The sequence below is a fragment of the Bradyrhizobium sp. SZCCHNS1050 genome (assembly GCF_032484785.1).
GTDB lineage: Bacteria > Pseudomonadota > Alphaproteobacteria > Rhizobiales > Xanthobacteraceae > Bradyrhizobium.
In genome coordinates, this window is the sequence record NZ_JAUETR010000001.1 from 1733972 (window position 1) to 1790015 (window position 56044).

Annotated in this window: 55 protein-coding genes and 1 tRNA gene (2 of these 56 cut by a window edge); 33 read left to right on the top strand and 23 right to left on the bottom strand. The window is 66.8% G+C overall.

Annotated features, from left to right (window positions below):
• Positions 1 to 961, bottom strand: the 5' portion of a protein-coding gene (gene argH / locus QX094_RS07965; RefSeq protein WP_316187763.1) for an argininosuccinate lyase. 431 nt of this gene lie to the left of the window's left edge; the window shows 961 of its 1392 coding nt (coding positions 1-961); its start codon is at positions 959 to 961; its stop codon lies off the left edge, out of view.
• Between the two features lie 98 nt (positions 962 to 1059).
• Here argH and tlpA point away from each other — a divergent pair, with 98 nt between their 5' ends.
• Positions 1060 to 1749, top strand: a complete 690-nt coding sequence (gene tlpA / locus QX094_RS07970) for a thiol:disulfide interchange protein TlpA (RefSeq protein WP_316171813.1) — start codon at positions 1060 to 1062, stop codon at positions 1747 to 1749.
• Between the two features lie 10 nt (positions 1750 to 1759).
• Here the strand turns inward: tlpA and QX094_RS07975 are convergent, their stop codons facing one another.
• From QX094_RS07975 to QX094_RS08000, 6 genes are all read right to left on the bottom strand, one after another.
• Complete coding sequence (locus QX094_RS07975) at positions 1760 to 1957, bottom strand: putative motility protein (RefSeq protein WP_315718145.1); 198 nt, start codon at positions 1955 to 1957, stop codon at positions 1760 to 1762.
• Between the two features lie 77 nt (positions 1958 to 2034).
• On the bottom strand, positions 2035 to 2913 hold the full coding sequence (locus QX094_RS07980) for a 3-hydroxybutyryl-CoA dehydrogenase (RefSeq protein ID WP_315718147.1): 879 nt from the start codon (positions 2911 to 2913) through the stop codon (positions 2035 to 2037).
• A gap of 99 nt (positions 2914 to 3012) precedes the next feature.
• Positions 3013 to 3957 (bottom strand): electron transfer flavoprotein subunit alpha/FixB family protein, encoded by a 945-nt coding sequence (locus tag QX094_RS07985; protein WP_315718148.1) that lies wholly within the window; start codon positions 3955 to 3957, stop codon positions 3013 to 3015.
• A complete protein-coding gene (locus QX094_RS07990; RefSeq protein WP_315718150.1) occupies positions 3957 to 4706 on the bottom strand; it encodes an electron transfer flavoprotein subunit beta/FixA family protein in 750 nt (249 codons plus the stop codon). Before QX094_RS07990 ends, QX094_RS07985 begins: the two co-directional genes overlap by 1 nt.
• A gap of 133 nt (positions 4707 to 4839) precedes the next feature.
• A complete protein-coding gene (locus tag QX094_RS07995) occupies positions 4840 to 5412 on the bottom strand; it encodes a cob(I)yrinic acid a,c-diamide adenosyltransferase (RefSeq protein WP_315736202.1) in 573 nt (190 codons plus the stop codon).
• 45 nt (positions 5413 to 5457) lie between these two features.
• Positions 5458 to 5652: a twin transmembrane helix small protein gene (locus QX094_RS08000; protein ID WP_315718162.1), complete on the bottom strand. Its 195-nt coding sequence runs from the start codon at positions 5650 to 5652 to the stop codon at positions 5458 to 5460.
• Between the two features lie 130 nt (positions 5653 to 5782).
• Between QX094_RS08000 and QX094_RS08005 the strand changes: the two genes are divergently transcribed.
• On the top strand, positions 5783 to 6676 hold the full coding sequence (locus QX094_RS08005; RefSeq protein ID WP_315718152.1) for a YihY/virulence factor BrkB family protein: 894 nt from the start codon (positions 5783 to 5785) through the stop codon (positions 6674 to 6676).
• Here the strand turns inward: QX094_RS08005 and QX094_RS08010 are convergent.
• The 3 genes from QX094_RS08010 to QX094_RS08020 form a co-directional block, all read right to left on the bottom strand.
• On the bottom strand, positions 6603 to 7991 hold the full coding sequence (locus tag QX094_RS08010) for an ATP-binding protein (RefSeq protein ID WP_316186175.1): 1389 nt from the start codon (positions 7989 to 7991) through the stop codon (positions 6603 to 6605). The two genes, QX094_RS08005 and QX094_RS08010, sit on opposite strands and share 74 nt — an antisense overlap.
• Positions 7992 to 8315: 324 nt before the next feature.
• A complete protein-coding gene (gluQRS, locus tag QX094_RS08015) occupies positions 8316 to 9185 on the bottom strand; it encodes a tRNA glutamyl-Q(34) synthetase GluQRS (RefSeq protein WP_316171837.1) in 870 nt (289 codons plus the stop codon).
• Positions 9185 to 10051 (bottom strand): nucleotidyltransferase domain-containing protein, encoded by an 867-nt coding sequence (locus tag QX094_RS08020; RefSeq protein ID WP_316186177.1) that lies wholly within the window; start codon positions 10049 to 10051, stop codon positions 9185 to 9187. Before QX094_RS08020 ends, gluQRS begins: the two co-directional genes overlap by 1 nt.
• Positions 10052 to 10144: 93 nt before the next feature.
• On the opposite strand from QX094_RS08020, the gene QX094_RS08025 reads away from it, so the two are divergent.
• The 5 genes from QX094_RS08025 to QX094_RS08045 all read left to right on the top strand — a co-directional run bounded on the left by QX094_RS08025 (position 10145) and on the right by QX094_RS08045 (position 16037).
• On the top strand, positions 10145 to 10798 hold the full coding sequence (locus QX094_RS08025) for a DNA-3-methyladenine glycosylase 2 family protein (protein WP_316186178.1): 654 nt from the start codon (positions 10145 to 10147) through the stop codon (positions 10796 to 10798).
• Between the two features lie 109 nt (positions 10799 to 10907).
• The gene (locus QX094_RS08030; RefSeq protein WP_316186179.1) at positions 10908 to 11999 is read left to right on the top strand and encodes a DUF2855 family protein; all 1092 of its coding nucleotides are present in this window, start codon (positions 10908 to 10910) and stop codon (positions 11997 to 11999) included.
• 75 nt (positions 12000 to 12074) lie between these two features.
• Positions 12075 to 13046, top strand: a complete 972-nt coding sequence (locus QX094_RS08035; RefSeq protein WP_316186180.1) for a peptidyl-alpha-hydroxyglycine alpha-amidating lyase family protein — start codon at positions 12075 to 12077, stop codon at positions 13044 to 13046.
• A gap of 222 nt (positions 13047 to 13268) precedes the next feature.
• Positions 13269 to 13826: an HNH endonuclease gene (locus QX094_RS08040; protein ID WP_006610584.1), complete on the top strand. Its 558-nt coding sequence runs from the start codon at positions 13269 to 13271 to the stop codon at positions 13824 to 13826.
• A gap of 249 nt (positions 13827 to 14075) precedes the next feature.
• On the top strand, positions 14076 to 16037 hold the full coding sequence (locus tag QX094_RS08045) for a putative bifunctional diguanylate cyclase/phosphodiesterase (protein ID WP_315753881.1): 1962 nt from the start codon (positions 14076 to 14078) through the stop codon (positions 16035 to 16037).
• Positions 16038 to 16057: 20 nt separating this feature from the next.
• Here the strand turns inward: QX094_RS08045 and QX094_RS08050 are convergent, their stop codons facing one another.
• Positions 16058 to 17353 carry an MgtC/SapB family protein gene (locus QX094_RS08050; RefSeq protein ID WP_316186182.1) on the bottom strand — a complete coding sequence of 432 codons (1296 nt, stop codon included), beginning with the start codon at positions 17351 to 17353 and terminating at the stop codon, positions 16058 to 16060.
• An 82-nt stretch (positions 17354 to 17435) separates the two neighbouring features.
• Complete coding sequence (locus QX094_RS08055) at positions 17436 to 18647, bottom strand: APC family permease (RefSeq protein WP_315753885.1); 1212 nt, start codon at positions 18645 to 18647, stop codon at positions 17436 to 17438.
• 862 nt (positions 18648 to 19509) lie between these two features.
• On the opposite strand from QX094_RS08055, the gene QX094_RS08060 reads away from it, so the two are divergent.
• The 5 genes from QX094_RS08060 to QX094_RS08080 all read left to right on the top strand — a co-directional run bounded on the left by QX094_RS08060 (position 19510) and on the right by QX094_RS08080 (position 24760).
• Positions 19510 to 20493: a phosphotransferase enzyme family protein gene (locus tag QX094_RS08060; protein WP_316187764.1), complete on the top strand. Its 984-nt coding sequence runs from the start codon at positions 19510 to 19512 to the stop codon at positions 20491 to 20493.
• Positions 20494 to 20670: 177 nt separating this feature from the next.
• Entirely contained in the window at positions 20671 to 21123 is a 453-nt protein-coding gene (locus QX094_RS08065) for a hypothetical protein (protein WP_316187765.1), read from the top strand.
• A gap of 448 nt (positions 21124 to 21571) precedes the next feature.
• Positions 21572 to 22711, top strand: coding sequence for an RNA ligase RtcB family protein (locus QX094_RS08070; protein ID WP_316187766.1), 1140 nt, complete (start codon positions 21572 to 21574; stop codon positions 22709 to 22711).
• The gene (gene prfH / locus QX094_RS08075) at positions 22708 to 23331 is read left to right on the top strand and encodes a peptide chain release factor H (RefSeq protein ID WP_315716205.1); all 624 of its coding nucleotides are present in this window, start codon (positions 22708 to 22710) and stop codon (positions 23329 to 23331) included. Before QX094_RS08070 ends, prfH begins: the two co-directional genes overlap by 4 nt.
• Positions 23332 to 23500: 169 nt before the next feature.
• A complete protein-coding gene (locus QX094_RS08080; RefSeq protein ID WP_316176291.1) occupies positions 23501 to 24760 on the top strand; it encodes an Hsp70 family protein in 1260 nt (419 codons plus the stop codon).
• Positions 24761 to 24766: 6 nt separating this feature from the next.
• Here the strand turns inward: QX094_RS08080 and QX094_RS08085 are convergent, their stop codons facing one another.
• Together QX094_RS08085 and QX094_RS08090 are read right to left on the bottom strand one after the other, a co-directional pair.
• Positions 24767 to 26263, bottom strand: a complete 1497-nt coding sequence (locus QX094_RS08085; RefSeq protein WP_315716207.1) for a hypothetical protein — start codon at positions 26261 to 26263, stop codon at positions 24767 to 24769.
• Positions 26260 to 27771 (bottom strand): hypothetical protein, encoded by a 1512-nt coding sequence (locus QX094_RS08090; RefSeq protein WP_316176292.1) that lies wholly within the window; start codon positions 27769 to 27771, stop codon positions 26260 to 26262. The genes QX094_RS08085 and QX094_RS08090 overlap by 4 nt, the downstream gene beginning before the upstream one ends.
• Before the next feature lie 324 nt (positions 27772 to 28095).
• Between QX094_RS08090 and QX094_RS08095 the strand changes: the two genes are divergently transcribed.
• The gene (locus tag QX094_RS08095) at positions 28096 to 28668 is read left to right on the top strand and encodes a GNAT family N-acetyltransferase (protein ID WP_315754349.1); all 573 of its coding nucleotides are present in this window, start codon (positions 28096 to 28098) and stop codon (positions 28666 to 28668) included.
• An 11-nt stretch (positions 28669 to 28679) separates the two neighbouring features.
• Here QX094_RS08095 and QX094_RS08100 read toward each other — a convergent pair whose 3' ends face one another.
• The gene (locus QX094_RS08100) at positions 28680 to 29729 is read right to left on the bottom strand and encodes an alpha/beta hydrolase (protein ID WP_316187767.1); all 1050 of its coding nucleotides are present in this window, start codon (positions 29727 to 29729) and stop codon (positions 28680 to 28682) included.
• A 146-nt stretch (positions 29730 to 29875) separates the two neighbouring features.
• Here QX094_RS08100 and QX094_RS08105 point away from each other — a divergent pair, with 146 nt between their 5' ends.
• A complete protein-coding gene (locus tag QX094_RS08105) occupies positions 29876 to 31420 on the top strand; it encodes a winged helix-turn-helix domain-containing protein (RefSeq protein WP_315826745.1) in 1545 nt (514 codons plus the stop codon).
• A 160-nt stretch (positions 31421 to 31580) separates the two neighbouring features.
• Positions 31581 to 31751 (top strand): Flp family type IVb pilin, encoded by a 171-nt coding sequence (locus QX094_RS08110; protein WP_284418181.1) that lies wholly within the window; start codon positions 31581 to 31583, stop codon positions 31749 to 31751.
• Positions 31752 to 31887: 136 nt separating this feature from the next.
• Here QX094_RS08110 and QX094_RS08115 read toward each other — a convergent pair whose 3' ends face one another.
• Positions 31888 to 32292, bottom strand: coding sequence for a four-helix bundle copper-binding protein (locus tag QX094_RS08115; protein ID WP_316166730.1), 405 nt, complete (start codon positions 32290 to 32292; stop codon positions 31888 to 31890).
• A gap of 350 nt (positions 32293 to 32642) precedes the next feature.
• Between QX094_RS08115 and QX094_RS08120 the strand changes: the two genes are divergently transcribed.
• From QX094_RS08120 to QX094_RS08145, 6 genes are all read left to right on the top strand, one after another.
• The gene (locus tag QX094_RS08120) at positions 32643 to 34160 is read left to right on the top strand and encodes an AMP-binding protein (RefSeq protein WP_315754342.1); all 1518 of its coding nucleotides are present in this window, start codon (positions 32643 to 32645) and stop codon (positions 34158 to 34160) included.
• Positions 34161 to 34229: 69 nt separating this feature from the next.
• Positions 34230 to 35675, top strand: a complete 1446-nt coding sequence (locus tag QX094_RS08125; RefSeq protein ID WP_315754340.1) for an FAD-binding oxidoreductase — start codon at positions 34230 to 34232, stop codon at positions 35673 to 35675.
• Positions 35672 to 36115, top strand: a complete 444-nt coding sequence (locus QX094_RS08130; RefSeq protein WP_315716214.1) for a DUF4383 domain-containing protein — start codon at positions 35672 to 35674, stop codon at positions 36113 to 36115. Before QX094_RS08125 ends, QX094_RS08130 begins: the two co-directional genes overlap by 4 nt.
• A complete protein-coding gene (locus QX094_RS08135) occupies positions 36112 to 37215 on the top strand; it encodes a hypothetical protein (protein ID WP_315826601.1) in 1104 nt (367 codons plus the stop codon). Before QX094_RS08130 ends, QX094_RS08135 begins: the two co-directional genes overlap by 4 nt.
• Positions 37199 to 37504: a hypothetical protein gene (locus QX094_RS08140; protein ID WP_316186188.1), complete on the top strand. Its 306-nt coding sequence runs from the start codon at positions 37199 to 37201 to the stop codon at positions 37502 to 37504. The genes QX094_RS08135 and QX094_RS08140 overlap by 17 nt, the downstream gene beginning before the upstream one ends.
• A gap of 157 nt (positions 37505 to 37661) precedes the next feature.
• Positions 37662 to 38633 (top strand): S1C family serine protease, encoded by a 972-nt coding sequence (locus tag QX094_RS08145; RefSeq protein WP_315716217.1) that lies wholly within the window; start codon positions 37662 to 37664, stop codon positions 38631 to 38633.
• A 19-nt stretch (positions 38634 to 38652) separates the two neighbouring features.
• Here the strand turns inward: QX094_RS08145 and QX094_RS08150 are convergent, their stop codons facing one another.
• The gene (locus QX094_RS08150; protein ID WP_316187768.1) at positions 38653 to 40584 is read right to left on the bottom strand and encodes a calcium-binding protein; all 1932 of its coding nucleotides are present in this window, start codon (positions 40582 to 40584) and stop codon (positions 38653 to 38655) included.
• A 343-nt stretch (positions 40585 to 40927) separates the two neighbouring features.
• On the opposite strand from QX094_RS08150, the gene QX094_RS08155 reads away from it, so the two are divergent.
• From QX094_RS08155 to QX094_RS08170, 4 genes are all read left to right on the top strand, one after another.
• Positions 40928 to 41995 carry a phospholipase gene (locus tag QX094_RS08155; protein WP_315716219.1) on the top strand — a complete coding sequence of 356 codons (1068 nt, stop codon included), beginning with the start codon at positions 40928 to 40930 and terminating at the stop codon, positions 41993 to 41995.
• A gap of 140 nt (positions 41996 to 42135) precedes the next feature.
• Positions 42136 to 43500: a hypothetical protein gene (locus tag QX094_RS08160; RefSeq protein WP_410052236.1), complete on the top strand. Its 1365-nt coding sequence runs from the start codon at positions 42136 to 42138 to the stop codon at positions 43498 to 43500.
• Between the two features lie 4 nt (positions 43501 to 43504).
• Positions 43505 to 44326 carry a hypothetical protein gene (locus QX094_RS08165; protein ID WP_315754330.1) on the top strand — a complete coding sequence of 274 codons (822 nt, stop codon included), beginning with the start codon at positions 43505 to 43507 and terminating at the stop codon, positions 44324 to 44326.
• A gap of 91 nt (positions 44327 to 44417) precedes the next feature.
• Complete coding sequence (locus QX094_RS08170; protein WP_172111383.1) at positions 44418 to 44624, top strand: hypothetical protein; 207 nt, start codon at positions 44418 to 44420, stop codon at positions 44622 to 44624.
• A 64-nt stretch (positions 44625 to 44688) separates the two neighbouring features.
• Here the strand turns inward: QX094_RS08170 and QX094_RS08175 are convergent, their stop codons facing one another.
• The 4 genes from QX094_RS08175 to QX094_RS08190 are packed head-to-tail and all read right to left on the bottom strand — an operon-like array spanning position 44689 to position 46838.
• Complete coding sequence (locus tag QX094_RS08175; protein WP_315716222.1) at positions 44689 to 45351, bottom strand: DsbA family protein; 663 nt, start codon at positions 45349 to 45351, stop codon at positions 44689 to 44691.
• Positions 45352 to 45356: 5 nt separating this feature from the next.
• On the bottom strand, positions 45357 to 46142 hold the full coding sequence (locus tag QX094_RS08180; protein ID WP_316186191.1) for a sulfite exporter TauE/SafE family protein: 786 nt from the start codon (positions 46140 to 46142) through the stop codon (positions 45357 to 45359).
• 13 nt (positions 46143 to 46155) lie between these two features.
• Positions 46156 to 46305 (bottom strand): hypothetical protein, encoded by a 150-nt coding sequence (locus QX094_RS08185; protein ID WP_316186193.1) that lies wholly within the window; start codon positions 46303 to 46305, stop codon positions 46156 to 46158.
• 38 nt (positions 46306 to 46343) lie between these two features.
• Positions 46344 to 46838 (bottom strand): hypothetical protein, encoded by a 495-nt coding sequence (locus QX094_RS08190; RefSeq protein ID WP_315716224.1) that lies wholly within the window; start codon positions 46836 to 46838, stop codon positions 46344 to 46346.
• 191 nt (positions 46839 to 47029) lie between these two features.
• Between QX094_RS08190 and QX094_RS08195 the strand changes: the two genes are divergently transcribed.
• Positions 47030 to 47338, top strand: coding sequence for a PsiF family protein (locus QX094_RS08195; protein WP_315716225.1), 309 nt, complete (start codon positions 47030 to 47032; stop codon positions 47336 to 47338).
• Positions 47339 to 47421: 83 nt separating this feature from the next.
• On the top strand, positions 47422 to 48507 hold the full coding sequence (locus QX094_RS08200; protein WP_315716226.1) for an AbrB family transcriptional regulator: 1086 nt from the start codon (positions 47422 to 47424) through the stop codon (positions 48505 to 48507).
• On the opposite strand, the gene QX094_RS08205 is transcribed toward QX094_RS08200, so the two are convergent.
• Positions 48504 to 49037, bottom strand: coding sequence for a disulfide bond formation protein B (locus QX094_RS08205; RefSeq protein WP_315754326.1), 534 nt, complete (start codon positions 49035 to 49037; stop codon positions 48504 to 48506). The two genes, QX094_RS08200 and QX094_RS08205, sit on opposite strands and share 4 nt — an antisense overlap.
• Before the next feature lie 173 nt (positions 49038 to 49210).
• On the opposite strand from QX094_RS08205, the gene QX094_RS08210 reads away from it, so the two are divergent.
• From QX094_RS08210 to QX094_RS08225, 4 genes are all read left to right on the top strand, one after another.
• Positions 49211 to 49295: transfer RNA gene (locus QX094_RS08210), tRNA-Leu, on the top strand.
• Between the two features lie 222 nt (positions 49296 to 49517).
• On the top strand, positions 49518 to 50888 hold the full coding sequence (locus tag QX094_RS08215; RefSeq protein WP_315754324.1) for a tyrosine-type recombinase/integrase: 1371 nt from the start codon (positions 49518 to 49520) through the stop codon (positions 50886 to 50888).
• A gap of 143 nt (positions 50889 to 51031) precedes the next feature.
• The gene (locus QX094_RS08220; protein WP_316187769.1) at positions 51032 to 51499 is read left to right on the top strand and encodes a hypothetical protein; all 468 of its coding nucleotides are present in this window, start codon (positions 51032 to 51034) and stop codon (positions 51497 to 51499) included.
• 188 nt (positions 51500 to 51687) lie between these two features.
• Positions 51688 to 52887, top strand: coding sequence for an IS256 family transposase (locus QX094_RS08225; RefSeq protein WP_315714240.1), 1200 nt, complete (start codon positions 51688 to 51690; stop codon positions 52885 to 52887).
• Between the two features lie 712 nt (positions 52888 to 53599).
• Here QX094_RS08225 and QX094_RS08230 read toward each other — a convergent pair.
• On the bottom strand, positions 53600 to 54799 hold the full coding sequence (locus QX094_RS08230; RefSeq protein ID WP_315714240.1) for an IS256 family transposase: 1200 nt from the start codon (positions 54797 to 54799) through the stop codon (positions 53600 to 53602).
• 57 nt (positions 54800 to 54856) lie between these two features.
• Here QX094_RS08230 and QX094_RS34530 point away from each other — a divergent pair, with 57 nt between their 5' ends.
• Positions 54857 to 55435, top strand: coding sequence for a hypothetical protein (locus QX094_RS34530; RefSeq protein ID WP_410052900.1), 579 nt, complete (start codon positions 54857 to 54859; stop codon positions 55433 to 55435).
• On the top strand, positions 55432 to 56044 hold the beginning of the coding sequence (locus QX094_RS08240) for a mannose-1-phosphate guanylyltransferase/mannose-6-phosphate isomerase (protein ID WP_316187770.1). Its footprint extends 800 nt past the window's final position; 613 of the gene's 1413 nt are visible here — the first part of the coding sequence; its start codon is at positions 55432 to 55434; the stop codon falls past the right edge of the window. Before QX094_RS34530 ends, QX094_RS08240 begins: the two co-directional genes overlap by 4 nt.

Genomic DNA, 56044 nt, shown 5'->3' on the forward strand with positions numbered 1-56044 from the left:
CCTTCTGATAGGCGAGCGGCAGGCCCTTCATGACGATCAAGAGCCCGTTCAGCGCGCCGATGACGCGGCCGGTCTTGGCGCGCACCAGCTCGGCGGCGTCCGGGTTGCGCTTCTGCGGCATGATCGAGGAGCCGGTGGTGAACTTGTCCGACAGCTTGATCAGGCCGACCAGCGGCGAGGTCCAGATCACGATCTCCTCGGCGAAGCGCGACAGGTGCACGGCGCAGATCGAGGCGGCGGACAACGTCTCCAGCACGAAATCGCGGTCGGACACGGCGTCCAGCGAATTGGCCATCGGGCGCTCGAAGCCGAGTGCCTCGGCGGTGGCGTGGCGGTCGATCGGGAACGAGGTGCCGGCGAGCGCGGCGGCGCCCAGCGGCGATTCATTGAGCCGCTTGCGGGCATCGATGAAGCGGCCGCGGTCGCGCCCGGCCATCTCGACATAGGCGAGCAGATGGTGGCCGAAGGTGACGGGCTGGGCGGTCTGCAGATGGGTGAAGCCGGGCATGACCGTGCCGGCGTATTCGAGCGCGCGGGTGGCGAGCGCGTGCTGGTAGGCGGCGAGCGCCGCGTCGATGTCGTCGATGGTGTCGCGGACGAACAGGCGGAAGTCGGTCGCGACCTGGTCGTTGCGCGAGCGCGCGGTGTGCAGGCGGCCGGCGGCGGGGCCGATCAGCTCGGAGAGCCGGCTCTCGACATTCATATGGATGTCTTCCAGGGCCCGCTTGAACTCGAACGAACCCTTGGTGATCTCTGACAAAATCGTGTCTAGACCCCTGGCCATATTTTTCGCATCAGCAGACGTGATGATGCCCTGGGCAGCGAGCATGGCGGCGTGCGCCTTGGAAGCGGCGATATCCTGCGCGTAAAGGTGGCGATCGACGTCGATCGAGACGTTGATGTCCTCCATGATCTCGTCGGGACGCTCCGAGAACCGTCCGCCCCACATCGTGTTGCTCATGCCTGAACCGCTTCCAAGACCTTGCTGACCGCCGCTGGATGGGACACACCGTCCGGTATCCCGAAATTCGCGCCTCTGATAGCCGCAACCGACCCGAGATGACAAACGATAAGCCTGACCCGTCCCCTGCCCGCCCCGCATCCTCGCGGCGGACGCTGCTCGCGGCCGGTGCCGTGGCGGTGGTCGCCGTGGCCGGCATCGCGGCGGTGACCCTTGGCGGATTGCTGAAGGGACGGCCGGCGGGCGACCAGGCCTGTCAGGCGGCGGTCGACACCGCCAAGCGGATCGCACCGCTGATCAAGGGCGAGGTGGCGGCGCTGACGGCGGCAACAGTGCCGCTGCGGCTGCCGGATCTCGCCTTCGAGGACGGCACGGGGGCAGCGAAAAAGCTGTCGGATTTCCGCGGCAAGACGGTGCTATTGAACCTGTGGGCGACCTGGTGCGTGCCCTGCCGCAAGGAGATGCCGGCGCTGGACGGGCTGCAGGCCAAGCTCGGCAGCGACGCCTTCGAGGTGGTCGCGGTCAACATCGACACCCGCGACCCGGAGAAGCCGAAGACGTTCCTCGCCGACGCCAAGCTGACGCAGCTCACCTATTTCAGTGACCCGAAGGCCAAGGTGTTCCAGGATCTGAAGGCGGTCGGCCGCGCGCTGGGGATGCCGACCTCGGTGCTGGTCGACGGCAATGGATGCGAGATCGCGACCATCGCGGGTCCCGCCGAGTGGGACAGCGCCGACGCGGTCAAGCTGATCCAGGCGGCGACATCGAAGGCCGCCGCGGGACTCTAATCGGGAGAACTCAGGCGGCGATGTTGAGGTTGCCGCCGACGCCGGGGCCGGCATTGGCGAGCGACAATGTCTGCTGCGCGCCGCCGAGCAGCGTCAGCACCGCATCCTTCTGGGCGTTCAGGTTCTGCTTCAGCACCGACGTGGCGACCTGCTGCTGTGTCGCACTCGCCTGCTGCGCCATGACCGCAGCCACCAAGCTCATGTCCATACGCGCTTACCTCGCTAGCGGCACGCTAACCGAGGAGCCTTAACGAAGCGTATCGGTCGAGCCCGGCGGCGGTAAAATCAGCGGGTCGGCACCGGCTTGGGGCCACGATAGTCGTAGAAGCCGCGCTGCGTCTTGCGACCGAGCCAGCCGGCCTCGACATATTTCACCAGCAGCGGGCACGGCCGGTATTTGGAATCCGCCAGCCCCTCGTGCAGCACCTGCATGATGGACAGACAGGTATCCAGACCGATGAAATCGGCCAGCTCGAGCGGCCCCATCGGGTGATGCGCGCCGAGCTTCATCGCCGCATCGATCGCCTCGACATTACCCACGCCCTCGTAGAGCGTGTAGATCGCCTCGTTGATCATCGGCAGCAGCACGCGGTTGACGATGAAGGCCGGGAAGTCCTCGGAAACGGCGACCTGCTTGCCGAGCCGGCCGACGAACTCCTTGGCCGCCTCGAAGGTGGCGTCGTCGGTGGCGATGCCGCGGATCAGCTCGACCAGCTCCATCAGCGGAACCGGGTTCATGAAATGAATGCCGATGAAGCGCTCGGGGCGATCGGTGCAGGCGGCGAGCCGGGTGATCGAGATCGACGAGGTGTTGGAGGCGATGATCGCCTCCGGCTTCAGCACCGCGCAGAGATCGTGGAAGATCTTGCGCTTGACGTCCTCCTTCTCGATCGCGGTCTCGATGACGAGATCGCAATCGGCGAGGCCATCGAGGGTTTCGCTGATCGAGATATGGCCGAGCGCCTGGTTGCGGGCGTCCTCGGAGATCACCTTCTTCGCGACCTGGCGGGTCAGATTGCCGTTGATGGTCGCCATGCCCGATTTCAACCGGTCGGCAGTGACGTCGTTGAGCACCACGTCGAGCCCGGCCAGCGCGGCAACGTGCGCGATGCCGTTGCCCATCTGTCCTGCGCCGATCACTCCGAGCTTGTTGATCTGAGCCATGTTGTCATCCACCCGAACGGCACGCCTGCTGCGCCCGCCCATGCCCTTGGAAGAGAGAACACCGGCCGCCGCGGTCCCACGCGGCCGGTGCCAGCAGCGTTATTTGCCGAGCTTGCCGAGCGCCTCGGTCAGCTCCGGAACCGCCTGGTAGAGATCGGCCACCAAACCGTAATCGGCCACCTGGAAGATCGGCGCGTCCTCGTCCTTGTTGATCGCGACGATCACCTTGGAGTCCTTCATGCCGGCCAGATGCTGAATGGCGCCTGAAATGCCGACCGCGACATACAGTTCCGGCGCGACCACCTTGCCGGTCTGGCCGACCTGCCAGTCGTTCGGCGCATAGCCGGCATCCACCGCGGCGCGCGAGGCGCCGACGCCGGCGCCGAGCTTGTCGGCGAGCGGCTCGATGTACTTGGCGAAGTTCTCGCGGCTCTGCATCGCGCGGCCGCCGGAGACGATGATCTTGGCCGAGGTCAGCTCGGGACGGTCGCTCTTGGCGACCTCCTCGCCGACGAAGGTCGACAGCGCCGGATCGCCGGCGGCCGCCACGGTCTCGACCGACGCGCTGCCGCCCTCGCCTGCGGCGGCGAAGGTCGAGGTGCGCACGGTGATGACCTTCTTGGCGTCCTTCGACTTCACGGTCTGGATCGCGTTGCCGGCATAGATCGGCCGCTCGAACGTGTCGGGCGCGACGACCTTGATGATTTCCGACACCTGCATCACGTCGAGCAGGGCGGCGATGCGCGGCATCACGTTCTTGAAGCGCGAGGTCGCGGGCGCGACGATCGCGTCGTAGTTCGCGGCGAGCTTGACGACGAGGTCGGCGAGCGGCTCGGCGAGATCATGCGCGTAGGCCGCATCATCGGCGAGCAGCACCTTCTTGACACCGGCGAGCTTGGCGGCGGCTTCGGCCGCAGCCTTGGCGCCCTGGCCCGCGACCAGCACGTCGACATCGGCGCCGAGGGCTGTCGCCGCCGTCAGCGCCTTGTTGGTCGCGTCCTTGATGGATGCATTGTCGTGTTCGGCAATCAGCAGCGTGGCCATCAGAGCACCCCCGCCTCGGTCTTGAGTTTGTTGACGAGCTCGGCGACGTCCTTGACCTTGACGCCGGCCTTGCGGCCCGCCGGCTCGGTGGTCTTGAGCACTTCGAGCCGCGGCGTGAGATCGACACCGGTGTCGGCCGCCGTCTTCTCGGCGATCGGCTTCTTCTTCGCCTTCATGATGTTCGGCAGCGACGCGTAGCGCGGCTCGTTGAGGCGAAGGTCGGTGGTGACGATCGCCGGCCCCTTGAGCTTCACGGTCTGCAGGCCGCCGTCGACCTCGCGGGTGACCTTGAAATCGGAGCCCTCGACCTCGAGCTTGGAGGCGAAGGTCGCCTGCGCCCAGCCCAGCAGCGCGGCCAGCATCTGGCCGGTCTGGTTGGAATCGTCGTCGATCGCCTGCTTGCCGAGGATGATCAGACCCGGCTGCTCGTCCTGCGCCACGGCTTTGAGGATCTTCGCGACCGCCAGCGGTTCCACGTTGCCCTCGGCCTTGACCAGGATGCCGCGGTCGGCGCCCATCGCGAGCGCGGTGCGGATCGTCTCGGACGCCTGCGCGGGCCCGATCGAGACCACCACCACCTCGGTCGCCTTGCCGGCTTCCTTCAGCCGCAGCGCTTCCTCGACGGCGATCTCGTCGAACGGATTCATCGACATCTTGACGTTGGCGAGCTCAACGCCCGATCCGTCGCTCTTGACGCGGACCTTGACGTTGTAATCGACCACCCGCTTGACCGGCACCAGAACCTTCATCGATCCTCTTTCGCTCTAAATTGTCCGGGGTTGACCTTTCGGGCGCGGAACCTAAAGCCCCTGTACCCCCCGGTCAACGCGCGAGGGGGAAAAAACGCAGGCCCGCACGCCCCCGCGTTAACGGTTTTGCGGGTTAACGGTTTTGGCCCGGCACCCACAACACGTCGCCGGCGCCGTTCCGGTTTGCCGCCCGGCTGGCCACGAACAGGAAATCCGACAACCGGTTCATATAACGAATGGCGGCCTCGCTGACCGGCTCGTCAGGCTTGCCGGCGAGTTCCGTCATGATCCGTTCCGCCCTGCGGCAAATGGTACGCGCCACATGCAGATGCGCCGCCGCCGCAGTCCCTCCGGGCAGCACGAACGACGTCAGCGGCGAGAGCCGCTCGTTCAGCGTATCGATGTCGCGCTCCAGGCGGTCGACCTGGCTCGCGACGACGCGCAGCCGCTCCGCCTTGCCCTCGCGCTGCGGCACGGCGAGATCGGCGCCGAGGTCGAACAGATCGTTCTGGATCAGGCCGAGCATCGCATCGATCTCGGGCGCATCGGCCAGATGCAGCCGGACCACACCGATCGCAGCGTTGGTCTCGTCAACGGTTCCATAGGCGGAGACGCGCAGATCGTACTTGGGGCGCCGCTCGCCATTGCCGAGCGCGGTCGTACCGTCGTCACCTGTCCGTGTGTAGATGCGATTCAGGACCACCATGCTGCGTTCTCAACGTCCGTTTCTCGACGCCTCGGCGTCTCGGTCTCAGCGCCCCATCGCCCAGATCGCCGCCATGGCAACGACGATCGCGACGAACTGCAGGATCACCCGCCAGCGCATCAGCTTCTGCGACAGGTTCGGCGAGCCGCCGCGCGTCATGTTGACGAGGCCCAGAAACAGCACCAGGGCGACCGCGCCAACGGCGATGGGAAGGATGAATTTACCAAGAAGTGAAGCCATCGGTGCTAGATAACACCGCAAACGCAAGAGCGCCATGGCGGATCCGCGCAGCCGGCGCTGCAACTTCTGGCTTTTGGAGCCGTAATATCGGATTGTACAAATCACGTTCTTTCGCGGAGTGCAGGGACAGGTGAAGGCGCTTCGCTACATCTTCCACGTCGTCATGGACGCGTTCTACACCTTCCTCGCCGACGACGGCTGGGCGATCGCCAGCCATATCGCGCTGTCGACCCTGATGGCGCTGTTTCCCTTCCTGATCGTCCTGACCTCGCTCGCCGGCTTTCTCGGCTCCAAGGACCTGGCCGACCAGGCCGCCACCTTGATGCTCGAGACTTGGCCGGCGCAGGTGGCGGATGCGCTGACCGGCGAGATCCACGACGTGCTGACCACGACCCGGACCGATGCGCTGACCATCGGCGCCGTGCTCGCGGTCTACTTCGCCTCGAACGGCGTCGAGGCGCTGCGGGTCGCGCTCAACCGCGCCTACGGCGTGATCGAGCAGCGCCGCTGGTACTGGCTGCGGCTGGAATCGATCGGCTATACCCTGGTCGCCGCGTTCACGGCGCTGGCGATGTCGTTCCTGATCGTGCTCGGCCCGCTGATGCTCGCCACCGCCCGGCGCTACCTGCCGCTGGCGGTCGAAGCCAACGAGCGCTTCGTCAACCTGACGCGCTACGGCATCACCATCAGCGCGCTGGTCGTCGCGCTGTTCATCCTGCACGCCTGGCTGCCGGCGGGGCGGCGCAGCTTCATGCAGATCCTGCCCGGCATCGTCTTCACCTTCATCGCCTCGCTGGTGTCAGGGATCGTGTTCGGCCAGTACCTGGCGCGCTTCGCCAACAACTACGTCACGATGTATGCGGGGCTCGCATCGGTGATCATCGCACTGGTGTTCCTGTATTTCATCGCCGCGATCTTCGTGTATGGCGGCGAATTGAACGCTTCGATCATCAAGTCGCGGCTGCCGCGCGGCGTGTCGCTCCAAGAAGCGCAGTCGCTAGAGCCCGCGGCGAAACGGGCTTGAGCAGGAACGCGTCCGCGCCGGCAGCCCGCGAGGCCGCCTCGTCCTCGCCGCGTCCGGACACGCCGATGATCGGGATAGTCCCGTGGGGCGCGTCCAGCTTGCGAATGCGAGTAATCGCCTCGACGCCGTTGATGCCGGGCAGCACCATGTCCATCAGCACCGCATCGTAATTGCCGGCCGCGATCCGCTCCGGCGCCGCCTCGCCGCGGCCGATGAACTCGGCCTGGTGGCCGAGTTCATTGAGGATAGTGTTGAGCACCACGCGGCCGAACGGATTGTCCTCCACCCCGAGGATCCGCAGGGGCCGCGTCGGCGCGAGGGCGACACCATCTTCCGATCCGCCGGCGGTGGCGTGCGGTGTGGCCGCAACGGTCAGCGTCACCGTCAGGGTGAAGGTCGTGCCGCCGCCTTCATGCGGCGCCACTGCGACATCGCCGCCCATGGCGCGCGCCAGTTGCCGGACCGAGGACAGTCCGAGTCCGGCCCCGCCGAAGCGCGAGGCAATCGAAACATTGGCTTGGCTGAACGGCCGGAACAGCCGCTTGATCTCCTTCAGGGTCAGGCCGATGCCCGAATCCGAGACGTGGAAGGCGATCGCGGCGCTGCCCCTGCCCGCGCCTCGGCCTGCGCCCCTGCTCGGCTTGCCGCGACCGCCGCGGCGTGCTGGAACGACCTCCAGCGCCACGCCCCCCTGCTCGGTGAACTTCACCGCATTGTCGATCAGGTTCTCGAGCGCAGCGCGCAGCCGCACGGGGTCGCCGATCACGAGTCCCGGCAAGTCGTCGGAAACGTGGACCTTGACATCCAGCCCCTTGGCGGCGGCGCGGCCCGACAGCGAGTCTCCGGCGGCCCGCGCCAGCACGCGCAGATCGAACAGATCCTCACGCGGCAGCGCGCCGGTGGTCTCGTCCTTGGCAGCATCGACGAACAGGGTGGCGAGGCTCGACAGATGCTCCGCGCCGGCCTTGATCGTATCGACCCAGCGCCGCTCGCGCTCGCCAAGCTCGGAGGTGGCGAGCAGGTCGCTGATGGCGAGAATGCCAGTCAGCGGCGTGCGCACTTCATGGGCGAACACCGCCAGCGCGGCTTCGACGACTCCTGGTGATCCAGCGGCAGCCTTGGGCACGGACTTCGCGGTCTCGGGCTTCCTCACTCCGGACTTGGCCGCGCTTCGCCGGCTCCCCGCCATCGCCGTGACCTGAGGAACGTGCTTCTTGAGCGGTCGCGCCTTGGTGCGCTCCTTGGCCGGCGCCGCCTTCGCGGCCCTGGTCTTCTGCGTTTGTGTCTTCGGCGCTTGTGCTGCGGACGACGGCATCCTCGGGGATGTCGTCCTGGAGGGCGCCTTTTCCGCGGGCGCTCTGGACGCGCCGGCGGACCTGGGCGCAGCCGGCTTGGCCGGTCGGGCCCGACGCCCCGTACTCATCTTCCGAACGCGCTTCATCATGGCCCCTGTGACATGAACTCCGAAAAACGAAGGGGCACTTGTACTGTCATGTCTCGTCGTGCCGCTTTCGATTGAAGCTCCCGATAACCCGCGCCATTGAGCAGCATGGCACGGTCGTTTCCGGGTGTCACGATGCCCCGGAGGTTGTCCCCGCCGGAAACGTTGGGAGACATCGGGGCTTGCGGCAGGACGCGGCTAGACCATGCCGATCCTGTGTCGGATTTCCGCCGGCGAGACGCCTTCCGCACGCAAGGCGCGCAATCCCGTTGCCCGGGAGGACTTGGACAGCTTGTGGCCCTGCGCGTCGCGAATCAGTTGGTGATGCCGATAGGCCGGAGCCGGCAGGCCGAGCAGGACCTGCAGCAGCCGGTGCACGCTCGTGGCATGAAACAGGTCCTGCCCACGCACCACCTCGGTCACCCCCTGCAGGGCATCGTCGAGCACGACGGAGAGGTGATAACTGGTCGGCGTCTCCTTGCGCGCCAGAACCACATCCCCCCAGGCCTCCGGCCTTGCTTCGACCCTGCCACTCTCGCCCGAAGGCCCGGCGCCATGCTCGTCCCAGGCCGGCCGGCCGGCGCGCGCGACCGCGGCGGCCATGTCGAGCCGCAAGGCATAGGGCGCGCCGCTGGCCATCAGTGCCGCACGGCGCGCCTCGGAGAGCGAGGTCGCCGTCCCCGGATAGAGCGGCGCGCCATCCGGATCGCGCGGCCAAGCCCCCTCTGCATCCCGTTGCGCGACCATCCGCGCGGCCTCGGCCCGGCTCTCGAAGCTCGGATAGACCAGCCCCATGCCCCGCAGCCGGTCCAGCGCAGCGCGGTACTCGGCAAGGTGCTCCGATTGCCGCCGCACCGGCTGCTCCCAGGCGATGCCGAGCCAGGCGAGGTCCTCATAGATCGCCTGCTCGAACTCGGGGCGGCAGCGGGTCGGATCGATGTCCTCGATGCGCAGCAGCAAGCGGCCGCCGCTCCGCTGCGCGCATTGGAAGTTCAACAGCGCCGAAAAAGCGTGGCCGAGATGCAGATAGCCGTTGGGGCTGGGGGCAAATCGGAAAACGGGTGGCATCATGATGAGTTCGACGCCACAGAGCCCTGCGCCTCTCCTGCCTGCGTTTCGCGTTCCAGACGCTCGACCACGGTCCGATAGAAGTGCTCTGCCTGCTGCATCATCTCGGCCGTACTGCTGCGGCATTCGCTGAAGGCCGACCGGGCCAGCTCGAACTCGGCATCGACGAACGCGGCCACCACGGGCGGCAGCGGTGCGATGCCGAGCTCGCGGGTCGAGGCTTTCCGCTGCATCAGCTCGGCCACCTCCGCCTGCAAGGCCGCGGGCGGATCGCACTCCGCCATCAAGGTCGGAAAATGCATCGGCGCCACCGCTTCCCTTGGGTGCAGGCGCAGCCAGCGCAGCGTCGCGGCTGGCCGCAGCGCATAGAAGATCTTCTTCTGCGCAACCTCCGTGCCGTCGCCGAAATACGCGCGGCGTTGCCGTTCACCGAGATGCAGATAGTGCCGCGCCACGGCATCGCGGCTCGCCACGCTCCTGGCGAAGGCGAGAAAGTCATCACGAAACCAAGCGGAGCCACGATACACCACCGGCGACCGCAGCCATTCGATGATGACCGCATTGCCCTTCAGCAGCAGCTGTACCGCCTTGGCCAGGTCCCAGCCGTTGGCGTCGTAATCATCTTCGAGCGGAAACTCGATGACGTCGCGCACCGGCCATGGCTTGATATGATCGGCGGCGCGCCGCACATAGACGAAACGGCAATCATAGTCGCTGTCGGGCGAGGCAAAGCCCCAGGCGCGGCTGCCGCTCTCGATGGCGAGCGGCAGAAACACGCCGTACTCGGCAACGACGCGATCCAGCAGGGAGTCGATCCCGGCGACCTTGTGGCGGGCCATGTCGGAGGGGATGCTACGCAAGCTCATGAGAGTTCCAGCCGTGACTGATGCTGCCTTAGCCCTGGGCCTTCCTGCCGTCCACCCGGCGCGACATGGCCCAGCCTTGCGTTCGGCGACGCCATGACCCTTCACCTCGACAGCCAAGCCGTTCTCGAGGACGCGATCCGCGACCTGGTGAAGCAGGACGCGCGGCTGGCGCCCGTCCTCGAAGCGACCGGCATGCCGGCGCTCCGGAGGCGTGAGCCGGGCTTCGCCGGGATCGCCCACATCGTCTGCGGCCAGCAGCTCTCGACCGCGAGCGCGGCCGCGATCTGGGGCCGGCTGCAGGCGGCATTCGATCCGTTCGATGCCGACGCCGTCCGCCGCGCCCGAGCCGACCGGCTGGGACGGCTCGGCCTCTCTGCCGCCAAGATCAAGACGCTGAAGCACATCGCGCATGAGCTCGGCGCCGGGCGGCTGAACCTCGACGTGCTCGCCAATGAGGACGCCGACGCCGCGCACGCCACCCTGACCGCCCTGCCCGGCATCGGGCCGTGGACCGCCGACGTCTACCTGCTGTTCTGCCTCGGCCATGGCGACGCCTGGCCGTCCGGCGACCTCGCCGTGCAGGAGGCGGTCAAGGTCGGGCTCGGGCTTGCGACGCGGCCTACGGCCAAGCAGATGATGCCGCTTGCGGAAGGCTGGCGCCCGCTGCGCGGCGCGGCGGCGCACCTGTGGTGGAGCTATTACCGCGTGGTCAAGAAGCGCGAGGGCGTGATCACGCCGGCGAACTAACAACTCCGGTGAACGGCGTTTCAAACAAAGTTGGGGTTGCAAAACGGTCATCGATGTCGGCCAGGATCGCGCCACGACGCACAGCAAACGAACGGCCGAGGTCTTCATCATGCAATCGTCCGATTTCATCGTCGCACGCGGCGATCTGCAGCAGTGCAAGACGATCGTCACCGAGCTTCCCGATGGCGACGCGCTTCCTGCCGAGGCGCTGCTGGTGAAGGTCGACCGCTTCGCCTTCACCGCCAACAACATCACCTACGCGCTGCTCGGCGAGCAGTTGAAATATTGGCAACTGTTTCCCGCGCCCGACGGCTTCGGCATCATTCCCGTGTGGGGCTTCGGCGACGTGATCGCGTCCCGCCATCCTGCCGTCGCGCAAGGCGAGCGCCTGTTCGGCTACTTCCCGATGGCGACGCATCTCGTCATCGAGGCCGCCGACGTCGGCAAGCGCGGCCTGCGCGACGCGGCCGCGCACCGCCAGGGCGTCGCGCCGGTCTACAACGCCTATGCGCGGGTGGGCGACGATCCCGCCTTTGCCGGACGGCAAGGCGATGATCAGGCGCTGCTGCGCCCGCTGTTCATGCTGTCGTTCCTGGTCGACGACTTTCTCGCCGAACAGGCTCATTTCGGCGCCACAACCGTCATCCTGTCCTCGGCCTCGAGCAAGACCGCGTTCGGTCTCGCCCACCTCCTGCATACGCGGCGCAAGGGCATCCGCGTGATCGGGCTGACCTCGCCATCGAATGCGGCCTTCGTCCGCTCGCTCGGCTGCTACGACGCGGTCGTGACCTACGACGCGGTCAACGGGCTCGACGCTGGGGTGCGCGCGGCGTTCGTCGACATGGCCGGCAACGCCAGCCTCCGCGCCGCGCTGCATCGGCACTACGGCGACAACCTCGTCTATTCCGGCCGCGTCGGGCTGACGCATCAGGACGGCAGCGATGATGCAGAGATGCTTCCCGGTGCCCCGCCCACCTGGTTCTTCGCGCCCGACCAGATCAGGAAGCGTGCCAGGGAATGGGGACCCGGCGGCATCGAAAGCCGGCTCGGCGCGGCGTGGCGGGACTTCGCCCCGCGGCTCGACGGCTGGCTCACGATCACGGAAGGACGCGGACCGGAGGCCGTACAGCGCGTCTATCTCGACACCTTGCAAGGTCATATTCCGCCGCATGAGGGCCACATGCTGACGATGGCGACGTAAGCAGGTTTTCACCCGCGACCAAACCCGTGTAGCGTTGCCCGGACTGAGGTTGCGCAGAGGCAGGGAGGCGAGGCGATGTCCATTCTCGGAACGGGCAATTACAGCTATCGCGTCGTCAAGGACTGGGCCAAGCTGCCCGAGGGCTGGGCGCTCACCGACGTCGCCTCGGTTGCCGTTGACAGCAAGGATCGCGTCTACGCCTTCAATCGCGGCGCCCATCCGATGATCGTGTTCGACCGCGACGGCAATTTCATCAAGAGCTGGGGCGAGGGCCTGTTCAGCCGCGCCCACGGCTTGTCGATCGACAGCGAGGACAATCTCTACTGCACCGACGATGGCGACCACACCGTGCGCAAATGCACGGATGACGGCAAGGTGCTGCTGACCATCGGCCTGCCGGAGCGTCCGACGCCGTTCATGAGCGGCGAGCCGTTCAACCGCTGCACCCACACCGCGCTGTCGCCCTCGGGCGAGATCTACGTTTCCGACGGCTACGGCAATGCGCGGGTCCACAAATACACACCCGACGGCCGGCTGATCCGCAGCTGGGGCGAGCCCGGCTCCGATCCCGGCCAGTTCAACATCGTTCACAACATCGCGACCGATGCCGACGGTTTTGTCTACGTCGCCGATCGCGAGAACCACCGCATCCAGATCTTCGACGGCGACGGCCGCTACGAGACACAGTGGAACAATCTGCATCGGCCCTGCGCGCTGTGCGCCTGCGGCGCGGGGCGCAAGACCTTCATCATCGGCGAGCTCGGCCCCGGCATGCCGGTCAACCTCAACGTTCCCAATCTCGGACCGCGGCTGACCATCACCGACGCCACCGGCCAGCGCATCGCCCGGCTCGGCGGCGAGCACGGTCCGGGCCTGGAAACCGGCCGCTTCCTGGCCCCGCACGGCCTCGCCATTGACAGCCGCGGCGACATCTATGTCGGCGAGGTCGGCGTCACCAACTGGAGCACGAGCTTCCCGGACCGGCCGATGCCGGACGAGGTCAGGATCCACCGCTGCCTGCAGAAGCTGGAGCGGGTCCCGGGCTGACCTTGGTCGTCCTGCTGGTCGTCGTCGCGCCGGAAGAGATGCAACTGATTTGCAGTGCGGCGATCGGGCGCTCTGCCACGGTTCTGACGCGCTTTGGACGGCAGCTCCAAAGGCGGGAGAAGCCATGTCAAGCCATTCTTGGGGCTTCACAATCCCGTCACGCTGCATGTAGTATGTCAGGGCATGCTGCTTCGCAGCCGTTATGGAGGCCAGGAGCGTTACTTGAACGCACATGTCTCGCAAGGCGGTTGGCCGGTGTTGGTGCTGAACGCGGACTTCCGGCCGCTGAGTTACTACCCGCTGTCTCTCTGGTCGTGGCAAGACGCGATCAAGGCAGTGTTTCTCGATCGCGTCAACATTGTCGAATACTACGACCGCGCGATCCGAAGTCCGTCCTTCGAAATCCAGCTGCCCAGCGTGGTTTCGCTGAAATCCTTCGTAAAGCCGTCGACGCATCCGGCCTTCACCCGCTTCAACGTCTTCCTCCGCGACCGTTTCGCCTGCCAGTACTGCCACTCCGGCGACGACCTGACCTTCGATCACGTCATCCCCCGCAGCAAGGGTGGCCAGACCACCTGGGAGAACGTCGTGGCCGCCTGCTCGCCCTGCAATCTGAAGAAGGGCAATCTGACGCCACAGCAGGCCAAGATGTTCCCCAAGCAGGCGCCCTATGCGCCAACCGTCCACCAGCTCCATCGCAACGGCCGGCTGTTCCCGCCGAACTACCTGCACGACAGCTGGCTCGACTATCTCTATTGGGACACCGAGCTCGATCCGTAGCGGATCGGCCCGTTGTCGGTGTTGATGCTGGACATCGCCCCGGCGGCGGCGACATGCTGCTCTCGCTGGAGTCTGCGAACGCCCGGCCGCCAGATCCGCAGGCCCGAATGGCCCGGCCGTCCGGCCATATATCGGACTGGATTAACTCCACTTTAGGTCCCTGTTCAGCATGCTCGCGCGTTGCCGCATGGGCCGCCGCCATGGCTGCCCGCTTCCGTCACCGATCCAGCAGGGCCGTCCGTTCCGCGCATGCAGACCGCAACCACCGAGTGCAAAGCGGCGGCGCTCGCGAAAGCCCAGGCAGCCAGCTCGCTGCAGAACATTTCCCTCACGATGTTCGCCAATGTGGCGATCGCAACGTCGCTGGCGCTGCTGCTGTATCTCAGGGAGGGCGGCACCCTCATCTTCTGGTGGCTGGGCGCCGCCATCGTCTTCGCCGCGTTCCGCGCCGGATGGGTGTCGTACCTGAAATCGTCCGGACGGATCGAGCGCGATCCACAGCGCGTGCTGCGCAATCTCACCATCATGGCTTTCGCCAGCGGCGTGCTGTGGGCGATCGTCCCGATCGCGCTGCCGGCCTTCTCCCACGCGCACAACGTCAACGACGTCGTCTTCATCATGGCCGGCACCACCACCGGAGCCATCATCCAGAGTCTCGCCTATTCGAGGATGGCGATCGCGTTCGGCGCGCCGCTGATGGGCGCGACCGTGCTGCGGATGCTGATCTCGGGCAGCGACGTCGACTACATCGTCGCGGTCGACGTCGCCTTCCTGACCTTCATGCTGTTCCGCGCAGCGCGGCTCGGCGAGCGCAACTTCATCGCGAGCCAGAAGACCGCCATCGAGGCGACCGTGCTGGCGGAATCCGTCGCCGAGGCCAACCACGCTTTGGAGCGTCTGGTTCGCACGGACTCGCTCACCGGGCTCGCCAATCGCAGCCATTTCCGCACCGTGGCCGCCGCGGCGTGCCGTTCCGGACGCGGGGTCGCATTCCTCCTGATCGACGTCGACAACTTCAAGACCATCAACGACGCGCGCGGCCACGATGCCGGCGACCGGGTCATTCAGGCCATCGCCGCGCTGCTGCAATCCGCCTGCCGCGGCGACGATCTGCCGGTCCGCCTGGGCGGCGACGAGTTCGTCGTCGTCATGCAGGGCGACGACGTGGCGAGCCGGTCCGTCGCACTCGCCGAATGGCTGATGGCCGCCCTTGCGCAGCCGCTCGCGATCGCGGGCCAGGTGCTGCCCGTGAGCTGCTCGATCGGCATCGCGGCGCATGCGGAAGGCCCGATCGATCTGGAAGAGCTCTCCGCCCGCGCCGACGTCGCGCTCTATCGCGCCAAGGACGACGGCCGCGCCTGCATGCGCGTGTTCGACGCCAAGATGCAGTCCGAGCTGACGCAGCAGCGCCGGCTCGATGCCGAGCTCCCCGCCGCGCTGGCCCGCCGCGAGCTCCACGTCGAATTCCAGCCCCAGGTCGCGATGGCCACGCAGGAGGTCATCGGCTTCGAGGCGCTGCTGCGCTGGAAGCACCCGAGCGCCGGACTGATCCCGCCGCCGGACATCGTGTCCGCGGCGATCCGATTGCGCCTGTCCGGCCAGCTCACGGAGTTCGTGGGCGAGCGCGTCTGCGCGTTCCTGCGCGCGCTCGACCGCAAGAAGGCGCACGGCATCCGGGTATCGATCAACGTCTCGCCGCGGGAATTCCCGCTTCACTCGCCGGCGCAGACCCTCAAGACCGTCTCCGAGCGCTACGGCGTCGATCCCCACCGGATCGAGATCGAGGTGACCGAAGAGGCGATGTTCGATCCCAAGCGCTGCGCCGACGAATTGAAGCTGATCGACCAATACGGCTTTGGTCTTGCGATCGACGATTTCGGCGTCGGCCATTCCTCGATCGCCAACCTGATGGCGGTCGAGATCGACACCATCAAGATCGACCGCTCCTTCATCCACGGCATCGCCGGCAACCGACGGGATCAGCAGCTCGTCGCCGCCATCACCGCGGTGGCGCTGCCGCTCGGCCACCGCATGATCGCCGAGGGCGTCGAGAGCGAGGCGGACGCCGAGTGCCTTCGCATGCTCGGCTGCTCCTACGGACAGGGCTGGCTGTATGGCAAGCCGATGAAGGAGGACGACGCCATCGCGTGGCTCGTCCAGCATCGCAGCGGTGCTGCTGCCGCGGTCGAGCGCTTGCCGCGCAGCGCGTAGGTGCTGCGCGGACGTCGCGCTCACGGATGGACCAGCACATCGGCAAGACCATGGGCAAGGCTCGGTCCGAAGGCGCCGGCCCAGGCGGCTGCGATGACGAGGACGAGGCCGGGGACGAGGCGCAGGGCGAAGGACGACCCGCCGCTGGTCCACGCCACCACGATCTTGCTGATCGTGTTCGCCGACAGCGCCGCGAGCACCGGAGCCACGGCATCGGCGGCGCCGATCTTGCCCGACGCGGCAAGCGCAGCCGCGGCCACCGCCGGCGCATGGGTATCGACGAGACCGGCGACGGCAGCGCTCGCCACCAGGCCGGCTTCGCCGAACGCCTCGCGCAACGCGGCCGACAGCACCAGCACCGCAGAGATCGTCAGCGCCAGCAACAGCGCGCCCAGCAGGCTGAAGGCGTGTCCGGGCGGCAGGTCGGCGGAACCGCTCTGCCGCAACCCGACGATCGTGAAGATCGCGCCGTAGATCGCCGCCGCCGCGCCGGCGCAGAGCAGCGGGACCAGCAGCGCCTGCAGCGCCGGGAGGCTGGTGACGGCCAGCACCGCGGCGAGCTGGGCGATGGTCGCGACCGTCGACAATGCCGCGCCGGCGGCTGCGGCGCCGCCAAGCTCCGGCGCCTTGCGCGCCCGTGCGCCCATCGCGCCGATCGTGGCCGTGCTGGAGACGAAGCCCGAGGCGAAGCCGGACACGGCGAGCCCGCCGCGTGCGCCGAGCAGCCGCATCGAGACATGTCCGGCGGCACCGATCGCCATCATCAGGACGACGAGCGTCCAGATGCTGCGCAGATTGAGCGCGCCGTACGGACCGATCGGCTGATCCGGGAGCAGAGGCAGCACGACCAGCGTGGCCGCGGCAAAGATCAGGCCGTCCTTGAGCTCGCTCTCGCTGAGCACCGAACGGACGAAGTCGTGCAGCACCGGCCGGGCCGCCAACAGCACCGCCAGCACGACGGCGACGCCCGCCGCCAGAGCAGGTTGCTCGGTGGCGAGGCCGCCGAGCAGGACGGTCAGGATCAGCGCCGCCTCCGAGGTCAGTCCCGGATCGTCGCTGCGCGAACGCCAATAGGCGATCGCCGTGAGGACCATGATTCCAGCGGTGACGACGGCCAGCAGCAGCTTGCCGCCGATCAGCATGCTCACCGCGCCGGCCAGCGACGCGACGGCAAAGGTTCGCAAGCCCGCGGGCGAGCGCCCGGGCCCTTCGCCCTTGCGGCGCTCGCGCTCCAAGCCGATCAGCAACCCGATGCCGAGCGCGACGACGATCGCGATGATCGCGGGACTGAGGCTCATGAGATCCGGCATCGACATGGTCCTACGTCAAACCGCCAGGTCTGCGCCGGGGGACATCGGGCAACCCGGTACATCGCCGCAAGGTTTCCCATCGGTCCGCTCAGGCCGCGACGAACGCGCTGACGATCATCAGCATACACGTGATGAGACCAAGTGCGGGGACCCATAGCGGCACCCGCACATGGGCGGCATCCGATCCGATGCGCCAGATGCGGATACGGAGCAGGCACAGATTGACGATGGCGAAGATCGTCAGCGTCGCGAGCGAGGTGCCTTCCGCCAGCCGCTCCAGCGGGAAGGCCAGCGCGAGGATCGCGACCGCCAGCATGACGAGGCCGGTTGCGATCAGCGGCGTTCCGGTGCGCGGATCGACGCGGCCGGCGATGCGCGGCAGGTCGCCCTGCCCCGCCATGCCATAGACGACGCGCGCCGTCATCGTCATCTGAGCGAGAATGGTGTTGAGCGTGGACACGATCGCAATCGCGGTGAAGGTGGCGGGGCTGATGCCTGCGACGGCATTGAACACCAGGCTGAGCGGCGCCGGAGAGGCCGACAGCATGCCCGGCGCCACGGCGGTCACCGCGATCGCAGCAATCAGCACATACAGCACGGAGGTGATCAGCAGCGTGAGCGCCATCGCCCACGGAATGCTTCGCTGCGGGCTCTTGGCCTCCTCCACGACGTTGGCGAGGTCCTCGAAGCCGACGAAGGCGAAGAACGCGAGCAGGCCGGCGAAGGTGATGCCGGAAAGAACGCCGAGATCGAGCGGCGGCGGCGTCAGCAAGGCAGGGCCGAACGCGACGCCGGAGTGAACGGCCGAGACGACGATCCACACCAGTCCGCCGGTCTCGATCAAGGTCAGCAGTCCGGCGAGCATCACCGATTCGAGAATGCCCCAGGACGCCACGATGCCGAGCGCGACCACGATGGCCATCGCGATCAGCGGCGTCGGCAGATCGATCAGTTGCCGGATGTAGCCGGCGCCGCCGAGCGTCACCGCGGCCGCCGCGATGATGCCGGTGGCGAGTCGCAGCGAGCCGACCGCCGTCGAGAGCAGCCGCGACTTGAAGGCCGCGCGGACATAGGCGGCCTCGCCGGCGCTCACGGGATAGCGGGTCGCAAGCTCGGCATAGGAGGCGGCGGTGAACGCCATCACGAAGGCCGCCAGCGCAAACGCCCAGGAGGAATGGACACCTGCATGACCGGCGACCGCGCCGATCAGGACGTAGATGCCGGCCCCGACGGTCACGCCCGTGCCGTAGAGGACCAGCAGCGGCAGTCCGAGCCGCCGCCGCAAGCCAGATGGAGGCACGATTGGATCTTGCGGCACCACGACGTCCATTCTTGATCACGACGAACAACAGAGTTGTAGGGGCTTAAGGGAGCAAGCGCGAGCGCTCTTGATCCCGGTCAATCCGGAGCGCGCGCCCGCGGCCGGCTGCTGCGGCATTCGGCCGCCGGGCCTTCTTCGCGAGGCGCGTTCGCCTTCACGGCCATCGGCCAACTTGAGATGCGCCGCGTCAAGACATGACTGCGCGTTCTCGCGGCGCGATGGGCCCGAGCTGCGCTGATCGATCTCCTCTCGAAACGAGAGGGCGCAGGGAAGACCGAGCCTCGGCCGAGGCCCGTGGCCCCGTGCGGAGAAAATGCACGGGGCAGGAACCACAGGTTCAGCCGGAGCGACCCGGCCTTCCCTGCGCGATGGTTTTCACGGCTGCTCCGCGCTCTCCCCGGGGACCGGCTTGTTTGCCCCCGTCGCTCGCAACCACGCACGAACGTGATCGCAAGCTTGGCGCCAGCTTCGGGGCGCCAGGACCACACGGCTTGACCGTCCGCCACGACATCAGCCGTCTTGCGCGCGAACGCGCCCGACCTCGCGACGGCCACCACTCCCCGCCCCCGCGTATCGTGACGACGCGTACGCCCCTCTCTGCATGAGGCGGGATGCGCGGGAGATAAGCATGATTTCCGGAAAAACGAAACAAGAATATTTTTCGCAGGCGGACTGGACATCAGCGGCAGATTGCGCTCGCCACCTCGATCGATTTGCCCGACGGGCAGCCCGGTCCAACCTGCCTACGCCAATGCGATGGATTGCTCGTGCCCGTCCCGGCTTTCACTGCGGACGGCAGCCGCCTAGGATGCCAGCGTCTCCACAATCCGGAACACGCGACGTGCCCGACTTCGAGCCGATCTACACCACGACCGGCGCCGAGAGCGTGGGCCGCTTCGTGGCAACACACTACGCGCTATCAGAGCCGCTCGCGTGCCGCCTGATGAACCGCGGCTTCAACGACGTCTATCTGATTATATCCGCAACGGGCGCACGCTACGTCTTCCGTCTGTCGCATCACCGCGCCCGCGGCCCGGCCGATGTCCGCACCGAGACCGACTTCCTCGCACATCTCGCGCGCTGCGGCGTGCCGGTGGCCGCGGCGGTTCCGGCACGCGACGGCGCGCTGTTCGTACGCGGCGAGGCGGCGGAAGGCGGCCGCGAAGGCGTGCTGTTTCACGCCATCGAGGGACGGACCCCGGAGGTCGCATCGCAGAGCGACGCGCGCGCCAACGGCGTGACGCTTGCCCGAGTGCACGCGGCGGCGATGTCCTATCGGCCCGAAGCGCCGCTCTATCTTCTGGACCTCGACCATCTGCTGCACCGGCCGCTCGCGCGCGTTCAACAGCTCTGCAGTCTGATCGATGCCGATGATGGCGGCTTTCTCCAGGACATCGCGGAGCGAACCGCCGCACGGATCGAGGCGATGGAGGGCCTGACATGGACGCATTGTCACGGCGACTGCCACGGCTTCAATGCGCGCATCGGCGCCGGCGGCGAGGCCGTGTTCTTCGACTTCGACGACGGCGGTCCCGGCTATCTGGCCTATGACCTGGCCGTGTTCCTGTGGGCCAAGCTGTCGTTCGGCCGGCGCTTTCATGCGGCGTGGCACGCCTTCGTCGACGGCTACCGCTCGGTCCGCCCGATCTCGGCCGCTGATTTCGAGGCCGCGCATGCCTTCGTGACCGTCAGGCACTTCTGGCTGATGGGCGAGCAGGCCAGCCGTTCGCGCGAATGGGGTAGCGAGAATGTCCGCTGGGTCACGCAGCAGCGGGAATTTCTCGAAGGCTGGGAGGCGCAGCACCTTGCGACGCGCTTGCTATGAGCTTGGGCGGATCGGAGGGATTGAACCGGAGAGCTCCGGCGGCCGACGCATGATCCAGGCGTTCAGGCTTGCGGGGGTTGGGTCCTTTCCGCGGTGACGATGACGAGATTAACGTTTCGCAATCCTTCCGCCGCGACCGAAGCAGACGCAGCACGCCCGCATCGGAGATTTTGAGCCATGACAGACACGATCGTTCAGTCACGCCGGCTGGGCATCATCGGTTGCGTGATCGGGCTTGTTGCTCTGGTCGCGGCGGTTCTGCCGCATTGGGTGCTGCCGGTGATCGATCCGCCGCCGCCGATCGACCAGGTCATCGTCGATGTCGGACATCGCGTGAAGGAGCGCCTGATGGCGCGCATCAAGGGCGTCGACTACCAGGCGCCGGCGCGCGAGACGTCCTGGACCGACCGCCTGCACCAGCAATTGCCGGTGGCCGCGGTCTCGCTCGGTTTGCTTGCGATCATTCTCGGCGTCGTGGGTCAGTTGCGTCGCGAGGAGCGGCACGTCGCGGCGATGGCGACGACCCTGGGCGGCTGCGCGATCGCCGTGCAGCTTTCCTTCTTGCTGATGGGCGCGCTGATCGTGGTGGCCATCATCTATTTCCTCGGCGATTTCCTCGCGCTGTTCTGATCGCGAGGATGCACGTGCCTGGATCTGCCGGCTGCGGGCAGATGCGCCGTCGTCCATCTTCGATGCCACCCATTCTGTGCGAGCGCGGCGAAGAATCCAGTGTGGTGCGCGGGGCCCTGGATTGCTTCGTCGCTGCGCTCCTCGCAATGACGGAGAGAAAGCGAGCTGCTCGAAAACGACGGGGCATCCGTGTCCTGTACGTCACAGCGGGACATCGGTTGAATGACGCACATTGCCAATATGATCGGGATGTGATTACTACGCGCTCCGGCGTCGAGCATTCGGCTCCGCCGCACAGGAGAGAGACGATGACTGCGATCATCCGTTGCTCCGCCAGGAGCCGCCGGGACTGATCCTCGCGTGAGGCGAGGTTTGGTCTGGCATGCGTGCGTCCGCGCGCGCTGATCGTCCCTGACCAGTTCTCCCTATCTTTCTCCAAGGTATTTACATGGGCAATTCCCATCGCGTGGACGGCCGTGCGCCGGTCCACGGCTTCTACTCGTCCAGCTCCTGGATCGAGGGCGCCGCTGCGCGCCAGCTCGAAACCGTGGCTGACATCTGTGGCGTGCGTGCTGTCGCCGGCATGCCGGATCTGCATCCCGGCAAGTTCGGTCCCGTCGGCTGCGCCATCCTCGCCGACCATATCCACCCGGCCTTCGTCGGCTCCGATGCGGGCTGCGGCATGGCGCTGTATCAGCTCGACCTCGCTTCGCGCCGGATTCGCGTCGACAAGGCGGCCGACCGGCTGCGCGACGTCGCCACACCCTATGACGGCGACATCGTGAGCGAGCTCGCAGCTCATCAGCTTGCGCCGTCCGACTTCGATGCGTCGCTCGGCACGATCGGCGGAGGCAATCACTTCTGTGAGCTGCAGGCGGTCGAGGAGGTGTTCGATCCGTCCTGCGGCATCGATCGCGACCGCGCCCATCTGCTGGTGCATTCGGGCTCGCGCGGCCTCGGCCATGCGCTGCTCGAACGGCAGATCGCCGACGGCCTCAAGCCGCTCGCGCCGGACAGTGGGGCTGGCCACGCCTATCTCGCAGCACATGATCACGCGCTGCGCTGGGCGTCGCTGAACCGGCAGGTCATCGCGCAGCGGGCCGCGACGGCCCTGCGCTGTGAGGCCGATCCGGTCTGCGCGTGCTCGCACAATTGCATCGAGCATCGTGCAGACGGCGTGTTGCACCGAAAGGGGGCTGCGCCGTCCGACCAGGGTCTCGTCGTCGTGCCGGGCTCGCGCGGCGCGCTGTCCTATCTGGTCGCGCCGCTCGCGTCAGCGCCAAAGGAGGCGTTGTGGTCGATCGCGCATGGCGCCGGTCGCAAGTTCGACCGGAGCTCGATGATCGGCCGTGTCGGCGCCACGCGATCGGATCGCGAGCGTCTCGCGCGCAATCCGTTCGGCGGCCGCGTGATCTGCGAGGACCGCGCGCTGCTCGCCGACGAGGCGCCGGAGGCCTACAAGCCGATCGTCGGCGTGATCGCCGATCTCGAAGCATTCGGGCTGGCGCGCGTCGTCGCCAGCTTCCGCCCGCTGGTGACGGTGAAGAAGATCGCCGTCCAGCGGCCGCGCAGGGAGGACCGGCGATGAGACGGCTGCTCCTCACGGCGGGGCGCGGTCCGGCCGAATGCCGGCTCGCGGTCGCGCATGCGCTGCAGCGGCTCGCCGACGAGGCCGAGGCGGCGGACTGCGAATGCGCGATCGCGCGAGAGCAGACCGACCGGCATGGGCCGGCCAGCGCGATCGTCGTGCTGGACGGGCCGACGGCGGCCGACCTCGCGCGGCGCTGGACGCAGGGCTCGCTGCTCTGGGTGTGCCGCAGTCCGCTGCGGCCGCATCACGGCCGCAAGAACTGGTTCGTCGGCATCGTCGATCTGCCCCCGTCGGAGCGGATGGCGGCGTTGGCGGCCACCGACGTCCGGTTCGAGAGCTTTCGTGCCGGCGGTCCCGGCGGCCAGCACCAGAACAAGACCGAGAGCGCGGTGCGCGCGGTTCACATGCCGACGGGGCTGGTCGCGGTCGCGCGCGACGGCCGCTCCCAGCATCGCAACAAGGCGCTGGCGCTCGCGCGTCTCGCCGCATTGCTGGACGGCCGCGCGCGCCTAGCCGACGCCGGCGAGGCGCGCCTCATCCACGCGGCGCATGACCGCGTCGAACGTGGCGCAGCCGGGCTGCGCTTCGAGGGACCTGCGTTCAGGCCGGCGGGATGATCACCGGACAGCGGGGGCGTCATCGCCCCCGGCTGCACCTTCGACAGGCAGGATGCACAGTCATCTCTCCGCCAGACGACTGCCATGCGCGCCGCTCCGCACATTGGCGGATGACATCGCGCCGCCGAACGGCTAAGCGGACCGCCCCCCGGACGGAAACGAGACGAGCATGGCGGCAGCGGCCCATTGTGGCATCGACTTCGGCACTTCGAACACCACGGTCGGCCTCAGCAATTCCGCCTCCGCAGAGCTCATCCCCCTGGAGGGCGAGCAGCGGACCTTGCCGAGTGCGATGTTCTTCGATTTCGAGGATCACGGCACCCAGTTCGGGCGCAGCGCGATCGAGCGCTATCTGACCGGCCACGACGGCCGCTTCATGCGCGCGCTGAAGAGCATCCTCGGCACCGCGCTGATCCACGAGAAGACCTATATTCGGCAGAAGGCGGTGCCGTTTGCAGGTATCCTCGGCTTCTTCTTCGCGCATCTGAAGACGCGGATCGAGACGCGGCTCGGCAGGGAGATCAATCAAGTCGTGCTCGGCCGTCCCGTCCGCTTCGTCGACAAGGATGATGCGGCCGACGCGGAGGCGCAGAGCGCGCTGGAGGGCATCGCGCGGGACCAGGGTTTCAAGCACATCGCGTTCCAATACGAGCCGATCGCCGCCGCGCTCGACTACGAGCAGCAGGTCGCCCGCGAGGAGCTGGTGCTGATCGTCGACATCGGCGGCGGCACCTCGGACTTCTCGATCGTGCGCGTCTCGCCCGAGCGGCGCGGCAAGGCGCAGCGCGAGGACGACATCCTCGCCAATGGCGGCATCCACATCGGCGGCACCGATTTCGACCGGCTGCTCAGCCTGAAAAGCGTCATGCCGCATCTCGGCTACGGCAGCCTGACCGCCGACGGCAAGCGCAACCTGCCGACGCTGTACTATCACGAGCTCGCCACCTGGCACCGCATCAACCAGCTCTACAAGAAGGGCGTGATCGGCGAGCTGCGCCAGATCCGCTACGAGGCCGAGCGGCGCGATCTGGTCGACCGCTTCATCAAGGTGGTGGAGGAGCATCGCGGCCATACGCTCGCGATCGGCGTCGAGCAGGCCAAGATCGCGCTGACCGCGGCGAAGTCGCTGACCTCGGTGCTGTCGGAGAAGGACGACTGGGCGCGCATCAAGTTCACGCGCAAGGATTTCGACCGCGCCATCGGCGATTCCGTCGAACGCGTCGTCGGCACGGTGACGAAGCTGCTCGACGATGCCGGCGTCGGGGCCGCTTCCATCAACACCATCTTCCTCACCGGCGGCTCGAGCATGGTGCCGGCGCTGCGTCAGGCAATCCTGGCGCTGTTTCCGGCGGCGCGTATCGCCGAGACCGACCTGCTCGGCAGCGTCGGCATCGGGCTCGCGCTCGACGCGCGGCGCAAGTTCGGCTGAGCCTGCTCAGCGCGGTTCCGACACCGAGGGCTGCGGATCCTCCACCCGGGGCGTCCGCGGCCGTGGCGCGGCGCGCGGCGGGGCCGGTACTGATCCGGGAACGCGGGCTTGGCTGCGCTTCGCCCGAGCCGGCGGCGAGCCGGTCGCCGCCGTTCCTGCACCCGCCTGCTGTCCGTCGCGGATGATGCGCCAGGGTTCGGGATCGATCGGACGCGATTGCGGAGCAACGACCGCGGGCCGGCTGGCGCGGCGCCGCCGCGGCGGCTCGCTTGGCGCCGGCCGCGCGACCGGACGGACTACGTCGGATGTCGTCTCGGCGGCCGGCGACGCATCGGCGGGCAATTCGATCGGGACTGCCGCCACGGCCGGCTCGGCCGCAACAGGCTCGGCTGGAACGGCGGGCTCAGGTTGAGGCGGCCTCTCCGCCTGCACGATCGATCCCGTGGTCTCCTCGACCGGCCCCGACTGGAACAAGTCATTCGGCAGCAGCACGCCCGCAATCGCGAGTGCGGCGGCGAGGCTTCTGCCGAGCGAGATCCGCGCAGGACGCTCGGGCGGCAGCGCGGCGCGGCTGATGATCCGGCGGCCAGCATCGACGCCGACCACCGCGACGAAGGCTGCGAAGCCGAGGCTGCCGCCGACGCTTGGCAGAACCGCCGCCGCCTGGACCAGCAACGCGGTCAGCGCCACCGCGGCGACCAGCGGCTGGACCACACCCCGCAAACGCTGCGGCGACGACATGCCGACGAAACAACCGGCAAAATACGCGTCGGACAGGCGGGCATCGTCCGGCGCGAGCTGCTGCAGGATGACGAGACCGGCACAGGCCAGTGCTGCCGAGACGAAGATGCGCGCCGGCCGCCCTGCGGCCGCAACCCGCGGCAGCCTCAGCGCCGCCATCGTTGCGACCATTCCGACGCCGCACAGCGCCAGCATGAGCACCGAATGATTGAGACCCCTGTCGAAGCCCTGAAGGCTGGCGACGCGCACCGGTGCGCCGTCGGCGCCGAGCAGCGGCGCGAGGCTGAGGAACAGAAACGAGCCGATCGCCGCGAGCGCGCCGAAGCGGCCGCCATAGCCGCGCAACAGCACGACGCGCAGCCGCATTTCGATCGCGCAGACGCTGCAGAACACGAGGCCGCAAAACAGCGACAGCAGCAGGAAGGATCTGTCGACCGGAAGCCCCGACCGCGCCACGCTCTCGCTCAACGCAACGATCGGCGTCATCCCGCTGAAGCTGCCGCCATAGACCGAGGAGGAGAAGGTCGTCGGCAGCAGATCTCTGGTTCTTGCCGTGATCAGGCCAGCGCAGAGCAGCAGGGTGGCGGTGACCGACGCGAGCGCCGGGGACAGGCCCGACGTGCACAGGTGCAGCGTCGCCAGACAACCGAGAAAAGCGCCGGCGAACGAGGCCAGCGGCACGACATTCAGCGACCGGCGCGGCCAGCGGTGAGAGCCGGGCTCGGACGGCCGGTCGAGCGCGTCATCGCGGTCCGCTGTCACGGCCCCGCCAATGTCGATGGGTCCGGCCGCCACTCCGGCGCGGGCTGCACCTCATGGCGGGCCACGATGCGCGGTCGCGCCGTCGCGTGCGGCACCACCCGTGCCTGTTGGCGCCTCAGCCGCGCAGCCAGCACGCCCGCTGGCCGACCATCGCGACCGATCCGCCGGGACGGCTCTGCGGACGCGGGCGACGCGGACTGCTGGACCGGCTCACTCGAGGGCCGCGGGGCGAGCGGATTGGCGCCCTCCGGATTCAGGATCTGAAGCGGCAGATCGGGCGCTGTGTCAGCGGCGAAGGCCGGCTCGCCGGGCGCCGTGCCGTCGCGCCGATCCTCGTCGTGTGAGGTCATCGTGGTCCGCGCCGGCGCAGCGGCTTTGTCCGCGTTCACCAACGGACCGTTGGGCTCCGCCACCGGCGGCTGAAACATCAGCTCGCTGGTGAGCAGCACCGCGAAGATAGCGAGTGTGGCGACGAGTCCCCGCGTCCAGGCGAGGACGGTCTGCCACGGCGATTCCCCTGCCTCGACGAACAGACGAACCGCAGCATCCACGAAAATGACCGAGACGAAGGCGATGTATCCGAGGCTGCCGCCGACGCTCGGCAGGATGGGACCGGTGAGGATCAGCAGGCACGTCAGCAGCACCACCGCGGCCATCGCCTGCGGCAGGCTGCGGAGCCGCCGCAACGACGACATGCCGACGAAGCAACCGGCGGAATAGGCGTCGAGATCAGGGGCCTTGCTGGGCAGAAGCTGCAGCACCACGAGGCCGGCAAAGGCCACCGTCGCCGCAACGAAGATGCGTACCGCGCGGCGCGACCCAGCCACGGGCGCCCAGCGCAAGGCGGCCATCGTCGCCAGCATGCCGACCGTGCACAACGCGAAGGTGAGCGCGGTGCCGCCGAGCCCCTGCTCCAGCGCGCCGCGGCGCGCGATCGGAAACAGCTCGCCCTCGGCGCCGAGCAGCGGCGCGAGACCGACGAACAGGAACGAAGCGACCGCCGCCAGCGCGCCCAGTCGTCCGCCATAGCCGCGCGCGAGCCCCCCGCGCAGCCACATGTCGAGCGCACAGCCCAGACAGAACACCAGTCCACAGAACAGCGAGAGCAGAACGAAGGCGGCGTCGAGCGGCAGACCGGCGCGAATGACGCTTGCGTTCAACAGCGCCACGGGAGTCATGCCGACGAAGCTGCCGCCATAGGCCGATGAGAAGAACGTGCTCGGCACCAGATCCGCGGTCCGTGTCAGGATCAGCGAGGCGCACAGCAGCAAAGCCGCCGCGGCCGAGGCAATCAGCGGCGACAGCCCGGTTGCACTCAGATGCAGGGTCATCAGACAGCCGAGGAACGCGGCGATGAACGACGCCAGCGGCGGGCAGCCGAGCTGGAACAGCTCCGAGCCGTAGAACGGCGCGGCCCGGCCGAGCTGCCGATCGCGCCATGTGCGCGGATCGAAGCTCTGCTCTGCCTGCAGACGACGTAACTGACGATCCGCCGCTTTGCGGTTCATATCCACGACACCCCGAATCGCGCCAGCCCAAGATCTGCGTGATGATCTCGCGGCAAGCGAATGGTTGACGTTCGGGCGCAACCCTGAGCCCGAGCCGGCGCAGTTTCCTGCGACGGTTGTACGCGCGCTGCATTCGTGCAGGCCGCGTGTGCTCGATTCATGCACTGCAATGCAACGTTGTGGAAGTATCGGGCTCCAGTCCGGGCGTGAAAGTTCCTGGCAACCTTAATGGCGGAGCGCGATGCGAAGTATCAATGACATGCGAGTTAGACGGCGTAGCAACCCCGGCTTGCAAACGAGCTTGGTAAACGACAGCATGGCGTCATGCTCACGCCCACGTTGCATACCGCCCGTCTGATCCTGCGGCCGCTGGCCCTCGCCGATGCGCCGGCGATCCAGCGTCAGTTCGACAACTGGAACGTGATCCGCAACCTCGCGGCCGTCGTGCCGTGGCCCTATCCTCCTGACGGCGCCGAGACCTTCGTCAGGCTGCAGCTCGACAGGATCGCGGCCGGCGAGGAGCTGTATCAATGGGTGCTGGCGCTGCGCGACGGTGACGGCGAGGCCATCGGCAATATTCACTTCCGGCCGCGCATGGAGTCGATGAAGGGCCATCGCGGCTTCTGGCTCGCTGAGCCCTATTGGAATCGAGGGCTGATGAGCGAGGCGATCGCCGCCGTGAACGACTTCGCCTTCGGTCCGCTCGGGCTCGATCAGTTCACCGTCTGCAACGTCGCGAGCAACATCGCATCACGGCGGGTCAAGCAGAAGACGGGCGCCGAGTTCGTCGGCTTCATCGAGGTCGCGCACCACAATGGCGAGACCCGCTCCGAGCAATGGATCGTGCGGCGGGAGACGTGGCTGCAACGCCGAGAAAAGCAACGCGCTCCCGCCTGAGATCGTCGGCGCTACGCGCTCGTCGTCACGTCGAGCACCGCCTGCGCAAACGCCTGCGGCGCTTCCTGCGGCAGGTTGTGGCCGATGCCGCCAGTGATCAGCCGGTGCTCGTAGCGGCCGGTGAACTTTCTGGCGTAGGCCTCGGGCGCTGGATGCGGCGCGCCGTTGGCATCGCCCTCCATCGTGATGGTGGGCACGGTGATGTCGGGAAAGGTCGCGAGCCTCGCCTCCAGCGCATCGTATTTCGCCTCGCCCTGCGCGAGGCCGAGCCGCCAGCGATAGTTGTGCACGACGATGTCGACGTGATCGGGATTGTCGAAGGCGGCGGCGCTGCGCGCGAACGTGGCGTCGTCGAACGCCCATTTCGGCGAGGCCGTCTGCCAGATCAGCCTGGCGAAGTCGCGCCGGTTCTTGTCGTAGCCCTCGCGACCGCGCTCGGTCGCGAAGTAGAACTGGTACCACCATTGCAGCTCGGCGGCCGGCGGCAGCGGCATGCGGCCGGCCTGCTGGCTGCCGATCAGATAGCCGCTGACCGAGACCATCGCCTTGCACCGCTCCGGCCACAGCGCCGCGATGATGTTGGCGGTGCGCGCGCCCCAGTCATAGCCGGCGAGGGTCGCGGTCCTGATCGAAAGCGCGTCCATCAGCGCGACGATGTCGGCGGCGACGGCGACCGGCTGGCCGCTGCGCAACGCGGTCGGCGACAGCAGCCGCGTCGTGCCGTAGCCGCGCAGATGCGGAATGATGACGCGATGGCCGGACGCGGCCAGCGCCGGCGCGACGTCGGCGAAGCTGTGGATGTCGTACGGCCAGCCGTGCAGCAGGATGACGACGGGGCCGTCGGCCGGACCTGTCTCGGCATAGCCGATGCTGATCTCGCCGGCCTTGACCTGCTTGATCGGTCCGAGCGACGTCCCCGCCCCCGGCCGGATCGCCGGCAGCTTCGACGCCGACTTGAAGCTCTGCGCCTGCCCGGCGCTGGAGCCGAGTTGAAGGGCCGCAACGGCGGTTCCGGCAAGGGTGAGGAAACGGCGGCGGCTGGCGTGAAGGATGGTCGGCATGGCGGAGGCTCCTGGTTCCGAGGTGCGGTCGTTGTGCGCCTTGCGCCCGCGCGGCGCTTGGAGGAGGCATTGATTTTTCCTTGAGGCCGGCTTGATTTTGCGGATCGCGTGACGCGAAGGTGAAACCGGCGGCCAGGACGGTGCCTGTGGTATATTGCTTCGACGATTTCGTGCTCGATCCCGGCCGCCGCGAGCTGCGCCGCGGCGACGACCTGGTCGCGATGGAGCCGCAGGTGTTCGACCTGCTCGCGTTCCTGATCAGGACGCGCGACCGCGTCGTCAGCCGCGACGACATCCTCGCCGAGGTGTGGGGCGGCCGCATCGTCTCCGAGGCGACGCTGGCGAGCCGCATCAGCGCGGCGCGGAGCGCGATCGGCGACAGCGGCGAGGCGCAGCGCCTGATCCGCACCATTCCGCGCAAGGGCGTCCGCTTCGTCGGGGCGGTCCGTGAGCAGGCCGACGCGGTGCAGACGCCGGCCGTATCAGCCGCACCCGCCTTCGACGGCCCCGCCATCGCCGTGCTGCCCTTCACCAACATGAGCGGCGATCCCGAGCAGGACTATTTCGCCGATGGGATGGCCGAGGACATCATCACCGCGCTATCCCGTTGCAGCGGCCTCGCTGTGATCGCCCGCAACTCCTCCTTCATCTACAAGGGCAAGGCCGTCGATATCCGTACGGTCGGACGCGAGCTCGGCGTCGGCTACGTTCTCGAAGGCAGCGTGCGCCGCGCTGGGTCCCGCCTGCGCATCAACGGGCAGCTGATCGATGCGGCGTCCGGCGCGCATCTGTGGGCGGAGCGCTTCGACGGCCAGCTGGACGATGTGTTCGCGCTGCAGGACCGCATCACCGAGAGCATCGTGGCGGCGATCGAGCCGACGCTCGAGCTGGCGGAAGGCGAGCGGCGCCGCGCCACGCCGCCGCTTCCGGACGCCTACGATCTGCTGCTGCGCGCCGCCAGCCTGCGCGACGCCTTCACGTCCGACAGCCTCGCGGCGGCGACCGCGTGTCTGGACCAGGCGCTGGCGATCGATCCCGCCTGCGCGCCCGCGATGGCGGCTTGGGCCTATTGCCAGGCGCTGCGCCACTTCCAGGGCTGGAGCGCGCCGGACGAGACCTATCGCACGGCCGCCGTGGCGCGGGCGTGGCAGGCGTGCGAGCATGCGCCCGGTGACGCGCAGGTGCTGTGGATGGCGGCCTTCGCGATCTGGAACATGGCCGAGGACATCGCCCCAGCACGGGAGCTATTCCGCCGCTCGCTTGCCATCAACCCGAACTCGGCGATGGCGCTGACCTTGAGCGGCTGGATCGAGATCATGGCCGGACACACGGCTGCGGGACGCGCGATGATCGAACGGGCGCGGCGGCTGAACCCGCGCGATCCGCGGGGCTGGTTCGCAGCCGGAGCGCTGGCGATCTGTGCGGTGGCCGAGGACGATCTCGCTGGCGCCGTTCAATGGGCGGAGATCGCGCTGGCGCAGAACCGGCGTTTCGCCGTCGCGCTCCGCGTCCTGATCGTGGCCCTGGTCAGGACCGGAGAGATGTCGCGCGCCGGCGAGGTCGCGCGTCAGCTTCTGAGCCTCGAACCGCATCTCACCGTGTCCGAGTTCCTCGAACGGATCCCGTTTCCGGCCGGGACGCTCGCCACAACCTACGCGGAGGCACTGCGCGCAGCCGGTGTGCCGCCATGAAGCCGTTCGCGTGCAGTGGACCGTGTTGCAACTGAGATTTTCGACATAAACGGCAAAGTTGCGAAACTTGGCTAGACCTCGTTCATACTACCTTAGGTTCCATTCCGTAGTTTCGCGGGCATCGTTCGGCGGCCATATCGCCGGGCGGCGGAGGGAATTGATGAAGAAATTGCTTCTCAAATTTTACGAGGATGAATCGGGCGCAACCGCGATCGAGTACGGCCTGATTGCGGCCGGCATCGCGCTTGCGATCATCACCATACTCAACAAGCTCGGACTCACCCTGGAAGGCATCTTCACGACCCTGACCACGAAGCTGAACGGCGGCTGATCGATCGATTGTCTGCGATGGCGTTCTCAGGACCGGAGCAATCCGGTCGCCATGGTCGGACTGGCCGGGCCTCGCGCCCGGCCTTTGTCTCTTGATGAGCTCCATTCTTCGATGGAGCGGCGCCGCAACCGACCTATCAATGGGTCGTGCTGCGTCCAGCCTCCTCGCACGCGTTCATGCAGCGCCGGCAGGACTCGGCGCAGATCCGGCAATGGGCATGCATCTTGGCGTGCTTATCGCACTCCTCGGCACATAGCCGGCACGCCGCCGCGCAGGCCTCGAGCATGCGGCTGATCATCTCCTGGTCGGAGCCCGTGCGCCGCGTGGCAAGACGGCCGGTGACGTTGCAGACGTCGGCGCAATCGAGATTGAGCCGGATGCACTGCGTCAGCCTGGCGACGCTATTCTCTCCGAGACACGCATCGGCGCAGGAGGTGCAGATCTGAGCGCAGGAGTAGCACTCCTCGATGCAGCGGACGAGTGCGTCGTCAACTCGACCGCGGACGTGCGGGTGGGTTTCGATCATCTGTTGAGCGTGCATGGGAGCTCCTGTCCGTTGGCCCCCGCGAGCGACAATGAAGATCGGCTGCAAAGGTTCTTATCGCCGCGCCGTTCGGTGCCTGACCTGTTCCCGTGGCGCGACCCCGATCGTCTTACGATCCGCGTGACGGAATTATCAGTCCGCCTGGCGTCACGGCTTCCAGCCTTTCAGTCCTGCCTCAGGCTCATCAGCGCCATTTCGCAGAACTGCCATCCGAAACCTGGCGGCGCGCGCGTATGGACGACCCGGTTCGGTTGAGGCACAACACCTCTCATCACTGACGTCGGCGGCCAAAGCCGCGGACCAAGAATGGGCGCCCGTGCGAGGCAGCCGACGATACGGAGGAATGGATGCTGATTCCGATGGCCGACGTGCCGCGCTGGTATGCGGAGCGCAAACCCGGGGACAGCGTCGCGCTCCGGCACGGCACCGATGTCCTGACCTGGGAGCAGCTCGAGCGCCGCGCCAATGCGCGTGCGCGCGCCTTCGCGGCCAAGGGCGTCAAGCCCGGCGACTTCGTCGCGATCGGCCTGCCCAACGGCAATGCGCTGTTCGAGACCAGCTTCGCGGTGTGGAAATGCGGCGCGACGCCGACGTCGCTGTCGTGGCGGCTGCCGCGCGGCGAGGCCGCCGCGGTGCTCGAGATCCTCAAGCCGTCACTGGTGGTCGGCGGCGAGGCCGACTGGAATGCGCCGAACGCGCTGCCGGCCGATTTCACGCCCGAGGGCTTTTCCGACGCGCCGCTCGCCGCGCCGGTGTCGCGCTATTGGAAAGCAATGACCTCGGGCGGCTCGACCGGACGGCCGAAGGTGATCCTCGATCACCAGCCTGCGGTAACCGACACCGCCGCCGAGCCGCCGCTCGGCATTCCGAAGGGCGCATCGCTGCTCAATCCCGGCCCACTCTATCACAACGCGCCCTTCATCGTGTCGCATTACGCGCTGTTCGCCGGCGGCAGCCTGACCGGGATGGTGAAGTTCGACGCCGAAGAGACGCTGCGGCTGATCCAGACGCAGCACATTCAGTGGGTCAACTTCGTGCCGACGATGATGCACCGGATCTGGGCGCTGCCGGAGGCGGTCCGCAACAGCTACGATCTGTCGAGCCTGAAGATGGTGTTCCACATGGCCGCGCCGATGCCGCCATGGCTCAAGGAAAGATGGATCGAGTGGCTCGGGCCCGAGCGCGTCTACGAGCTCTATGGCGGCACCGAGCGCCAGGGCCGCACCATCATCTCCGGCACCGAATGGCTGCAGCACAAGGGCTCGGTCGGCAAGATCGACGAGTCCTGCAAACTGCGCATCCTCGATCCCCAAGGCAATGACGTCGCGCCGGGCGAAAGTGGCGAGATCTACTTCCTGCCTGCGGATGGTCCCGGCAGCACCTATCACTATCTCGGCGCCGAGCCGAAGCGCCGCGCCGACGGCTGGGAGTCGCTCGGTGACATCGGCCGGCTCGATGCCGACGGCTATCTCTATCTCGGCGATCGCCTCGCCGACATGATCCTGCGCGGCGGCGCCAACATCTATCCGGCCGAGGTCGAGGCGGCGCTGATGGCGCATCCCGACATCCGCTCCTGCGTCGTGGTCGGCCTGCCCGATCCAGAGCTTGGCCAGCGCGTGCATGCGATCGTGGAGATCGACCGCTCCAGGAATGCGCAGGGAATCGTCGACGGCATGAGCGCGTTCCTTGCCGACCGGCTCAGCCGCTACAAGCACCCCGAAAGCTACGAGCTGGTCGACGTCATGCTGCGCGACGATTCCGGCAAGGTCCGCCGCACCTTGCTGCGCGACGAGCGCGCGGAGTGGGTGAAGGATGGCCGCGACTTCCGTCTCGTGCCCACGCGGGCGCGCCCGGCGGCAGACTGACGGCACGGAAATTTTTCGAACGTTTACGATGCTGGCGTAGACTCCGTGAAGGGAAGGAGAGTCCGCGCCATGATGTCGAGACGACGGTTTCTGCGCGCCGCGGGTACGGCCGCGGCGCTGCCCTTGGCGCGGATGCCGCGGGCGCGGGCCGAGCTGCGCACCATCCTCAACGACGCCAGCCGGCTCAACCCGACGCCGGTCGCCAGGCATGTGGTGATCAGCAAGCCCACGACCGACGACCTGATCGCGCGGCTGCGCGCCGAGCTCAAGGAGGCGGCCGCGGCGAAACGCCCGGTGACCGCGGCCGTGGCCCGGCATTCGATGGGCGGCCAGAGCCTGCCGCGCGACGGCACGGCGATCACGCTCGACGGCGGCGCGATCGAGCTCGACACGGCGGCGAAGACCTATCGCACCGCGGCGGGCAACCGCTGGTGGGACGTGATCGCCGCGCTCGATCCCAAAGGCTTCTCGCCGGCCGTGATGCAGTCCAACAGCGATTTCGGCGTCGGCAGCACGTTCTGCGTCAATGCCCATGGCTGGCCGGTGCCGTATGGCCCGTTCGGCTCCACGGTGAAATCGATCCGCATGCTGCTCGCCGACGGCACCTTGGTGCAGTGCTCGCGCAACGAGAATGCCGAGCTGTTCGGGCTCGCGATGGGTGGCTACGGCCTGTTCGGCATCGTCGTCGATCTCGAGGTCGAGATGGTGCCGAACCTGCTGCTCGAGCCGCGCTTCGAGCGCATGGCGCCGGAGAAATTCGCCGAGCAGTTCACACGCAACATCGACGGCGACGCCAATGTGAAGATGGCCTATGGCCGGATGTCGGTGTCCCGCAAGGCGTTCTTCGACGACGCCCTGCTCGTCACCTTCCGCCCCGCCCCCGATGCTCCGGCGACCCTACCCGCGGCAGTCAGCTCCGGCAAGCTCACCGGCGTCGCCAACACGATCTATCGCGCCCAGACCGGATGGGAGGTCGCCAAGGGCCTGCGCTGGTTCATGGAGACCCGGCTCGGCCCCGCCATCTCCGACAGCCGCTACACCCGCAACTCGCTGATGGCCGAGCCGGTCGCCAATCTGGCGCAGAAGGACATGCACCGCACCGACATCCTGCACGAATATTTCGTCGCGCCGGAGCGGTTCGGCGAGTTCCTCACCGCCTGCCGCGAGATCATTCCCAAGGCGCGCGCCGAATTCCTCAACGTCACCCTGCGCTACGTCGCCGAGGACAAGACACCCGCGCTCACGATCGCACCGGTGCGCCGGATCGCGGCCGTCATGTCGTTCTCGCAGGCGACCTCGCCCGAAGGCGAGATCGACATGCTGCGGACGACGGAAGCGCTGATCGACCGCATCACGGCGATTGGCGGCGCGTTCTATCTGCCCTATCGTCTGCACGCGCGCCGCGACCAGGTCGAGAAGGCCTATCCGGCGGCCGCGCGTTTCGTCGCCGCCAAGCGGCAGTATGATCCGAACCTCCTGTTCCGCAACGCGATGTGGGACGCCTATTTCGCATGAATACATCAGCAGCAGATGGCTTCGCATTGGACCGCTATCGCATCGCCGCGCTGGCGCTCGCCATGGCGCTCCTGTTCGCCGCCGCGACCGACTACATCCCGACCTTTATCGATGCGCAAGGCCGCGTGTTCGGCCTGTTCCAGCTCGACATCTACAAGGATGCGCTGCATGTCGCCTCCGGCCTGTGGGCGCTGGCGGCGATGCTGACCCGCCGCAGCGCGGTGTTCTTCCTGCGCGTGTTCGGCTCGCTGTATTTCCTCGACGGCGTGATGGGCGTGTTCACCGGCTCGGGCTATCTCGACCTCTCGATCGTCATCGACGGCATCCGCGACACCTCGTGGCTGGTGAAGGTCCTCTCCAGCCTGCCGCATCTCGCACTCGGCGCGATCGGCATCGCGGTCGGCTGGTCGCCGTGGCGTAGACAGGCTGCCCTCGCATGAGCCTGCGTCGTAAAGCGCTGTATCTTCTCGGCGTCGTTTTGGCAGCCGCGGCGATCGGCGTTGCCACCACCGTGATCAGCGTCGAGACGGTCTGCGTGGCCGACGTCCCGACCCCGATGGTAACCTCCTACTTCGGCATCACCGATCCCGCATATGCGCGATCACAGGGTGACAGCTTCCTGACCTTTCCTGAATGGTACATCGTCCACGCCTATGCGGACCTCGCTGCGGTGACCGGGCAGGCCTCGGAGTCCGACTTCCACTATCTATCGAGCGTCTCCGGCTTCTGGCGCAGCCTGTGCCGGGCCACGCGCCAGGCCGCAGGCTCCGGTCCCGCTACCTCGGAGCAGAAGCTGACGAACTACATCATCGGCTTCAGCTTCACCGCCGAGATGGCGCTCCAGGGCGCTTACGAGAAGAGCATCGGGGCGATCAGCTGGGAGACCACGGACGGCGTCAAGACCGCGGAGGACGCCTTCAACCTTGCCCTGCTGAAGGACTACGCTGCGTTCCTGTATCAGACACCCTGGTATCGGTATCCCTTCGTCGCCAAGCTCGATCAGTTCTGGCGCGAGACGCCCTTCGTGCCATCGTTCCGCGCCGTGGAGCGGCGCGTCTCGCTCAGCCTGCAATATGCCGGGCGCGCCGCCTATGCGGCCGTCATCGGCTATGTGGCGGGCTACGATCCGGCCGTGCTGACCATCCAGAGCGTCGTCACCGGCCTGCCTGCCGCCGAGCTTGCAGTCATTCCGGGCGTGAAGGTGATCCGCGAGGTCACGGACTCCAAAGGCATGAAGGGCGTGCTGGTGGAGACCGAGCGCTACGCCAAGTTCGATTCCTTCGCCAAGGAGCTCGGCCGTCATGACGGCGCCGCGTTCGGCGAAATCGCAGGCAATCATCGTATCCTGGTCACGATCGTGGTCCCTCCGGGCGACGGACGGCTGGCAGCTTTCGATGGGCTGCCTATATTCAGTGTCCCGATCCAGTCGCGCCCCGGTGCCCGTCGCATCGGCGTCGACGTACCGGTCCGGTCTTTGGTTCAGGACATCGGCCGTTTCGAAGCCGCGGGATATACGTTCGAGCATGCCTACGACTATTGACCGGCATCCCCCGTCCCGCGCCCTTCCCTTGAAGGGCGTGCTGGCCGTTGCCCTCGTCTGGTTTGCGGGCATGGCTGCCATGGCCCTGGTGATCAAGCCGGATGCGGTGGTCGTGTTCGGCCCGTCCGACCGTATGATCTCGGCGATCGTCGCCTCCGATGGAGCCTTGCTCGATGCCGGACGTTTCCACATCGCGGCCAAAACCGGAGCCACGACTGTCGGCAGCCTGTATGCTGCCGGAGCGTGGCTGGTCTGGCCCCTGATCGGCAGGGGCTGCGGCCGCGGGTAGTTGGGAAGCCAGTTCCTCCCGACGCCGATGCGGAGCCGGCGGAACTGGCGCAGCCGCTCAAAGATGTTAAGCTCGCGTTCACGCTGTGGCCGTCACGCGACACGAAGCAGAAGCTTGGTCGATGCACCCGGGGGTATCGACAGAGCAGGAGAACGAAATGCCTTCTTTGACCGAATGGAAAGTGCCGTCCGCCTTCCAGCCTCGCGCCGAAGACTATCAATATGATCTCGATCAAGCCCTGTCCTCGATCGTGGGCCTGCATGCCATCATTCCGTCCGACGCCTTCAGCGCGGAAACGCTGGGGACCGAGCGTGCCGGCAATGCCGTCGTCATCGACGACGGGCTGGTGCTGACCATCGGCTACCTGATCACCGAGGCCGAATCCGTCTGGCTGCACCCCAATGACGGACGCGTGGTCGAGGGCCATGTGCTCGGGTTCGACTTCACGACCGGCTTCGGCCTGGTGCAGGCGCTCGGATCGCTCGACCTGCCGGCGCTGCCGCTCGGCTCGTCGGCGGCAACCAAGGTCGGCGATCATGTCGTGCTCGGCGGCGCCGGCGGACGCACGCGATCGGTCGCGAGCCAGATCATCGCCAAGCAGGAATTCGCCGGCTATTGGGAATATCTGCTGGACGAGGCGATCTTCACCCACCCCGCCCATCCGAATTGGGGCGGCACCGGCTTGCTCTCGGCCAAGGGCGAACTGATCGGCATCGGGTCGCTGCAGTTGGAGCGCGAGCGCGACAGCAAGGACGAGCACGTCAACATGATCGTGCCGATCGACCTGTTGAAGCCGATCATCGATGATCTCAGGCGCTTCGGCCGTGTCAACAAGCCGGCACGCCCCTGGCTCGGCATGTACGCGACGGAGGTCGACGATCGCGTCGTCGTGATCGGCGTCTCCGACAACGGCCCGGCGGCCCGCGCCGAGCTCAAGGCGGGCGACGTGATCCTCGGCATCAACGGCGACAAGGTGACGAGCCAGAGCGAGTTCTATCGCAAGCTCTGGGCGCTCGGCGCAGCCGGCGTCGACGTGCCGCTGACGGTGCACCATGAGGGCGTCACCTTCGACGTCACCATCGCCTCGACCGACCGCGCCAAGCTGCTCAAGGCGCCGCGGCTGCACTGAGGCGGCCGCGGGCCTGCGTTCACGCGTTGACGTGCCAGGCCGCAGCGATCTGGTCGTGCAGTTGCGCATCCGTCGGCAACTGTGATGCCACCGTGGGATCGAAACCCGGATGCGCCTGGGCGTAGGTCGCCATGGCCTGGACGAGTTGCGAAACCTGGGTATCGATCTCGAGACCGCCGGCCTTGATCTCCTGCAGCTGATAGGAGCCGCCAAGGAACCAGTCGGCGACGGTGACCTGCTGATGGGTGCCGAGAATGTCGATCTCCAGATCGTTGCCCGATTTGACGAACCAGAAATTGTCGGCCGTGTAGGTCGTTCCGAAATCGAGCGTGCCGGTCGGCTTCGACAGCGACGCTACGCCGTTGATGATGACGTCGTTGCCGTCGCCTTGCGCATAGACGTAGGTGGCGCCGACGCCGCCGACCAGGATGTTGTCGCCGGCCCCGCCCTTGAGTACGTCGCTGCCGCCGCCGCCGATCAGCAGGTCGTCATTGGCGGTGCCGAACAGCGTGTCGTTGCCGCCGCCCGCGATCAGCAGCGCACCGTCGGACGCAGCAATGATCGCGCCCGGCACCGGATCGACCGCGACCGTGGTCGCCGCGTCGCTCAAGGCTGCGCTGAGCCAGTCGAGATTGTCGGTCTTGCCGCCCCAGAGCACGCCGATCGCCAGGTCGACCAGGCCAGCGTCCTCACTGTCGAAACTCGCGACAGCATCGATCAGCGCGAGCTTGCCCAGGACGTCGACAGCCGATCCGGTGTCGGCGCGCGACCACAGGTCGGACGACAGATCCGCGACCAGCAGGTTGTTGGCCGTGTCCTGATAAAGGATGCCGTGCTCATGGCCGATCACGCCCGGCGTCGCCGCGACCTCGTCGTGGTTCTGCGCCAGCAGTGCCGAATATTCCACCACGATCTCGGCCAGCGCCTTCTCGACCCCGCCGTTCTTCAGGTAGGTCGCCGCAGTGTCGGCGCTGACGCTGTTGCCGAGCACGCCACCGCCGTTGAACAGGGCCTGCACGGCGCTGTTGCCGTAGCCGCTGGCGTCGGTCACCGTCGAATAGGCGATCATGTCCTTCATCTTGTCGGACGGCGCGCCTTCGCCGCTCACACCGGCCGCGAGAATGCCGACGGCCGAAGCAATCGCGTCATCCTCCAGCGGCGCCAGCAGCACAGCCGCCGCCTTCTTCCAATCCTGGGCACCGTTGTCGCTCGCCCACTGCATCATCGTCAGCAGCGCGATCGAGTGCAGGCTGACCGGATCCAGACCGAGATCCGTGCCCGCGCCGAGCACGGTCTTCTGCTCGGACGAGATGCCGATCGCAGCATGGGCGATGGCGAGCGCGCCGGCGACCGGTCCGAGCTGCAGCAGCGCCAGCGGCGCTTCCAGCACCGGCGCCGCAGCCCGCACATATTGCAGGATCTCGCCGGACAGGGAGACCATGTGAATGTCGGAATAGCGGTCGACCGGGTGCGACATCAGCGCGCCCCAGAAGCCGTGCAACTGGTCGTAGCGGACCTCAGCCGCGAATTCGAACGGCATCGCGTCATACGCATAGGCCACCTTGTCGTTGAGCGCCGCGATGTAGCCGGCAAGTCCGCCGCCGAGCGAATGTCCGGTCAGCGAGACGTTCGATGTCGCCCATGTCTTGTAGTAGGACTCCGCATCCGGGAACTGCGTCGGCCAGCCGGCCAGACCGGCACCGCCAAGCCACGATGGCACGTCGGCGAGACTGTCGGTGCCGCGAAACGAAATGATCCGTGTCGATGGATCGCCCGCGAGCTGGTAGGTCGCGGCCTCGAAATTGTCGGCGGTCGAGGTCACGCTCGCCGCCACCAGCTCATAGCTCCCGATACGGTTGAAATTGACCACGAGCGTCGGGTTGACGCCCCTGTTGTAGACGTCCATGGCGAGCACCGCGTTGATCAACGCGGCCGACGGCGATTTGGTCATGATGCGAATCCCCCCTCGGCAACCGATCGGCAGTTTTGACCCAGGGCGGTGATCCACGAGGAACCCTCCGCCGCGCCGCCGGCTCTCACCAAGTGCGACATCGCGCCCGAATTTTGTCAATCAACTATCGTCTGCGCGTGTATTCGCGCGCGACTCACCTGCCGCGCGCGACGGCAGCGTCCGGACCGTGTTGACTTGCAGGAGCCGCATCGCGAGATTGCGGCTTCGCGGAGCGAACACGCGTTCGGAAAATGGTCATTGCCCGGACGCCCGATTTTGCGTTGCATGACCGGCAAGCAGACGAGACGGCCAGCCCCGCGTATCGCGTATCAAGGAGACCTGCATGACGGATGCCGTGGTGGATGACATTCTCATCGTGTTGCCGCCACTGCTGCAGACGCTCGAAGCCCTGTCCCACGTTGCACGCTACCTGAACCCGCCGGATTTCGATCGCGTGATGGCTGACGTCGGCGATCCCGAGCAGGTGCTGCACACGGCGCGGATTCATCTCACGTCGTGGCCGGCGGACTTCGCCCATATCCGTATCGCCTTCGACACCGCAGCGGACGCAGCGCTGATGTCGTTTGCCGGCCTGCGCGCCGTTCAGCGCGGCGAGGGCGACCTGGTCGACGTGTTCAGGGCCCTCCGTCAATTGCCCCGCGCACTCGAGGCGCTGTTTCCATTGGCCGCGACGCTGCCGCCGCTGAGCGAATTCTTCCTCGATCCCGCCGTCGACGGTGACGACGGGCTGCGCCAGCTGCTGGCCGCGTCCTCTGCAGGCAAGGACACCGTGTTTCACGACCATAACGAGATCGGCAATCGCGGCGGCTTTTCGCTGTATGTGCCGGAATACTACACGGCGGACCGAGACTGGCCGCTGGTCATGGCGCTGCATGGCGGCAGCGGCAACGGCCGCGACTTTCTCTGGAGCTGGCTGCGCGCCGCGCGCAGCCTCGGCGCGATCCTGGTTGCCCCCACCGCGGCAGGACCGACCTGGGCGCTGATGGGCGACGACGCCGATACGCCGAACCTCCTGCGCATTCTCGACCTCGTCCGCAGTCGCGTCGCGATCGATCCCGCCCGCATGCTCCTGACCGGGATGAGCGACGGCGGCACGTTCTGCTACGTCAGCGGACTGGCCGCAGGCTCGCCGTTCACGCATCTTGCGCCGGTGGCCGCGACGTTCCATCCGCTGATGGCCGAGATCGCCGACCGGGACCGTCTGCGCGGCCTGCCGATCCAGATCGTGCACGGCCGGCTCGACTGGATGTTTCCGGTCGAGATCGCGCGGCATACGGCGGACGCCCTGGCCAAGGCCGGCGCCAACGTCGCCTATCGCGAGATCGACGATCTCAGCCACTGCTATCCGCGCGAGGCGAATGTCGAGCTGCTGCGCTGGCTGATGCGCTGAGCTTGATTCCCTTGCTAAGAGATGGCTGATCGGCAATGCCGCCGACACAATGTCGGCGGATTTTGTCCGCATTGGTTCTGCTCGGTCATACAGCGGGGGCGCTGCACACGGGCGGCCATGACGCCGCCGAAGGTCTGCTCATGCCCTCGCCGCTGATGCCCTCGCCTGCCGCGTCCGTCGCGCAAGTCTCGTCCGCCCGCTCCTCCACCTCCGTCGTGCTCGCCAATGGCGTCAACCGTCTCGAGGTCACGCTGAAGCTCACGACCGCGATCCTGGCGCTGGCCGCCGGCGTCTACACCTATCTTGGCGTCCGCGAGCTGCTCAACGGCAGTCCGACCACGGTGTTCTTTGCGGCGGTCATCTACTCGGTCGCGGTCTCGGTCGGCATCTACGCCTTCTGGGTGTTCATGATGCAGTTCATGCCGCACGTCACCAGCGCGATCGGGCGCTTGATGATGGCCGGCTGCATGCTGCTGGGCTCGCTGATGATCGTCGCGATGTCGTCCTGGCTGAATGCGTCGGCCCTGGCCGGCGCCGCAGCGATCCAGCAGCATCTCGCCATCACCGTGCAGAACTACACGCGCGACCTCGACAGGGCCAACAGCCAGGCCATCGCTGCGCAAAGCCTGCTGCCGGACATCCAGCTCGCCTCCTCCCGCTTCGCCAAGCTGGCGGACGCCGAACGCGCGGGCTCGCTCACCGGCACCTCCGGATCGGGCACCGTGGTCCAGCTCCTCGCGCAGATGTCGACGCAGCTCGACGGACTGGGACAACAGGTCCAGGAGTCCGGCAAGCGCGTCTCTGCTCTCTACGAGCAGGGCGGCAAGAGCCTCGCCAAGATGCGCGAGCTGATCTCCGACCGCGGGCCGATCGCAACGCGTAGCGATGCCTTCGCCACGGAGTCGTTGAACCTGATGGGCGTGATCGCCAATCTGCAGCAGACCTCGGTGGCACCTGCGGTGAGGCGCGCCGCGACGTCGCTTTCGGCCGGATTCATCGCGCCTGCCGCAGGCGGACGCAGCGGCGACCTGGCCGAGCGCCAGACCGCCGTCGTCGGCAAGGTGGAGAGCGCGATCGCCACGCAGGCCGCCTCGCTCGCCGACGCCGCCGACAAGATCCTGGCGCTGCCGCGCATCGAGCCGACCCGGTTCCAGACGCTGTCGCCCGCTGAAGCCGTGCTGCGCTACGCTGGCGACTTCATCCCGAGCTGGGCCGGCGCAATCTCGATCGACCTGATGCCGGCGGTGCTGGTGCTGATCCTCTGCGTCGTCCATGCCGCCATCCGCCGCGAGGGCCTGCCCGCCGTGAGCGCCTCCAGCCTGACCGCCGCCGATCTCGTCACCGCATTGCAGATTGCGCGCGAGGTGGAGGACGCCAGGCGGGCGGCCGAGCGACGGCCAGCCGAAACGCCCACGGAGGAGCCTTCTGCACCGGCCATTGAGCCGGCGCCGGCCGCGGTGGATGAGAACGTGACGTCGCTGTCATCGGCTCGAATCGGAAAGTAGTCCCGTGGCTTCGGCGCTGAACCGACGCGTCCATGCCTGGCTCGCGGACAATCCCGATGAGAGCATTCTGCGTTGGGTCTTCCGCAGCATCCTCGTCGTCACCGTCGCAGTTCTCGCGGCGGACCTGCTCGAGTTGAATGCTCCGCAGGTGCCATCGGATGCGGCCCCGCCTCAGCTCGACATTCGGCGCGACGCGCCGGACTTGCCGGAGGAATCACCATCCGTGCTGGCGCCCCTGATGAAGCGGCTGATGCCGCTGCCGCAGGGCGATCGTGCCTTGCAGCGGCCGATTCAGTTCGAGCTGCGCGGCGGCGGCCGGCTGTTCGCGACCGGCACGATCACGCCCGGCAGCGCGCGCAGCTTTGCGGACGCAGTCGAACGTCATGGCGAATATATTAGGACGATCGTGCTGAACTCGCCCGGCGGCTCCGTCGCCGACGCGCTGGCGATGGGGCGACTGATCCGCGCGCGGAAATTCGCAACCGAAGTGGAGGCGGGAAAATATTGCGCCTCGTCGTGCCCGCTGGTGTTCGCCGGCGGTCTCGAGCGCCGGGCCGGCGAGCGGGCGATCATCGGCGTGCATCAGATCGCCGCAGTCCCCACGTCCGGGACCGCCGTGAGGTCCGGCGACGACATGAGCCTTGCGCAGAACATCTCGGCGCGATGCCAGCGCCATCTCGCCGAGATGGGCATCGATCTGAAGGTCTGGGTGCATGCGATGGAGACGCCGCATGACCAGCTGTTCACGTTCAAGCCCGACGAGATGAAAACACTCAATCTCGTCACCTCGCTGCCGGAATCGCGGCCTGAAAAATCGCGCAGTTAGGATGTTCTGATCGCGGTGGACCGGGACCGCGGCGGGCGTGGAACCAAGTTTCGACCGCGGCGTTATTGGCCGTCACACTGGAGAACATGACATGCGGACATTCGTGGGAATGATCCTGGGGGCTCTCATTCTGGGGTTCGGCGTCTACATCCATGATTCGATGCAGACCTCCGAGGTCGCCAACGGGCCGACCGCGCAGACGCGCCGGACGATCGTGAACTGGGACGTCGCGGCGGACAGCTGGAATTCACTCAAGACCCGCGCACATGACGACTGGGTTCGCATCTCGTCGAAGTAACGCGCACGACGCTGCTGTTTTCAGGGCGCCTCGGCCGTTGGTCGGGGCGCCTTTGCTTTGCCAATCAGTTGGCCGCCCTGGCCTTGCGCGCGTCGGCGATGACCTGCTCGAACTGCGCCATGGTCAGCACGCCGGGTACCCTGAACTTGCCGACGATGAAGGACGGCGTACCGCGGAAACGCAATCCCCGCGCCTGCTTGTCGTTGCGCGCCAGCATGTCATCGATGGCCTTGGCGTTTGCGGCGAGGTCGCGCTTGGCGCGGTCGACGTCGACTCCTGCTCCCGCGAGCAGCTCGTCGATGCGCGGTTCGGTGAGCTTCGAGCTGACGCCGATCAACGCCTCATGCGCCTTGGCATATTTGTCCTGATATTTGCAGGCCAGCGCCATCCGCGCGGCAACCACGGAAGTCGGCCCGAGAATCGGCCACTCCTTGAGAACCCAGCGCACCTTGCCATCATCATGGATGACCTGCTGCAGCTCGGGATCGAGCTTGCGGCAATACGGACAATTGTAGTCGAACCATTCGACGATCGCGATGTCGCCCGAAGGATTGCCGAGCACCGGCGCATCGGGGTCGCGCAGCACCGCGCCCTCGTCGGGCTCGTCGGCGTCCTCGGCGCGACTGTCGCGGGGCCACAAGGAAAGCGCCGCGCCTGCGCCAAAAAGCGTCAACACGTCACGCCGGCTGCTGGCGGAGGTGATCGCAGTCGAGGGGACGCGCTTCATTGAGGTCAGCTCCAGATATGCAGCAGGCTGCGTGTCAGCATATACAGCGCCACCACCGCGATCACGACGGAAAATACCACGTTCAATGCGCCGCGCCGTCCGGAGAGATGGCGCGCCAGGCGCGTGCCGGCAAGGCCACCCGCGATCCCGCCGGCGATGAAAAGGCCGGCGAGATCCCAGGCGACGAGCCCGGACCAGGCATAGCTCGCCGCGGTGGTGAGCCCGAAGGTCGTCACCGCGACCAGCGACGAGCTGACCGCATTCATGATCGGCATGCCCGTCGCAGCCATCAGCGCCGGCACGATCAGGAAGCCGCCACCGATGCCGAAGAAACCGGACAGCGTGCCGGTGGCGAGGCCGAAGCCGACGATCGCCGGGACGTTGGCCATGCTCATCTTCACATCGGGGGTGCCGATGCGGGCGCGCGTCTTCAGCATCAGCATGGCGATGACCATCATCACCAGCGCGAACAGCGCCAGCAGCTTCTGGCCGTCGACCATCTTGCCGAGCAGCGAGCCGGTGAAGGCGCCGACGATGCCCGCCGTTGCGAACAGCGCCGCGATCGGCCAGATCACGGTGCCGCCGCGCGCATGATTGGCGAGATTGATGGCCGCGTTGGTGGCGACCGCGATGGCGCTCGAGCCTATCGCGATGTGCGGCTCGGGCACGCCGACGAAATAGACCATCAGCGGCACCGCCAGCACCGAGCCGCCGCCGCCGACGAGGCCGAGCGAGAACCCGACCATCGCGCCGCAAAACAGGCTGAGCACACCTTGGACAGCAGAGATCATGGCGAGAGCAGGGTCATTTCCCGCACAGGAAGGCAAGCCCCAAAATCACCGGAGCAGCAATTCCGCCGCCACCGGCGCGAACCGCCGCGCGACCGACGCCGAGCCGAGTGGGGCCGGCGGTCTCGCGGCGATGCGCGGCGTCGAGAGCGGCGGCCGAACGCATGATGCCTCCGGCCGCCGGCATCGTCTCGTCAACGCGGATCAGGCAGCGCCCTTCAGCTTCTTGGTGCATTCGCTGTAGTAGCCGCCGCCCTTCTGGATCCACTTCAGGCCGCCATTGGCGTTGGTCGCCTTGTTGGCATTGTACTGATCGACACAGGTCTGCAGCCGCGCCTTGCCGGGCTTCTCCTTGGCGTATTTCGGGTCCACCGCGTTGGGGAACACGGCGGGACCGGTCGGCGCGGGAGCGGCCTCCTTGGCGTCGGATTTCGCCGCCTTGGCAGGCTTGGCCTCGGCCGCAGGCGCGGCCGGAGCCGCCGGTGCCGCGGCAGCGGTGGCATCGCTGCCGCACTGGGCCTTGCGGAAGTCGTTCCACTTCTGGCCGCCCAGCGTGCCGGCCTCCTTCGCCTGCTTGTACTTGGCGCTGCATTCCTGCGCGGTCAGCGCTTTCGCCGGCGCGGCGGCGAACGTCGCGAGCCCGATCACGGCCAGCGTAGCGAGTGACGAAGCAACCAATGATTTTGCGTGAAAACTCATCCTCGATCTCCCTGTGGAGCATGGTGGAATGGGACGGTAATTCTAGCGAGACGCCCGCGACCGACAAAGCAGGCGGGAGCATGGCCGCGCGAAAATATAATTTGCGTCGCGCGGCGATCCGGCTCATTCCATTCACTGCGGGTTCAGCATCGCCGGACATCGCAGCGTGCCTTTCGTTCGAGGACTTCAGCATGAGATTCACTGCCCGGGCGGCGATTGCGGCCATCGCAATGGCCACCCTGTCGGCCGCGGGCCCCGCCCGCTCGCAACCCGGATTGACGCTGCCGTCGCGGCCCGATGCCGCCACCGACAAGTTCGCCACCCTCGACAAGGCGGCGCGGCGGACGATTTCCATCGCCTGCTCCAAGGAGGCCGACGAGCAGGGGCTGAAGGGCAAGGCACGCGGCAAATTCCGCTCGGCCTGCAAGCGCAACAAGGCGGCGGCCGCCGCGACCATACCCGTGCCCGCTCCCTTGCCGACGCCCGACAAGCCGAAATGACCTGCCCCTGCGGGCGCATGCGCGCATGGCGCCTGCGCAGCGGCGGGAATTGTTCGCGCAGGCAGGTTTTGGCATAAGGCGCCGTGCGCCAGATCATCTCCTCCCTCCCCTTTGACCTGCCGAGCCGCGCCAAGACCCTGAGCGCGATCGAGACCCTCGTGCTCGGCACGGCCGGCGGCCTGATCTTCCTCGTCGCCCATCTGCCGGGCGGGCTGATCTCCGGCGCGATGATCGCGACCGCGATCGCCGCGATCGCCGGCCGCCCGCTGGCGATGCCGCCGATCCTAACCCAGACCGTGCTGCTGCTGCTCGGCATTTCGATCGGCGCCGTCGTCTCGCGCGAGCTGATCAACCATGTCAGCGCCTATCCGGTGACCATCGGCCTCCTGGCGCTCGCGACGTTCTGCTCGACCTTCGGCTCCAGCCTCTATCTGCAGCGCGTCCATGGCTGGGACCGCACCTCGGCGCTGCTCGCCGGCAGTCCCGGCGCGCTGTCGCAGATCACGATGCTCGCGGTCGAGCGCGGCGCCGACCTGCCGGCGATCGCCGTGGTGCAGACGCTGCGGGTGATCATCCTGACGGCGGCGCTGCCGCTGGTGCTGGCAGTGGCCGGCGTCGCACCGGCGGCGCCGATCTCGCTCGGCCAGAGCGTCGCCTCGCCGCTCGGCCTGCTCGCACTGCTGGTGGCCTCGCTGGTCGCGGCGATGCTGATGCAGCTGATCAGGTTTCCGGCGAGCTGGCTGTTCGGCGCGATGGTCGCCAGCGGTGTCCTGCACGGCACCGGCCTCGTCGAGGGCGGCCTGCCGGAATGGATGCGTGGCGTGGCGCTGGTCGGCATCGGCGCCCTGATCGGCAGCCGCTTCGCCCGGATGCGGGTGAAGACCCTGGTCGGCCATATCAGGGCCGCGCTCGGCTCGTTCGCGATCGCGGTGGCGATCTCGGCGCTGTTCGTCACCGTGATCGTGCTGGTGACGCATGTGCGCTTTTCCGACACCATTGTCGCGTTCGCGCCCGGCGCCATGGACGCGATGATGGCCCTGGCACTGACGCTGCACATCGACCCGATCTTCGTCGGCGCGCATCACCTGTCGCGCTTCGTGTTCGTCACGATCGCCACCCCCGGCATCGTCCATCTGTTCGGACGGCCGCAGGAGGATGTCGACGACTAGGCGCGCTTCCGGGTGATGCCCCAGCCGGCGATGGCGGCGATGGCGAGCGAGATCAGCACGCTGTAGCCGGCGAGCGACAGGCCGAGGAAGCGGAATTGCACCTCGTCGCAGCGTACGACCTTGACGCTGTCGAGCCGCTCCAAGAGGCTGCCGGCGCTGCCGAGATTGCCGATCGGCCCAGTGCATTCGGTCGGCCCCGGCCAGAAGCCCCATTCGACGCCGGAGTGATAGACGCCGAGCCCGGCATTGCCGAGCGCGGCCAGCGCGACCACGCCGAGCCCCGCGAGCACCAGCGCGCGCGGCGCGCCGCCTTTGGCGGCGAGCGCGATCAGCAGCCCGAGCGGCACGATCGCATAGTAGGCCCAGCGCTGCTTCAGGCAGAGCTCGCAGGGCTGCAGGCCCCAGACCAGCTGCATGTACCAGGCGCCGGCCAAAGCCGCCGCCGCGATGCCGGCCGCGAGCAGCGCCGCCGCCACCGCCGGGCTCATGGCTCCCGCCGCAGGGCGCGCCATCACAGAAGTATTGGTCATCGGTCCTCCCGAACGGGGCTGCATCCGGTCCCATGCCGGGCCGTTCCGGCTCCTACTCCGGCCCGCGAAAGCTGTCGAGATGCGCGCCCATCACGTCCGTGCGGGTTGACCCGGCCCGGCCGCCCGCTATAGTCCGCCCGCTTCGCTATGGTTCCTGCACAGGCCCGGCGAATGCCCCTGTGGCGGAACTGGTAGACGCGCTCGACTCAAAATCGAGTTCCGCAAGGAGTGCTGGTTCGATTCCGGCCAGGGGCACCAACTAGGCTGTTCACGCCCGTTCTAAATCGTCCGCAACAGTTCGCGCTCCGCTCGGAACCCCTTGAAAAGTGGGCCTTTCCGCGCACATTGGCGTTCATCACCGTTTGTTCTCGCCCGATCCCAGCCGCCCGATTTGTTGGTATTTTTGTTGGTATCGTGTTGGTATCGGGAGAACAAACGTTCACGGCGACTTTCGCTATTCCGAACGAAGGAATGGAGCAGATGACCCGCAAGAACGATGTCGCGTGCGTCAATCCCAAGCAGATCAGAACCGACGTCGACTGCCGCGCTGCCCAACCGAGATTCGACAATGGCGCGTGGGGTGCCGCCAAGATTTCCGATGTAACCGGCGGCGGTCTCTACCTCTTCGTCACACCCGACGACAATAAACCCGGCCATGCTGCCTCCAAGCTCTGGCGGATGGCCTACCGCTTCTCCGGTCGCCAGAAAACCTACTCCATCGGGCCTTACGGCAACGGAAAGAACGGCACGTTCTCGCTCGCCGACGCACGTCACGAGCGCGACAAGGCCAAGCACCTGCTCAAGGACGGCAAAGACCCGAGCACCGAGAAACAGCTCGATAAGCACAGGCAAGCGGCCGCTCGACCTTTCGGGCAATGGGCTGACGAGTGGCTCGCGAAGAAGAAGATGGAGAAAGTCAAGCGCGGCAGAATCGTTGCGGTGCGCGACCCAAAGACAATCGAGGTCCTTGAGCTGCGCGTCCGCTACGTCAAGGCCCGCTTTGGCAAGCTGTGCAGGCAGGACATCAAGCGTCCGGACGTGCTCGCTTTCCTGCGTTCCTACGAAGCCAAGGGAAAGCTGGAAACCCGCGACCGCGTGCGCAGCATCGGTGCGCAAATCTGTGACTATGCCGACGTCGAAGGCGACGGCTACAATCCATTCCGTAATCTGAATGGGAAGCTGATTGCCAACATTTCGACGCCGCGTCCCGGCGTAACTGAGCCACGCGATGTGACGCGCGTCTTCAAGCTCATCAGCGCACCGTGGGCGAGAGGGAGGTTTGGCGACATTGTTGGCCTTGCCTTGCGCTTCGATGCGCTGACCATACCTCGCCCCGGCATGGTCAATGAAATGGAGTGGAGCGAGGTCGATTGGGACACTGAGCGCTGGACTATTCCAGCCACCAAGATGAAGACCGGGTGGGACCATGTCGTGCCTTTGTCACGCCAGGCACTCGCAATCCTGCGGAGCGTCCAAAAGCTGACCGGCCATCGCCAGTATGTTTTTTCCTGCTCAAAGGATGCCCCGCTATCGAACAACACGCTCAACAAGCGCTTGCGGCTGCTTGGCATTGACACCAAGACTGATCATTGCGCCCACGGGTTCCGGACCACCTTCTCGACCCTGTCCCACCACGAAGAGATCAAGGAGGCCAAGGCATGGGATGGCGATGTCGTCGAACTGCAGCTCGCGCATCTCGATAGTTCGACCGTGGAAGGGCTCTACAAGAAACACGGACCACTCGCGCTGATCGGCTCGCGCACGAAGCTGATGCAGCATTGGGCTGATCGTATCGACCACTGGCTCGATCCCAAGAAGGTGATGCCGATCAAGCGCGGGTCGCAGGGCTGAGTCACGTAGCTTCGTGCGCGGTTGATGCTGCCTGTTCGATCCCTGGCAAAGATCATGTGACAGTTTTCAGCAGACTGCTGGGTCAAAACTGGCCTGCTTTCCCCATAGCCGAGCTCTCCACCTGGCCAAAGGAAAGACCTCGAATGCCGGCTAGAGAACGACTGCCAAACCGCAAGCAACCGGAAGAGGAATATTCTTTGGTTGCTCACGTGAGATCAGTCACTGCGAGCTACTACATCTCAACGCATGGTAGCGAGCGTGACGCCAGCACAGATGAAGCTATTGCTCATTTGCTTGCTGAAATCGTCATAACCAGACCCAAGTTGCCCAAGCACCTCGGCAGGGAAATCTGCTGCTCTCTGATGTGCTCGCGCGTCTATCATCTCAGCGATGCGAATGTTGCTCAGGCACAACCCTCGTTGCTGTACATGAGACTCAAGCCAGACCTCCGGCTTTTCTCTGCCTATCTTCCAGCAGACGTATTTTGGGCGCTGCAGACCGATCTGAGAAGTGGGCGGCTGCAGTATGTTGAGGCTCGGTTCAACAAGCCGCGATATGGCTCGGGCAAGCTCGTGAGTTTGTATTTCTCGGATACGCAGCCAGATGAATAGCCTCATCGGTCCGCAACCGCTGACGGCCTAAGGTCGTGTCCCCGGAGGTGGTGTAGCTCGGTGGAGCAAAGCCGCCCGGACGCGCGCTCCCAAATAGCGCCGTAGCGGGCGGGCGGCTTTGCGGTGGTCACCGGCAGTTCTCCGGTAGGATCGGGTTGCGACACGCCAACGCAACCGAGGAACCACCGATGACCGAAGACATGATGAACCTGCGCACGCTGGTAGAGAAGACCCCAGACGCCGATCTGCTGCGCGAGATGATCGGCTTTGCGGCCCAGCGCCTGATGGAGCTGGAGGTCGAGAGCCAGACCGGGGCTGCCTATGGCGAGAAGAGCCCCGAACGTCTGGCCCAGCGCAATGGCTACCGCGACCGGATCTGGGAGACCCGCGCCGGTGCGGTGGAGCTGCGCATCCCAAAGCTGCGCAAGGGCTCCTATTTCCCCGGCTTCCTGGAGCCGCGGCGCATGGCCGAGAAGGCGCTCACCGCCGTGGTTCAGGAGGCTTACGTTCAGGGCGTCTCGACCCGTTCGGTCGACGATCTGGTGCAGGCGATGGGCATGACCGGCATCTCCAAGAGCCAGGTCAGTCGGTTGTGCGGCGAGATCGACGACAAAGTGAAGGCCTTCCTCGGCCGTCCAATCGAGGGTGACTGGCCCTATCTTTGGATCGACGCCACCTATGTGAAGGTGCGCCAGCAGGGGCGCATCGTCTCCGTCGCGGTGATCGTTGCAGTCGGCGTCAACAGCGACGGCCGGCGCGAGGTTCTCGGCATGGACATCGGGCCGTCCGAGGCCGAGACGTTCTGGACCGCCTTCCTGCGCAAGCTGGCCCGCCGCGGCTTGCGCGGCGTCAAGCTGGTGGTGTCCGACGCCCACGAGGGCATCAAGGCCACCGTGACCAAGGTGCTCAACGCCAGCTGGCAACGCTGCCGCGTCCACTTCATGCGGAACGTGCTGGCTCATGCCGGCAAGAGCGGACGGCGCGTGGTCTCCGCCTTCATCGCCACGGCCTTTGCCCAGGACGATGCCGAGGCCGCTCGCACCCAATGGCGCAAGGTCGCCGATCAGCTCCGTCCCAAGCTGCCCAAGCTTGCCGGCTTCCTCGACGAGGCCGAGACCGACGTGCTTGCCTACATGACGTTCCCGCCGCAGCATCGGACCAAGTTGCACTCCACCAATCCGATCGAACGCCTCAACGGCGAGATCAAACGGCGCACCGAGGTGGTCGGCATCTTCCCCAATGAGGACGCTATCGTCCGCCTCATCGGAGCTGTCCTGCTCGAACAGAACGATGAATGGGCGGTCCAACGCGCCCGCTACATGACGCTGGAAACCATCGCGCCATTGAGCGATGATCCGAACGTCAGCCTCACGGCTATCGCCAGCTGACAGGCCCGGCTCCAGCCGGCGAACGCGGTGGGCCGCCAGCTACACCACGCTTGGGGACACGATTCGGCCTAATGCGCCCGATCCCAATAGACCGTCGGTGCGAGTGGTGTAGGTATGGCCCCCGGGGGCGGAATCGAAAATTTCTCTATCAGCATGAATAATATGATGTTTTTCGCGCACCAAAGGCATCGTGTACCTGCCAGTGTACCCGACGATCATCTCTCCTCCGCCACAGTTTACCCCCCCGCTCTGGCCTGAGCGACGTGGAGAATCTCCGCTGGCTGATCGATGTAGGCCCCCGCCAGTACGCGCCGAGAGAATGTTCTCGCGCTGGCCATGATGCGTCCTGCGAATTCGAGCTCATTGGCCCAAAAAGACGCGAGCGAGCCGCGATCCAAAGAGGGGATTCAGAATGCACCCACACGAGGGCGACTTTGGCTCTTAAGGTTCCGAAGTCGAGCGCGCGACGCGCAACTCCCCTCCTAGCGGGCCGGACCTTAGGCGATGCCGCGGCGGAGACCGCCCCCTTGCGGTACTGACGCCCCAGTGGCTAAACAGCCGCGGGGTGGCGTCAACGGCCTCGCAAACAACCGGAACACCAGTTTATGTCCCATGGACTGATGATCGCAGCGATAGGCGGTGCTTATGGATCGTGTCCCCAAGCGTGGTGTAGCTGGCGGCCCACCGCGTTCGCCGGCTGGAGCCGGGCCTGTCAGCTGGCGATAGCCGTGAGGCTGACGTTCGGATCATCGCTCAATGGCGCGATGGTTTCCAGCGTCATGTAGCGGGCGCGTTGGACCGCCCATTCATCGTTCTGTTCGAGCAGGACAGCTCCGATGAGGCGGACGATAGCGTCCTCATTGGGGAAGATGCCGACCACCTCGGTGCGCCGTTTGATCTCGCCGTTGAGGCGTTCGATCGGATTGGTGGAGTGCAACTTGGTCCGATGCTGCGGCGGGAACGTCATGTAGGCAAGCACGTCGGTCTCGGCCTCGTCGAGGAAGCCGGCAAGCTTGGGCAGCTTGGGACGGAGCTGATCGGCGACCTTGCGCCATTGGGTGCGAGCGGCCTCGGCATCGTCCTGGGCAAAGGCCGTGGCGATGAAGGCGGAGACCACGCGCCGTCCGCTCTTGCCGGCATGAGCCAGCACGTTCCGCATGAAGTGGACGCGGCAGCGTTGCCAGCTGGCGTTGAGCACCTTGGTCACGGTGGCCTTGATGCCCTCGTGGGCGTCGGACACCACCAGCTTGACGCCGCGCAAGCCGCGGCGGGCCAGCTTGCGCAGGAAGGCGGTCCAGAACGTCTCGGCCTCGGACGGCCCGATGTCCATGCCGAGAACCTCGCGCCGGCCGTCGCTGTTGACGCCGACTGCAACGATCACCGCGACGGAGACGATGCGCCCCTGCTGGCGCACCTTCACATAGGTGGCGTCGATCCAAAGATAGGGCCAGTCACCCTCGATTGGACGGCCGAGGAAGGCCTTCACTTTGTCGTCGATCTCGCCGCACAACCGACTGACCTGGCTCTTGGAGATGCCGGTCATGCCCATCGCCTGCACCAGATCGTCGACCGAACGGGTCGAGACGCCCTGAACGTAAGCCTCCTGAACCACGGCGGTGAGCGCCTTCTCGGCCATGCGCCGCGGCTCCAGGAAGCCGGGGAAATAGGAGCCCTTGCGCAGCTTTGGGATGCGCAGCTCCACCGCACCGGCGCGGGTCTCCCAGATCCGGTCGCGGTAGCCATTGCGCTGGGCCAGACGTTCGGGGCTCTTCTCGCCATAGGCAGCCCCGGTCTGGCTCTCGACCTCCAGCTCCATCAGGCGCTGGGCCGCAAAGCCGATCATCTCGCGCAGCAGATCGGCGTCTGGGGTCTTCTCTACCAGCGTGCGCAGGTTCATCATGTCTTCGGTCATCGGTGGTTCCTCGGTTGCGTTGGCGTGTCGCAACCCGATCCTACCGGAGAACTGCCGGTGACCACCGCAAAGCCGCCCGCCCGCTACGGCGCTATTTGGGAGCGCGCGTCCGGGCGGCTTTGCTCCACCGAGCTACACCACCTCCGGGGACACGACCGTGCTTATGCCGGCTCGCCGGTCGCGGCAGCGTTCGTGCAAGCCGGCCACCCGGCGATCGGATTTGACATCGGTGTCGTCCAAATGGCCAAGCTAGAAGACGGCAGGGACAGCAGCTATGAGATCCCGTCGGCCACTCTGAATCGGCCGGACTTGCACTTCACCACCGATCCGAGCGAGACGGCCGCGGCTGCTTGCGTCTTCGTCACCGTTCCGATTGACAGTGCCCACCAAGCCGATCTGGGCTCGATGCTCCGGGCCACGCGTGCCCTCGGGAAGGTGCTTGAGAAGGAGTTCGGCCGTCCGCCCATCATGAAGATGTTGCCGATGCAGCCGGAGACGTCGAGACCAACTATGCTGATGTCAGCGATCTTGAGCGCGACATCGGCTTCCGGCCGGCGACATCGATCGCCGACGGCATCGGACGTTTTGCAAAATGGTGCCGCGACTACCATCGGATTTGACGGGTTGATTTCATGACCGGACGCATCATTCCTCTCATCATGTGCGGCGGCGCCGGGACCCGGCTCTGGCCGGCTTCGCGCGAGGTCAGGCCGAAGCAGTTCCTGCCGCTGTTCGGCGCCCGTTCCACGTTCCAGGACACGCTGCTGCGCGTCTCCGATGCCGATCTCTTCGAGCGGCCGATCATCATCACCAATCTGGCCTATCGCTTCATGGTGCTGGAGCAACTGGCCGAGATCGGCATCGAGGCAGACGTGCTGCTGGAGCCCATGCGGCGTGATTCAGGCCCGGCCATCGCCGCCGGAGCGGCCTTCGCCCAGTCGCGCCATCAGGACGCTGTCGTGCTGGCACTCGCGGCCGATCACGTCGTCCGCGACACCCCCGCTTTTCTCGCGGCGTGCCGCCAGGGGCTCGCGGCCGCCGAGGCCGGCCGCATCGTCACCTTCGGCGTCAATCCGGAGCGCGCGGCCACCGAATATGGCTATATCAGCCCGGGTGCATCGGTATCCGGGGAAGTGCGGGCCGTCGCGAAGTTCGTCGAGAAGCCGGATCAGCCGACCGCCGAGCGCTACATTCGCGAAGGCTATCTCTGGAACAGCGGCAACTTCATGTTCCGCGCATCGGTGC

Bases quoted from the DNA above. Each gene is read 5' to 3' on its own strand.
- tlpA (WP_316171813.1), top strand. From the start codon at position 1,060: ATGACAAACGATAAGCCTGACCCGTCCCCTGCCCGCCCCGCATCCTCG.
- QX094_RS07975 (WP_315718145.1), bottom strand. From the start codon at position 1,957: ATGGACATGAGCTTGGTGGCTGCGGTCATGGCGCAGCAGGCGAGTGCG.
- QX094_RS07980 (WP_315718147.1), bottom strand. From the start codon at position 2,913: ATGGCTCAGATCAACAAGCTCGGAGTGATCGGCGCAGGACAGATGGGC.
- QX094_RS07985 (WP_315718148.1), bottom strand. From the start codon at position 3,957: ATGGCCACGCTGCTGATTGCCGAACACGACAATGCATCCATCAAGGAC.
- QX094_RS07990 (WP_315718150.1), bottom strand. From the start codon at position 4,706: ATGAAGGTTCTGGTGCCGGTCAAGCGGGTGGTCGATTACAACGTCAAG.
- QX094_RS07995 (WP_315736202.1), bottom strand. From the start codon at position 5,412: ATGGTGGTCCTGAATCGCATCTACACACGGACAGGTGACGACGGTACG.
- QX094_RS08000 (WP_315718162.1), bottom strand. From the start codon at position 5,652: ATGGCTTCACTTCTTGGTAAATTCATCCTTCCCATCGCCGTTGGCGCG.
- QX094_RS08010 (WP_316186175.1), bottom strand. From the start codon at position 7,991: ATGCCGTCGTCCGCAGCACAAGCGCCGAAGACACAAACGCAGAAGACC.
- gluQRS (WP_316171837.1), bottom strand. From the start codon at position 9,185: ATGCCACCCGTTTTCCGATTTGCCCCCAGCCCCAACGGCTATCTGCAT.
- QX094_RS08020 (WP_316186177.1), bottom strand. From the start codon at position 10,051: ATGAGCTTGCGTAGCATCCCCTCCGACATGGCCCGCCACAAGGTCGCC.
- QX094_RS08025 (WP_316186178.1), top strand. From the start codon at position 10,145: ATGACCCTTCACCTCGACAGCCAAGCCGTTCTCGAGGACGCGATCCGC.
- QX094_RS08030 (WP_316186179.1), top strand. From the start codon at position 10,908: ATGCAATCGTCCGATTTCATCGTCGCACGCGGCGATCTGCAGCAGTGC.
- QX094_RS08035 (WP_316186180.1), top strand. From the start codon at position 12,075: ATGTCCATTCTCGGAACGGGCAATTACAGCTATCGCGTCGTCAAGGAC.
- QX094_RS08045 (WP_315753881.1), top strand. From the start codon at position 14,076: ATGCAGACCGCAACCACCGAGTGCAAAGCGGCGGCGCTCGCGAAAGCC.
- QX094_RS08050 (WP_316186182.1), bottom strand. From the start codon at position 17,353: ATGTCGATGCCGGATCTCATGAGCCTCAGTCCCGCGATCATCGCGATC.
- QX094_RS08065 (WP_316187765.1), top strand. From the start codon at position 20,671: ATGACAGACACGATCGTTCAGTCACGCCGGCTGGGCATCATCGGTTGC.
- QX094_RS08070 (WP_316187766.1), top strand. From the start codon at position 21,572: ATGGGCAATTCCCATCGCGTGGACGGCCGTGCGCCGGTCCACGGCTTC.
- prfH (WP_315716205.1), top strand. From the start codon at position 22,708: ATGAGACGGCTGCTCCTCACGGCGGGGCGCGGTCCGGCCGAATGCCGG.
- QX094_RS08080 (WP_316176291.1), top strand. From the start codon at position 23,501: ATGGCGGCAGCGGCCCATTGTGGCATCGACTTCGGCACTTCGAACACC.
- QX094_RS08090 (WP_316176292.1), bottom strand. From the start codon at position 27,771: ATGAACCGCAAAGCGGCGGATCGTCAGTTACGTCGTCTGCAGGCAGAG.
- QX094_RS08095 (WP_315754349.1), top strand. From the start codon at position 28,096: ATGCTCACGCCCACGTTGCATACCGCCCGTCTGATCCTGCGGCCGCTG.
- QX094_RS08100 (WP_316187767.1), bottom strand. From the start codon at position 29,729: ATGCCGACCATCCTTCACGCCAGCCGCCGCCGTTTCCTCACCCTTGCC.
- QX094_RS08110 (WP_284418181.1), top strand. From the start codon at position 31,581: ATGAAGAAATTGCTTCTCAAATTTTACGAGGATGAATCGGGCGCAACC.
- QX094_RS08115 (WP_316166730.1), bottom strand. From the start codon at position 32,292: ATGCACGCTCAACAGATGATCGAAACCCACCCGCACGTCCGCGGTCGA.
- QX094_RS08120 (WP_315754342.1), top strand. From the start codon at position 32,643: ATGCTGATTCCGATGGCCGACGTGCCGCGCTGGTATGCGGAGCGCAAA.
- QX094_RS08125 (WP_315754340.1), top strand. From the start codon at position 34,230: ATGATGTCGAGACGACGGTTTCTGCGCGCCGCGGGTACGGCCGCGGCG.
- QX094_RS08130 (WP_315716214.1), top strand. From the start codon at position 35,672: ATGAATACATCAGCAGCAGATGGCTTCGCATTGGACCGCTATCGCATC.
- QX094_RS08135 (WP_315826601.1), top strand. From the start codon at position 36,112: ATGAGCCTGCGTCGTAAAGCGCTGTATCTTCTCGGCGTCGTTTTGGCA.
- QX094_RS08140 (WP_316186188.1), top strand. From the start codon at position 37,199: ATGCCTACGACTATTGACCGGCATCCCCCGTCCCGCGCCCTTCCCTTG.
- QX094_RS08145 (WP_315716217.1), top strand. From the start codon at position 37,662: ATGCCTTCTTTGACCGAATGGAAAGTGCCGTCCGCCTTCCAGCCTCGC.
- QX094_RS08150 (WP_316187768.1), bottom strand. From the start codon at position 40,584: ATGACCAAATCGCCGTCGGCCGCGTTGATCAACGCGGTGCTCGCCATG.
- QX094_RS08155 (WP_315716219.1), top strand. From the start codon at position 40,928: ATGACGGATGCCGTGGTGGATGACATTCTCATCGTGTTGCCGCCACTG.
- QX094_RS08160 (WP_410052236.1), top strand. From the start codon at position 42,136: ATGCCCTCGCCGCTGATGCCCTCGCCTGCCGCGTCCGTCGCGCAAGTC.
- QX094_RS08170 (WP_172111383.1), top strand. From the start codon at position 44,418: ATGCGGACATTCGTGGGAATGATCCTGGGGGCTCTCATTCTGGGGTTC.
- QX094_RS08175 (WP_315716222.1), bottom strand. From the start codon at position 45,351: ATGAAGCGCGTCCCCTCGACTGCGATCACCTCCGCCAGCAGCCGGCGT.
- QX094_RS08180 (WP_316186191.1), bottom strand. From the start codon at position 46,142: ATGATCTCTGCTGTCCAAGGTGTGCTCAGCCTGTTTTGCGGCGCGATG.
- QX094_RS08185 (WP_316186193.1), bottom strand. From the start codon at position 46,305: ATGCGTTCGGCCGCCGCTCTCGACGCCGCGCATCGCCGCGAGACCGCC.
- QX094_RS08190 (WP_315716224.1), bottom strand. From the start codon at position 46,838: ATGAGTTTTCACGCAAAATCATTGGTTGCTTCGTCACTCGCTACGCTG.
- QX094_RS08195 (WP_315716225.1), top strand. From the start codon at position 47,030: ATGAGATTCACTGCCCGGGCGGCGATTGCGGCCATCGCAATGGCCACC.
- QX094_RS08205 (WP_315754326.1), bottom strand. From the start codon at position 49,037: ATGACCAATACTTCTGTGATGGCGCGCCCTGCGGCGGGAGCCATGAGC.
- QX094_RS08215 (WP_315754324.1), top strand. From the start codon at position 49,518: ATGACCCGCAAGAACGATGTCGCGTGCGTCAATCCCAAGCAGATCAGA.
- QX094_RS08220 (WP_316187769.1), top strand. From the start codon at position 51,032: ATGCCGGCTAGAGAACGACTGCCAAACCGCAAGCAACCGGAAGAGGAA.
- QX094_RS08225 (WP_315714240.1), top strand. From the start codon at position 51,688: ATGACCGAAGACATGATGAACCTGCGCACGCTGGTAGAGAAGACCCCA.
- QX094_RS08230 (WP_315714240.1), bottom strand. From the start codon at position 54,799: ATGACCGAAGACATGATGAACCTGCGCACGCTGGTAGAGAAGACCCCA.